Origin of the sequence: Thioalkalivibrio sp. ALE14, assembly GCF_000376845.1 — a bacterium.
Lineage (GTDB): Bacteria > Pseudomonadota > Gammaproteobacteria > Ectothiorhodospirales > Ectothiorhodospiraceae > Thioalkalivibrio.
Genome location: NZ_AQXY01000031.1, coordinates 224,503 through 278,497, shown reverse-complemented (window position 1 = coordinate 278,497; position 53,995 = coordinate 224,503). Strand labels below are relative to the sequence as shown.

Annotated in this window: 60 protein-coding genes and 2 tRNA genes (1 of these 62 cut by a window edge); 30 read left to right on the top strand and 32 right to left on the bottom strand. The window is 67.1% G+C overall.

All coding sequences use genetic code 11. The features are described from left to right. Nucleotides 1-76: 76 nt before the first annotated feature. Nucleotides 77-1,012 carry a histone deacetylase family protein gene (locus F572_RS0114230; RefSeq protein WP_026142976.1) on the bottom strand — a complete coding sequence of 312 codons (936 nt, stop codon included), beginning with the start codon at nt 1,010-1,012 and terminating at the stop codon, nt 77-79. Between the two features lie 126 nt (nt 1,013-1,138). Between F572_RS0114230 and F572_RS0114225 the strand changes: the two genes are divergently transcribed. Further along, nucleotides 1,139-1,444 carry a hypothetical protein gene (locus tag F572_RS0114225; protein WP_017941619.1) on the top strand — a complete coding sequence of 102 codons (306 nt, stop codon included), beginning with the start codon at nt 1,139-1,141 and terminating at the stop codon, nt 1,442-1,444. A 322-nt stretch (nt 1,445-1,766) separates the two neighbouring features. On the opposite strand, the gene F572_RS0114220 is transcribed toward F572_RS0114225, so the two are convergent. The 7 genes from F572_RS0114220 to F572_RS0114190 form a co-directional block, all read right to left on the bottom strand. Continuing rightward, complete coding sequence (locus F572_RS0114220; protein WP_017941618.1) at nt 1,767-2,033, bottom strand: DksA/TraR family C4-type zinc finger protein; 267 nt, start codon at nt 2,031-2,033, stop codon at nt 1,767-1,769. 99 nt (nt 2,034-2,132) lie between these two features. After that, on the bottom strand, nt 2,133-3,329 hold the full coding sequence (gene trpB / locus F572_RS0114215; RefSeq protein ID WP_017941617.1) for a tryptophan synthase subunit beta: 1,197 nt from the start codon (nt 3,327-3,329) through the stop codon (nt 2,133-2,135). Nucleotides 3,330-3,648: 319 nt separating this feature from the next. Further along, nucleotides 3,649-4,266: a phosphoribosyltransferase gene (locus tag F572_RS0114210; RefSeq protein ID WP_017941616.1), complete on the bottom strand. Its 618-nt coding sequence runs from the start codon at nt 4,264-4,266 to the stop codon at nt 3,649-3,651. Next, nucleotides 4,259-4,837: an isochorismatase family protein gene (locus F572_RS0114205; RefSeq protein WP_017941615.1), complete on the bottom strand. Its 579-nt coding sequence runs from the start codon at nt 4,835-4,837 to the stop codon at nt 4,259-4,261. The genes F572_RS0114210 and F572_RS0114205 overlap by 8 nt, the downstream gene beginning before the upstream one ends. Continuing rightward, the gene (locus F572_RS0114200) at nt 4,830-6,242 is read right to left on the bottom strand and encodes a nicotinate phosphoribosyltransferase (protein ID WP_017941614.1); all 1,413 of its coding nucleotides are present in this window, start codon (nt 6,240-6,242) and stop codon (nt 4,830-4,832) included. Before F572_RS0114200 ends, F572_RS0114205 begins: the two co-directional genes overlap by 8 nt. Then, nucleotides 6,239-6,772 carry a macro domain-containing protein gene (locus F572_RS0114195; RefSeq protein WP_017941613.1) on the bottom strand — a complete coding sequence of 178 codons (534 nt, stop codon included), beginning with the start codon at nt 6,770-6,772 and terminating at the stop codon, nt 6,239-6,241. The genes F572_RS0114200 and F572_RS0114195 overlap by 4 nt, the downstream gene beginning before the upstream one ends. Before the next feature lie 85 nt (nt 6,773-6,857). Next, nucleotides 6,858-7,862 carry an LLM class flavin-dependent oxidoreductase gene (locus tag F572_RS0114190; protein ID WP_026142975.1) on the bottom strand — a complete coding sequence of 335 codons (1,005 nt, stop codon included), beginning with the start codon at nt 7,860-7,862 and terminating at the stop codon, nt 6,858-6,860. A 116-nt stretch (nt 7,863-7,978) separates the two neighbouring features. Between F572_RS0114190 and F572_RS0114185 the strand changes: the two genes are divergently transcribed. Together F572_RS0114185 and F572_RS0114180 are read left to right on the top strand one after the other, a co-directional pair. After that, complete coding sequence (locus tag F572_RS0114185) at nt 7,979-8,452, top strand: aminoacyl-tRNA deacylase (protein ID WP_017941611.1); 474 nt, start codon at nt 7,979-7,981, stop codon at nt 8,450-8,452. 107 nt (nt 8,453-8,559) lie between these two features. Then, nucleotides 8,560-8,997 (top strand): nucleoside deaminase, encoded by a 438-nt coding sequence (locus F572_RS0114180; RefSeq protein ID WP_026142974.1) that lies wholly within the window; start codon nt 8,560-8,562, stop codon nt 8,995-8,997. 52 nt (nt 8,998-9,049) lie between these two features. On the opposite strand, the gene F572_RS0114175 is transcribed toward F572_RS0114180, so the two are convergent. The 6 genes from F572_RS0114175 to sohB all read right to left on the bottom strand — a co-directional run bounded on the left by F572_RS0114175 (nt 9,050) and on the right by sohB (nt 14,093). Continuing rightward, a complete protein-coding gene (locus F572_RS0114175; protein ID WP_038034445.1) occupies nt 9,050-10,123 on the bottom strand; it encodes a succinylglutamate desuccinylase/aspartoacylase family protein in 1,074 nt (357 codons plus the stop codon). A 97-nt stretch (nt 10,124-10,220) separates the two neighbouring features. Further along, nucleotides 10,221-11,126, bottom strand: coding sequence for a 30S ribosomal protein S6--L-glutamate ligase (gene rimK / locus F572_RS0114170; RefSeq protein WP_017941608.1), 906 nt, complete (start codon nt 11,124-11,126; stop codon nt 10,221-10,223). After that, nucleotides 11,123-11,626, bottom strand: a complete 504-nt coding sequence (locus tag F572_RS0114165) for an ATP-dependent zinc protease (RefSeq protein WP_017941607.1) — start codon at nt 11,624-11,626, stop codon at nt 11,123-11,125. The genes rimK and F572_RS0114165 overlap by 4 nt, the downstream gene beginning before the upstream one ends. A gap of 111 nt (nt 11,627-11,737) precedes the next feature. After that, nucleotides 11,738-12,202 carry a DUF302 domain-containing protein gene (locus F572_RS0114160; RefSeq protein ID WP_017941606.1) on the bottom strand — a complete coding sequence of 155 codons (465 nt, stop codon included), beginning with the start codon at nt 12,200-12,202 and terminating at the stop codon, nt 11,738-11,740. 202 nt (nt 12,203-12,404) lie between these two features. Then, nucleotides 12,405-12,908, bottom strand: a complete 504-nt coding sequence (locus F572_RS0114155; protein WP_017941605.1) for a DsrE family protein — start codon at nt 12,906-12,908, stop codon at nt 12,405-12,407. 81 nt (nt 12,909-12,989) lie between these two features. Beyond that, a complete protein-coding gene (sohB, locus tag F572_RS0114150) occupies nt 12,990-14,093 on the bottom strand; it encodes a protease SohB (protein ID WP_017941604.1) in 1,104 nt (367 codons plus the stop codon). A gap of 59 nt (nt 14,094-14,152) precedes the next feature. Between sohB and F572_RS0114145 the strand changes: the two genes are divergently transcribed. The 3 genes from F572_RS0114145 (at nt 14,153) to F572_RS0114135 (ending at nt 17,359) form a co-directional block, all read left to right on the top strand. Continuing rightward, a complete protein-coding gene (locus F572_RS0114145) occupies nt 14,153-14,542 on the top strand; it encodes a hypothetical protein (protein ID WP_017941603.1) in 390 nt (129 codons plus the stop codon). 40 nt (nt 14,543-14,582) lie between these two features. Next, nucleotides 14,583-15,485: a LysR family transcriptional regulator gene (locus F572_RS0114140; RefSeq protein WP_255349333.1), complete on the top strand. Its 903-nt coding sequence runs from the start codon at nt 14,583-14,585 to the stop codon at nt 15,483-15,485. Nucleotides 15,486-15,574: 89 nt separating this feature from the next. After that, nucleotides 15,575-17,359 (top strand): N-acetylglutaminylglutamine amidotransferase, encoded by a 1,785-nt coding sequence (locus F572_RS0114135; protein WP_017941601.1) that lies wholly within the window; start codon nt 15,575-15,577, stop codon nt 17,357-17,359. A gap of 403 nt (nt 17,360-17,762) precedes the next feature. Here the strand turns inward: F572_RS0114135 and moaB are convergent, their stop codons facing one another. Further along, a complete protein-coding gene (moaB, locus tag F572_RS0114130) occupies nt 17,763-18,299 on the bottom strand; it encodes a molybdenum cofactor biosynthesis protein B (protein ID WP_017941600.1) in 537 nt (178 codons plus the stop codon). Nucleotides 18,300-18,358: 59 nt separating this feature from the next. Here moaB and rluB point away from each other — a divergent pair, with 59 nt between their 5' ends. From rluB to F572_RS0114110, 4 genes are all read left to right on the top strand, one after another. Continuing rightward, nucleotides 18,359-19,339, top strand: coding sequence for a 23S rRNA pseudouridine(2605) synthase RluB (gene rluB / locus F572_RS0114125; protein ID WP_017941599.1), 981 nt, complete (start codon nt 18,359-18,361; stop codon nt 19,337-19,339). 6 nt (nt 19,340-19,345) lie between these two features. Beyond that, nucleotides 19,346-19,999 carry an endonuclease III domain-containing protein gene (locus F572_RS0114120; protein ID WP_017941598.1) on the top strand — a complete coding sequence of 218 codons (654 nt, stop codon included), beginning with the start codon at nt 19,346-19,348 and terminating at the stop codon, nt 19,997-19,999. 79 nt (nt 20,000-20,078) lie between these two features. Continuing rightward, nucleotides 20,079-20,294, top strand: coding sequence for a lipopolysaccharide assembly protein LapA domain-containing protein (locus F572_RS0114115; protein WP_017941597.1), 216 nt, complete (start codon nt 20,079-20,081; stop codon nt 20,292-20,294). A gap of 72 nt (nt 20,295-20,366) precedes the next feature. Next, a complete protein-coding gene (locus F572_RS0114110) occupies nt 20,367-21,521 on the top strand; it encodes a nitrate/nitrite transporter (RefSeq protein ID WP_017941596.1) in 1,155 nt (384 codons plus the stop codon). Between the two features lie 57 nt (nt 21,522-21,578). Here the strand turns inward: F572_RS0114110 and F572_RS0114105 are convergent, their stop codons facing one another. Together F572_RS0114105 and F572_RS0114100 are read right to left on the bottom strand one after the other, a co-directional pair. Beyond that, nucleotides 21,579-22,298 carry a hemerythrin domain-containing protein gene (locus F572_RS0114105; protein WP_017941595.1) on the bottom strand — a complete coding sequence of 240 codons (720 nt, stop codon included), beginning with the start codon at nt 22,296-22,298 and terminating at the stop codon, nt 21,579-21,581. Beyond that, nucleotides 22,291-22,917, bottom strand: coding sequence for a hemerythrin domain-containing protein (locus F572_RS0114100; RefSeq protein ID WP_017941594.1), 627 nt, complete (start codon nt 22,915-22,917; stop codon nt 22,291-22,293). The genes F572_RS0114105 and F572_RS0114100 overlap by 8 nt, the downstream gene beginning before the upstream one ends. Nucleotides 22,918-22,972: 55 nt before the next feature. Between F572_RS0114100 and F572_RS0114095 the strand changes: the two genes are divergently transcribed. From F572_RS0114095 to rnk, 5 genes are all read left to right on the top strand, one after another. After that, a complete protein-coding gene (locus F572_RS0114095; protein ID WP_038034423.1) occupies nt 22,973-23,371 on the top strand; it encodes a hypothetical protein in 399 nt (132 codons plus the stop codon). Nucleotides 23,372-23,373: 2 nt separating this feature from the next. Continuing rightward, a complete protein-coding gene (locus F572_RS0114090) occupies nt 23,374-23,826 on the top strand; it encodes a glycine cleavage system protein H (protein WP_017941592.1) in 453 nt (150 codons plus the stop codon). 10 nt (nt 23,827-23,836) lie between these two features. Next, nucleotides 23,837-24,505 carry a thioredoxin family protein gene (locus F572_RS0114085; RefSeq protein ID WP_017941591.1) on the top strand — a complete coding sequence of 223 codons (669 nt, stop codon included), beginning with the start codon at nt 23,837-23,839 and terminating at the stop codon, nt 24,503-24,505. 45 nt (nt 24,506-24,550) lie between these two features. Continuing rightward, entirely contained in the window at nt 24,551-24,889 is a 339-nt protein-coding gene (locus F572_RS0114080) for a rhodanese-like domain-containing protein (RefSeq protein WP_017941590.1), read from the top strand. 471 nt (nt 24,890-25,360) lie between these two features. After that, nucleotides 25,361-25,771 carry a nucleoside diphosphate kinase regulator gene (rnk, locus tag F572_RS0114075; protein ID WP_017941589.1) on the top strand — a complete coding sequence of 137 codons (411 nt, stop codon included), beginning with the start codon at nt 25,361-25,363 and terminating at the stop codon, nt 25,769-25,771. A 297-nt stretch (nt 25,772-26,068) separates the two neighbouring features. Here rnk and F572_RS0114070 read toward each other — a convergent pair whose 3' ends face one another. From F572_RS0114070 to F572_RS0114055, 4 genes are all read right to left on the bottom strand, one after another. After that, nucleotides 26,069-27,502: a DNA polymerase Y family protein gene (locus F572_RS0114070; protein WP_017942107.1), complete on the bottom strand. Its 1,434-nt coding sequence runs from the start codon at nt 27,500-27,502 to the stop codon at nt 26,069-26,071. A gap of 169 nt (nt 27,503-27,671) precedes the next feature. Then, nucleotides 27,672-28,304: a translesion DNA synthesis-associated protein ImuA gene (gene imuA / locus F572_RS0114065; protein WP_017942106.1), complete on the bottom strand. Its 633-nt coding sequence runs from the start codon at nt 28,302-28,304 to the stop codon at nt 27,672-27,674. Between the two features lie 15 nt (nt 28,305-28,319). After that, nucleotides 28,320-28,937, bottom strand: a complete 618-nt coding sequence (gene lexA / locus F572_RS0114060; protein ID WP_017942105.1) for a transcriptional repressor LexA — start codon at nt 28,935-28,937, stop codon at nt 28,320-28,322. A gap of 238 nt (nt 28,938-29,175) precedes the next feature. Then, a complete protein-coding gene (locus F572_RS0114055; protein ID WP_017942104.1) occupies nt 29,176-29,667 on the bottom strand; it encodes an Lrp/AsnC family transcriptional regulator in 492 nt (163 codons plus the stop codon). A gap of 179 nt (nt 29,668-29,846) precedes the next feature. On the opposite strand from F572_RS0114055, the gene F572_RS0114050 reads away from it, so the two are divergent. Continuing rightward, entirely contained in the window at nt 29,847-31,532 is a 1,686-nt protein-coding gene (locus F572_RS0114050) for a 2-isopropylmalate synthase (RefSeq protein WP_017942103.1), read from the top strand. Nucleotides 31,533-31,769: 237 nt separating this feature from the next. Here F572_RS0114050 and F572_RS0114045 read toward each other — a convergent pair whose 3' ends face one another. From F572_RS0114045 to F572_RS0114035, 3 genes are all read right to left on the bottom strand, one after another. Next, nucleotides 31,770-32,210, bottom strand: a complete 441-nt coding sequence (locus F572_RS0114045; RefSeq protein ID WP_017942102.1) for a type II toxin-antitoxin system VapC family toxin — start codon at nt 32,208-32,210, stop codon at nt 31,770-31,772. Continuing rightward, a complete protein-coding gene (locus tag F572_RS0114040; protein WP_017942101.1) occupies nt 32,197-32,424 on the bottom strand; it encodes a type II toxin-antitoxin system Phd/YefM family antitoxin in 228 nt (75 codons plus the stop codon). The genes F572_RS0114045 and F572_RS0114040 overlap by 14 nt, the downstream gene beginning before the upstream one ends. Nucleotides 32,425-32,516: 92 nt before the next feature. Next, nucleotides 32,517-33,359, bottom strand: a complete 843-nt coding sequence (locus F572_RS0114035) for an ion transporter (RefSeq protein ID WP_017942100.1) — start codon at nt 33,357-33,359, stop codon at nt 32,517-32,519. 146 nt (nt 33,360-33,505) lie between these two features. On the opposite strand from F572_RS0114035, the gene F572_RS0114030 reads away from it, so the two are divergent. Then, nucleotides 33,506-34,108, top strand: a complete 603-nt coding sequence (locus F572_RS0114030; protein ID WP_017942099.1) for a bifunctional 2-polyprenyl-6-hydroxyphenol methylase/3-demethylubiquinol 3-O-methyltransferase UbiG — start codon at nt 33,506-33,508, stop codon at nt 34,106-34,108. A 414-nt stretch (nt 34,109-34,522) separates the two neighbouring features. Here F572_RS0114030 and F572_RS0114025 read toward each other — a convergent pair whose 3' ends face one another. The 3 genes from F572_RS0114025 to F572_RS0114015 are packed head-to-tail and all read right to left on the bottom strand — an operon-like array spanning nt 34,523 to nt 38,396. Then, a complete protein-coding gene (locus F572_RS0114025) occupies nt 34,523-35,125 on the bottom strand; it encodes a nucleoside triphosphate pyrophosphatase (RefSeq protein WP_018158515.1) in 603 nt (200 codons plus the stop codon). Continuing rightward, the gene (gene oadA / locus F572_RS0114020) at nt 35,118-36,944 is read right to left on the bottom strand and encodes a sodium-extruding oxaloacetate decarboxylase subunit alpha (protein ID WP_026143034.1); all 1,827 of its coding nucleotides are present in this window, start codon (nt 36,942-36,944) and stop codon (nt 35,118-35,120) included. Before oadA ends, F572_RS0114025 begins: the two co-directional genes overlap by 8 nt. A gap of 33 nt (nt 36,945-36,977) precedes the next feature. Continuing rightward, entirely contained in the window at nt 36,978-38,396 is a 1,419-nt protein-coding gene (locus F572_RS0114015) for an acetyl-CoA carboxylase biotin carboxylase subunit (RefSeq protein WP_017942096.1), read from the bottom strand. Between the two features lie 130 nt (nt 38,397-38,526). On the opposite strand from F572_RS0114015, the gene F572_RS0114010 reads away from it, so the two are divergent. The 13 genes from F572_RS0114010 to F572_RS0113950 all read left to right on the top strand — a co-directional run bounded on the left by F572_RS0114010 (nt 38,527) and on the right by F572_RS0113950 (nt 51,319). Next, nucleotides 38,527-39,051: a DUF177 domain-containing protein gene (locus tag F572_RS0114010; RefSeq protein WP_017942095.1), complete on the top strand. Its 525-nt coding sequence runs from the start codon at nt 38,527-38,529 to the stop codon at nt 39,049-39,051. A 109-nt stretch (nt 39,052-39,160) separates the two neighbouring features. Continuing rightward, the gene (rpmF, locus tag F572_RS0114005; RefSeq protein WP_017942094.1) at nt 39,161-39,358 is read left to right on the top strand and encodes a 50S ribosomal protein L32; all 198 of its coding nucleotides are present in this window, start codon (nt 39,161-39,163) and stop codon (nt 39,356-39,358) included. 99 nt (nt 39,359-39,457) lie between these two features. Continuing rightward, complete coding sequence (gene plsX / locus F572_RS0114000; RefSeq protein ID WP_017942093.1) at nt 39,458-40,486, top strand: phosphate acyltransferase PlsX; 1,029 nt, start codon at nt 39,458-39,460, stop codon at nt 40,484-40,486. Then, a complete protein-coding gene (locus tag F572_RS0113995) occupies nt 40,483-41,445 on the top strand; it encodes a beta-ketoacyl-ACP synthase III (RefSeq protein WP_017942092.1) in 963 nt (320 codons plus the stop codon). The genes plsX and F572_RS0113995 overlap by 4 nt, the downstream gene beginning before the upstream one ends. A 190-nt stretch (nt 41,446-41,635) precedes the next feature. After that, nucleotides 41,636-42,112, top strand: a complete 477-nt coding sequence (locus F572_RS0113990) for a CYTH domain-containing protein (protein ID WP_017942091.1) — start codon at nt 41,636-41,638, stop codon at nt 42,110-42,112. Continuing rightward, nucleotides 42,102-42,743: a uracil-DNA glycosylase gene (locus tag F572_RS0113985; RefSeq protein WP_017942090.1), complete on the top strand. Its 642-nt coding sequence runs from the start codon at nt 42,102-42,104 to the stop codon at nt 42,741-42,743. The genes F572_RS0113990 and F572_RS0113985 overlap by 11 nt, the downstream gene beginning before the upstream one ends. Nucleotides 42,744-43,035: 292 nt before the next feature. Then, a complete protein-coding gene (gene uvrC, locus F572_RS0113980; RefSeq protein ID WP_017942089.1) occupies nt 43,036-44,862 on the top strand; it encodes an excinuclease ABC subunit UvrC in 1,827 nt (608 codons plus the stop codon). A gap of 9 nt (nt 44,863-44,871) precedes the next feature. Then, nucleotides 44,872-45,423, top strand: coding sequence for a CDP-diacylglycerol--glycerol-3-phosphate 3-phosphatidyltransferase (pgsA, locus tag F572_RS0113975; protein WP_017942088.1), 552 nt, complete (start codon nt 44,872-44,874; stop codon nt 45,421-45,423). 124 nt (nt 45,424-45,547) lie between these two features. Then, nucleotides 45,548-46,897, top strand: a complete 1,350-nt coding sequence (locus tag F572_RS0113970; protein WP_017942087.1) for a diguanylate cyclase domain-containing protein — start codon at nt 45,548-45,550, stop codon at nt 46,895-46,897. Between the two features lie 42 nt (nt 46,898-46,939). Beyond that, nucleotides 46,940-47,015, top strand: a tRNA-Gly gene (locus tag F572_RS0113965). Between the two features lie 92 nt (nt 47,016-47,107). Next, nucleotides 47,108-47,181, top strand: a tRNA-Cys gene (locus F572_RS0113960). Nucleotides 47,182-47,338: 157 nt separating this feature from the next. Next, entirely contained in the window at nt 47,339-48,448 is a 1,110-nt protein-coding gene (locus tag F572_RS0113955; RefSeq protein WP_017942086.1) for a GGDEF domain-containing protein, read from the top strand. 423 nt (nt 48,449-48,871) lie between these two features. Then, on the top strand, nt 48,872-51,319 hold the full coding sequence (locus tag F572_RS0113950) for an EAL domain-containing protein (RefSeq protein ID WP_196794003.1): 2,448 nt from the start codon (nt 48,872-48,874) through the stop codon (nt 51,317-51,319). Nucleotides 51,320-52,271: 952 nt separating this feature from the next. Here the strand turns inward: F572_RS0113950 and F572_RS0113945 are convergent. The 5 genes from F572_RS0113945 to F572_RS0113930 all read right to left on the bottom strand — a co-directional run. Next, a complete protein-coding gene (locus tag F572_RS0113945) occupies nt 52,272-52,694 on the bottom strand; it encodes a type II toxin-antitoxin system VapC family toxin (protein WP_017942084.1) in 423 nt (140 codons plus the stop codon). Beyond that, entirely contained in the window at nt 52,694-52,936 is a 243-nt protein-coding gene (locus tag F572_RS0113940; protein ID WP_017942083.1) for a type II toxin-antitoxin system Phd/YefM family antitoxin, read from the bottom strand. Before F572_RS0113940 ends, F572_RS0113945 begins: the two co-directional genes overlap by 1 nt. A gap of 216 nt (nt 52,937-53,152) precedes the next feature. Continuing rightward, a complete protein-coding gene (locus F572_RS15520) occupies nt 53,153-53,458 on the bottom strand; it encodes a BrnA antitoxin family protein (RefSeq protein ID WP_081602023.1) in 306 nt (101 codons plus the stop codon). Next, complete coding sequence (locus tag F572_RS0113935) at nt 53,433-53,711, bottom strand: BrnT family toxin (RefSeq protein ID WP_017942082.1); 279 nt, start codon at nt 53,709-53,711, stop codon at nt 53,433-53,435. Before F572_RS0113935 ends, F572_RS15520 begins: the two co-directional genes overlap by 26 nt. A gap of 134 nt (nt 53,712-53,845) precedes the next feature. After that, on the bottom strand, nt 53,846-53,995 hold the final stretch of the coding sequence (locus tag F572_RS0113930) for a CcdB family protein (RefSeq protein WP_017942081.1). Its footprint extends 165 nt past the window's final position; only the last 150 of its 315 coding nucleotides appear in the window; its start codon lies beyond the right edge, outside the window — the gene reads right to left on this strand; the stop codon is at nt 53,846-53,848.

The following is a 53,995-nucleotide window of genomic DNA, read 5'->3' as shown; positions in this document are numbered from 1 at the left end:
GAAAAACCAGAATGCAAAAGCGTTTGTGTGCTCCTCGTTTTGCCGGCGTGATGCGCGGGATCCGCCTTCCTCGGCCTCAGTACCGGGGTGCCTCGCAGAGCGCACGGACATGGGCCGCCGCGCTGCGTCCGAGGGAGGGGAGGTCGTAGCCGCCCTCCAGCATGGAGACCAGGCGCCCACCGGCATGTCGTGCTGCCACCCCGGCAAGCATCTGCGTGACCCAGGCAAAGTCGTCCTCGACCAGGGCCAGGCCCGCAAGGGGATCGTCATGGTGGCCATCGAATCCGGCCGAGACGAGCACCAGCTCGGGTGCGAAACGATCCAGCGCCGGGAGCCAGTCGCGCTCGATCGCCGCGCGAAAGCCCGCGCCGTCGGTGCCGGCGGCAAGGGGGGTGTGGACCAGATGGTCGCGTTCGGCGCAGGGCGTGTCGGGATAGAACGGGTGCTGGAAGCTGGAGCAGTAGAGCACCCGCGGATCGTCGCGGAAGATGTCCTCGGTGCCGTTGCCGTGGTGGACATCGAAGTCGGCGATGGCGGCGCGCGCGAGTGCGTAGTGTTCGAGCGCATGGGCGGCCGCCACCGCCACGTTGTTGAACAGGCAGAAGCCCATCGCGCGGTCGCGTTCGGCGTGATGGCCGGGCGGTCGAACGGCGCAGAAGACGTTGTCCGCCTCTCGTTCCATGACGGCACGCACGCCCTCGATACCGGCACCGGCAGCACGCAGGGCGGCCCCAAGGGAATGCGCGCCCATGGCGGTATCCGGGTCGAGCATGGCCGTTTCCCCAGTAGCGGGGGCTCTGGCGCGAATCCGGGCGACATGCGCCGGCGTGTGAACCCGCTGCAGTTGCGCGTCGGACGCTTGCGGGGCGTCGAGCAGACAGAGGCCTTCCAGCAGGCCTTCGTCGAGCAGCGCGTTGCGCACGGCGTGCAGGCGCCCCGGCCGCTCGGGGTGGTGCGGTCCCGGATCATGCAGGAGACAGTCGGGATGCGAGATGTAGGCCGTCTGGGTCATGCGAAGGTCTCCGCCGGGCACCTGTTGTGAGTATAGGGGGCGTGGGAGTTGTCGATGCGGTGGTCTTGCGGAGGTGGGGCCGGTACGGTAGGAGCCACTTGAACCGTCCAGGCAGAGGGGAACCGAATGAAGGCCTTGTTGATTGACCCGGAGCAGCAGACGATCGAAGCGGTGGATGTCGAGGGCCGCGAGGACATCGCGCGGCTGATCGGGTACGAGACGCTCGAGTCGGACGAGATCGGGCCCGACGGTGATCGCCTGTTCTTCGACGAGGAGTGCTTCCTGCGCGGGACCACCGGGCGCTTTCAGATCGACAGCGTGATCCCGGTCTCCGGCAAGGGAGTGGTGATCGGGAGCGCCGGGGATGGGGGCAGCCTGAAGGATGTGGTCTCCGATCCGGCGGCCCTGCGGGCGCGGATGAAGTACCTGTAGAAGAGCCTTAGGGAAACACTGATCAATGTACACGCTCGCGCTCGAGTCGCTTTTGCGTGCGAACAAGGCGCAGTGACGGCCGTGCAGTCATTCTGCACAAGGGAGCCGCAACGCCGTGCGCGCGCCCGTTTTTGATCAACAACGGGCGGCCGAGCCCCTGCTTTCAATGGCTCGCGGGGTTGGCACCCCAGATTCCCCGATCCTGCGTTGCGCCCCGAAGTCATCAAAAACGGGCGGGTAGAACCACTACCCGCTGCACGACGCGCCTGGTCTCGGAAAACCTGGGGTACCAACGCGAGTGCGTACATTGATCAGTGTTTCCCTAGCGCAGCTGGCTGTCCTTGGAGGCCCGCCGGTTGTAGGGGCCCGTGGCCTGCTGTTCGCTGTCCCGGGCCTCCTGGCAGGTCACGCACAGGCGAACGCCCGGCAGGGCCCGGCGCCGACCTTCGGGAATCGGTGCGCCGCACTCCTCGCACTCCGCCAGGCTCTCGCCGGCCGGGATCTGGCTGCGCACCCGCTGCAGGGCATCCTCGACCGTGTGGTCGATCTGCTCCTGCTCCGCGCCATCCTTCGCCCATCCACCTGCCATTTTCTGTACTCGCCTCGGGGTGGCCAACAGGATTGAGACTGCCACCAAGGGGCGCGAAGTTCCGCGGGGCTGGCTGTCCGGGTCCGCTGGGGAGCGGGATCAGCCGTGGCCGAATTCGCGGGCAACGTAGTCGATGTCCTTGTCGCCGCGTCCGGAAAGGTTGGCCAGGATGGTTGTGCCCGGGTTCTCGCGGCCGTGCTTCATGGCCCAGGCGACGGCATGGGCGCTCTCCAGCGCCGGGATGATTCCCTCGGTACGCGATAGCTGGTAGAAGGCGTCCAGGGTCTCGTCGTCATTGATGGCGTGGTAGGCGACGCGTTCGGTGGTCTTCAGGTAGGAGTGTTCCGGGCCGACGCCGGGATAGTCCAGGCCGGAGGCGATGGAATGGACCGGGGCCGGGTTGCCTTCCTCGTCGGCTAGCAGCATGCACTTGAAGCCGTGGATCATGCCCGGCTTGCCGTAGGTCATGGTGGCGGAGTGCTCGCCCAGCTTGGTGCCGCGCCCCAGGGGCTCCACCCCGTTCAGCTGCACCGGTTCGTCTTCGATGAAGCCGGCGAACATGCCCATGGCGTTGGAACCGCCGCCGACGCAGGCGACCACGTGATCGGGGAGCTCGCCCCCGCTCATCTCCAGGTACTGCTCGCGCGCCTCGATGCCCACCACGGACTGGAAGTTGCGCACCATCAGCGGGAACGGGTGCGGCCCGACCACGGACCCGATCGCGAACAGCGCCTCGTCCGCCTGCGAGAGATAGGACTGGAAGGCGGAATCCACGGCCTCCTTCAGCGAGCGACCGCCGAAGGAGACGGGCACCACCTGGGCCCCCATCAGTTTCATGCGGGTGACGTTGGGGGCCTCCTTGGCGATGTCGATCTCGCCCATGTGGATCTCGCATTCCATGCCGAAGTAGGCCGCGGCGGTGGCCAGGGCCACGCCGTGCTGGCCGGCGCCGGTCTCGGCGATCAGCTTCTTCTTGCCCATGTGCTTGGCCAGCAGGGCCTCGCCCATGCAGTGGTTCAGCTTGTGCGCGCCGGAGTGGTTCAGGTCCTCGCGCTTGAGGAAGATGTGCGCGCCCACCGAGCGGCTCAGGTTGTGGGCGTAGTACACCGGCGTCGGACGCCCCTGGTAGTGCTTGCGGATGTAGCGCAGCTCGTTCAGGAAATCACCGGAGCGGGCGAGGGTCCGGTAGGCGTGGTTGATCTCGGCGAAATGCGGCTCCAGTTCCGGCGGCAGGAACGCGCCGCCGAATTCGCCGAAGTAGCCTTCCGGGTTGGGGAAATCCTTGAGATACGACATGGGCGGTCTCGTTGCTGGATGGGTTGCGATCAGGGGCGTCCGGCCGCGCGGACGCCAGGGCGTATGATCCTTCGCCCGGCGCGGGATGCCAAGCCCGGGCTGTCGGACCGGCAACCGGTGGCGACTGACGCGGTACTCGCCATGATGCAGATGCGCGCCGTCATCGCGAGGCGCGCAGCACCGCGGCGATCTCCGGGTTGGCCCCGGTGGTTCCTGGGGCCCGGAGGATCCGGTGGTGCCTCCATCCGATTGCCGTGACGCCTGCGAGGCCTCGCAATGACGGGGGGTGCGCGGCGATGGGGTCTCGAACGCGGTGCGATCAGAAGTCGAGTCGGTTGTAGCGGATCACGCGATCCAGCTCGGCGGTGCTCAGCGCGAGGCCGTAGTCCCGCTGCAGGCGGGCGTGCAGATCGGCGGGGCTGGCCGGGGGCGGGTCCATCTCGCGGGCGAACTGGCCGACATCCTCGATGACGGCCCAGGGGTAGAGGATCCAGCGCCATTCCCGAACGGCCTGACTGTGGAAGTCCGCGCGACAGCTCGTGCCCGCCTTTTCGTGGAGCACCGCGGTGCGCACCGTGGCCGGCCCGAAGCCCTCCAGGTGGGGGCGGGCGGCCACCAGGGTATCCCCGGAGTCGTTGACGTCGTCCACCAGCAGGACCCGCTCGCCGCGCACGTCGCCGGCGAGCGGGACGGTGACCGCGGCCGCCTGTTTTTCCCGGGCCCCCGAGGTGTAGTGCTCGACCTTGAGACTGAGTAGTTTGTGCACGCGCAGGAAGTCGCACAGGAAGCGGGCCGGCATGAAGCCCCCCCGGGCGATGGCGACGATACAGTCCGGACGGAAGTCGCTGGCCAGGATCTGCCGCGCCAGGTCGTCGGCGGCCTGGACCACCTCGTCCACGGTGATCAGCTGGACCGGTATCCTGCTGGGTTCAGCCATGCGCTGCGATCTCCACGCCCGCCTCTTTCATCTGCATTCGGGCCTCCGTGCCGCCTTCCGGCGATACCGGCAACGAGGCATACGGGATCAGGTGAACAGCAAAGCCCTCCTTGCGCGCGTCCAGCGCCGTTGCGGCCACGCAGACGTCCAGGGCCAGGCCGCCCAGCCAGATCCTCGTCACGCCTCGTTTGCGCAGCTCCTCTCCCAGACCGGTTTGGTCGAAGGCTGAGTACTGGTCGTGATCAAAACGGACCCCCTTGGTGACCTTGATCGTGTTCGCAGGCAGGGCGAGGTCGGCATGGAATCGGGCCCCTGGAGCGTCCTGCAGACAGTGCGGAGGCCAGGGGCCGCCCTGTTCCTCGAAGCTGGGGTGTCCGGCTGGATGCCAGTCACGCGAGGCGTAGACCGGAATTTCCAGTGCAGCCGCCGCGTCCAGCCAGCGGTTGAGGACCGGGATCACGGTATCGCCGTGGTCGATGGCCAGGGTGCCACCGGGGCAGAAATCGTTCTGCACGTCGACGACCAGCAAGGCGTCCCCGGTTTGCAGGTGATCGCGTGGGTTTTCAGTCATTGGCATTTCCTCCGTGTGTCCCTTGGCCCGATGCCGCATATCGGGCCCGGACGGTGCGGGTGACCGCATCCTGGTGTGCCTGTAGTGCCGGACTGACGGACACCGGGTAGGGCGTGTCCGCGGGCTCGACGGCGCGGATCGCGGGGGGGAGTTGTTCCAGTTGGTGCGCGGCGTGGTTGCGCAGCACGTCCAGGTCGCGAGGATGCGCGGGCAGGCGCTGGCCCTCGCGCATCACCGGCTGCAGTAACGGCTCCCCGGGTTGGTTTTCGTCCTGGCGGCCGATGATGTCGCCCGCGAACAGGCCGTCTTGATGGCGGCGAAAGATCTGTTTGGCCCCTGGCAGGATGGGCTTGCCGCTGGAGAGCTTCAAGCGGCCCTCGCCGGCGTATTCGGCCAGCTTGTAGGCGATGTCCAGGTCGGGCACGTCGGTGGAGATACCCATGCTGGTGCCGACGCCGAAGGCGTCGATCGGGGCACCGTCCGCCAGCAGCTCGCCGATGGCGTACTCGTCGAGCCCGCCGCTGGCAAAGATCCCGACCCGTTGCAGCCCGGCGTCATCCAGCATCGTCCGGGTCTGTCGGGCCAGGGCTCCCAGGTCGCCGGAATCCAGGCGCACGGCGCGTACACGGAAGTCGTCGCCCAGCTCCTGGCTCAGCTGGATGACCCGGCGCACGCCTTCGAGCGTATCGTAGGTATCGACCAGCAGCACGGTCTCCGGATAGAGCCGGGCAAAGGCGGCGAAGGCCTCCGATTCGTCATGGTGCGCCTGGATGTAGCTGTGGGCCATGGTGCCGCTCACCGGTACGCCGTACCGCTTGCCCGCCAGCACGTTGGAGGTGCTGGCGACGCCGGCGACGTGGAAGGCTCGCGCCCCCTTCACCGCCGCATCCAGCCCGTGCATGCGCCGGGCCCCGAAGTCCACCACTCGCCGGCCCTCGGCGACGGTCACCAGCCGGGCGGCCTTGCTGGCCTGAACCGTCTGCAGGTGGATCTGGTTCATCACCAGGGTCTCGATCAGCTGGGCCTCGGGGAGCGGGGCGGTGACCTCCAGGATGGGTTCGTTGGCGAAGACGGGCGTGCCCTCGGGTACGGCGTGGACCGATCCGGTGAAGCGGAAGTCCTCAAGCCATCGCAGGAACTGGTCGGAGAAGCGTTCGAGGCTGACCAGGTAGTCGAGATCCGATGATTTGAAGCGCAGGCCTTCGAGCTGTTCCAGGATGGTGTCCAGCCCGCAGGCCAGAAGGTAGTTGCGGCGGTGCGGCAGGCGGCGCACGAACAGGCTGAAGACCGCGGGTTCGTGCAGGCCCTCCTCGTGGTAGGCCTGGAGCATGGTGAGTTCGTAGAGGTCGGTGAACAGTGCCAGGCCAGAGGGGTTCGGGGCGGTTGTGTGCCCGGGCCCGGTCATGCCGTCAGCTCTTCCAGGATCCGCGCGTGGATGTCGAGGTCGGCCTCGGTGTGCAGGACGAAACGGATGTGGCCGACGGCGTCCAGACGCGGGGTGGCGTCGATGACCGTCTGCAGGGCGATCCGGGCGGCCTCCTCGATGGGGTAACCGAACGCCCCGGTGGACAGGGCCGGAAAGGCGATGCCGTAGACTCCGGCCTCTTCCGCCCGGAGCAGGGCGTTGCGGTAGCAGGCGGCCAGCAGACGGCTGGACGGTTCGTCATGCCCGTAGACCGGCCCGAGGCAGTGGATCACGAAGCGGTTGGGGAGGTTGTGGCCGTCGGTCAGGACGGCCTGGCCCGGTTCGATCGGGGCCAGGGGCTGGCATTCCCGCTCCAGCCCCGGGCCGGCGGCACGGTGGATGGCTCCGGCCACACCACCGCCCGGTCGCAGCCAGGCATTGGCGGCGTTGACGACCGCATCCATGTCGCGTTGCGCGGCGATGTCGCCGGTGGTGCATTCGATGGTGACGCCGTGAACCTTGACCCGCATGTGTTCCCCTTGTCCGGAATCCTCGTGGCCTGGCCGGCCCCTGTTCCAAGCATAGGGCACTCGTCCCAATCGGGTGAACCGCGTCTCAGCGAGCCGCCCCGGCGAGCCGGTCGCGGACCGCCGCGGTCAATTCCAGCGAGCGCCGCCGCGCCGCGTGATCGAACGTGGAGGTGGTGACGATCAGTTCGTCGGCGCCGGTCTGTTCGAGAAACTGACGGATCTGGGTCTCCACCGTGTCCGGCGAACCGATCGCGGAGCAGGCCATGGTCTGCTCGACGATGGCGCGTTCGGCCCGGTCGAGTTGTTCGCGGTAGCCCTCCACAGGGGCCTGGATCGGTTCCGGGCGCCCGCGACGCAGGCTGATGAAGGCCTGCTCCATGGAGCTCGCCAGGGTGCGGGCTTCGTCGTCGGTGTCGGCGGCGTACACGTTGTAGCCGAGCATCGCGTAGGGGCGGTCCAGCCAGGCGGAGGGGCGGAACTGGTCGCGGTACAGCGCCAGTGCGTTCATCAGGTGGCCGGGAGCGAAGTGCGAGGCGAAGGCGTACGGCAGGCCCATGCGGGCGGCCAGCTGCGCGCCGAACAGGCTGGACCCCAGGATCCAGACGGGCACGTGCTGACCGGCCCCGGGGATGGCGCGGATCAGCTGGTCGGGCTGCGGGTCGTCCAGATAGCCCAGGACCTCGGCCACATCCTGCGGGAACTGCTCGGGGTCGATGTCCGGGGCACGGCGCAGGGCGCGGGCAGTGGTCGGGTCGGTGCCGGGGGCGCGGCCCAGCCCGAGGTCGATGCGCCCCGGATACAGGGCGTTCAGTGTGCCGAACTGTTCGGCGACAACCAGTGGGGCGTGGTTCGGGAGCATGATCCCGCCGGCCCCGACCCGGATGCGGCGGGTTGCGGCCGCCACCTGACCGATCACCACCGCCGTGGCGGCGCTGGCGATGCCGGGCATGTTGTGATGCTCCGCCAGCCAGTAGCGATGAAACCCGAGGGCCTCGGCGTGCCGAGCGAGATCCAGCGTGTTGTGCAGCGCCTGGGTGGCGTTGGCGTCGGCGGTGATCGGGGCGAGGTCGAGGATGGAGAATGCGGTCATGGCCCCGATTGTACTGGTGTGCCGCAGCATCGCAGGCGCCGGCAATCCCCACGGGGTCTATAGTCGAAGGGAGGCGCGGAAACCCTGATCCGTGTTTCCCGCCAGGAGGGCGTGCCATGAGTATATCCAGGACCCTGAACGACTTTCTCGACGAGCACGCGGTGACCTACCAGCTCGTGCACCATCCGCATTCCGACTCCGCCAGCCGCACGGCCGAGGCCGCCCATGTGCCGGGCGACGCCGTGGCCAAGGCCGTCCTGCTGGTCGAGGAGGGTGGGCGCTACCGGCTCGCCATCGTGCCCGCGACCCGCCGCGTAAAGCTGGGCCAGTTGCACCGCCTCCTGGGCGAGCACGTAGGCCTGGCCACGGAGGACGAGGTGGCCCAAGTGTTCGCCGACTGCGAACGTGGCGCGATCCCCGCCCTGGGTCCCGCGTTCGGGCTGGAGACCCTGGTGGACGAAAGCCTGCTGCAGCAGCGCGACGTGTACTTCGAGGCCGGCGATCACGAATCGCTTGTCCACCTGCGCGAGGCGGATTTCCTCTACCTCCTTGGCCAGCCCAGCCGCGGCCAGTTCACTGCCCACATCTGAACGGGACCCGAGCGCCGGGGCAGCGCCCGCGCGGTTTCGCCCGGGGGGCGATTCGGCTACCGTCTCTCCGAGGTCAACACGCGGATGCAGGCGAGCGTATGACGACGATGGATCCGTTTCTGGAGGCGGCGCTGGACGAGGCGCGCGAGGGGCTGGGCGAGGCCGGAATCCCCATTGGTTCGGTGCTGGTGCACCGGGGCAAGGTGATCGGGCGTGGCCACAATCGGCGGGTGCAGCAGGGCAGCGCGATCCTGCACGCGGAAATGGATGCCCTGGACAACGCCGGGCGCCAGCCGGCGCGGGTGTACCGCGAGTGCACGCTCTACACGACGCTGTCGCCCTGCGCGATGTGCAGCGGGGCTATCGTGCTCTACGGCATTCCCAGGGTCGTGATCGGCGAGAACGAGTCGTTCCTGGGCGAGGAGGACTGGCTGCGCGGCCACGGCATCCAGGTGGACGTGGTCCAGGACCCGGGCTGCCGCGAACTGATGCGTTCGTTTATCGAGACACACCCCGAGCTGTGGCACGAGGACATCGGCCACTGAGCCGGATAGCCGGCGCAAGAGTCGCGCCCCGGCGTGTCCCTCAGCGTCTCCTTCAGGGCGTCTCGAGCCGCTGCTGATCGGCGTAGGGGTAGTCGCTGGCCTCCAGGTTTTCCTGAAAGGTCTCCAGGCGTTCCACGGCGAGGTCCGTGCGGTTGAACTGGGCAATGTGGAACAGTGCGTCCCCTTCGTTGATCAGGGGCAGGTTGAGCTGACCAATGATGATGCCGGAGGCCGGGGCGAGGATTTCGGTCTCGGTTTCGCCAAACGGATCGGAGATGATTGCCAGGCGGGTCTGGTCGCGGACCACGCGGTCCCCGTGGCGCACGAAGGTGCGCAGGATGCCGCTTTGGGGCGCGCGGACCCAGCCGCTGGTGCGCGCCATGATGGGTTCCTTGCGCGGGCGCCGGCGTACGGCCGGCAGCATGCCCAGATGGCGCATCACCTCGATGATGCCGTGCACCCCGCCGCGGATGGAGAGCTCGTCGAAGCGCAGGGCCTCGCCGGCCTCGTACAGCAGGATGGGGACTTCCCGTTCCGCGGCGGCCTCGCGCAGGGAGCCGTCGCGCAGGGCCGAGTTGAGAATCACCGGGGCCCCGAAGGCGCGCGCCATATCGAGGGTCTCGGCGTGATCGAGGTTGGCGCGGATCTGCGGCAGGTTGGAGCGGTGGATAGCGCCGGTATGCAGGTCGATCCCGTGGGTGCTGTTATGCACGATCTCGCGCATGAACAGCCGCGCGACGCGGGCCCCCAGCGAGCCCTTCTGCGAGCCCGGAAAGCAGCGATTCAGGTCGCGCCGGTCGGGCAGGTAGCGGCTCTGGTTGATGAAGCCGTGCATGTTGACCACGGGCACGGCGATCAGGGTGCCCTTCATGCGCCGCAGGGCTGGCACCTTGAGCAGCCGGCGGATGATCTCGACGCCGTTGATCTCGTCGCCGTGGATGGCGGCGCTGACAAACAGCACGGGCCCTTTGCGCCGACCGCACAGCACCTGTACCGGCATGTTGGTCGGGGTGTGGGTGTACAGCGCTCCCAGTTCCAGCTCCACCGTGCGCCGCTCGCCGGGACGGACGGTGGTGCCACCAATGGTGATCGGCTTGTTGCGCAGCGACCGGGGTATGCCGGGCATCAGGGAGCCACCGAACAATGTGCATACGCCCGCGTGGGGCGTTCTTGCGTGCGGTCCACCCGCTGCGAGTGAAGTGTGGCCTTGCGACTCGAGGACACTAGCCGCTCCCTTTGGTCTTCGTCCGGTTGGGCTTGGCGTTCTTCTCGATGAACTCGATGATCATGCCCGCCACGTCCTTGCCCGAGGCATTCTCGATGCCCTCCAGGCCGGGCGAGGAGTTCACCTCCATCACCACCGCACCGTGATTGGAGCGCAGTAGATCCACGCCACAGACGTTCAGGCCCATCACCTTGGCCGCGCGGACGGCGGTGGCGCGTTCTTCCGGAGTAATCCGGCACAGGGAGGCACTGCCGCCGCGGTGGAGGTTGGAGCGAAACTCGCCTTCCTTCGCCTGCCGCTTCATCGCCGCGACGACCTTGTCGCCGATGACGAAGCAGCGGATGTCCGAGCCCTTGGCCTCCTTGATGTATTCCTGCACCAGGATGTGCTGCTTCAGGCCCATGAAGGCCTGGATCACGCTCTCGGCCGCCTGCTTGGTCTCGGCGAGTACCACGCCCAGCCCCTGAGTGCCTTCCAGCAGCTTGATCACGCAGGGCGCGCCGCCCACGGTCGCCAGCAGGTCATCGATGTCGTCCGGCGAGTGGGCAAACCCGGTTACCGGCAGGCCGATGCCGCGGCGCGAGAGCAACTGCAGGCTGCGCAGTTTGTCGCGCGAACGCGAGATGGCCACCGACTCGTTCAGCGGGTAGACGTTCATCATCTCGAACTGGCGCAGGATCGCGGTGCCATAGAAGGTGATCGATGCCCCGATCCGCGGGATGACCGCGTTGAACTGGTCGAGGATGTCGCCCTTATAGTGGATCTGCGGGCTGTGCGCGGTGATGTTCATGTAGCAGCGCAACGGATCCACCACACGGACCTCGTGGCCCCGCTGGTCCGCGGCCTCGACCAGGCGCCGGGTGGAGTAGAGCTTGCTGTTACGCGAAAGGATGCCGAGTTTCATTCAGGCGCCTGCTGGGCTGTAGGGAGTGAAGGGCGGTGGCTGGCGACGAAAGAGGCCTGCGGGTCGACCAGGAAGCGACCGCGCATGGCTTCGCGGCCGAGCAGCATGCGAAAGAGCATGGTATCGCGGCTGGTCAGGGAAAGTTCAACGGGCAGCATGATGTCCCCCAGTTGAACCCGGGTGGCGATGAAATAGCGCTCGCCGGTGTGTCCGCCCGAGTCAGTCACGCGACGAATGTCCAGGACCGGGGCCTCGCACCACACCACGGTCTCGGCATCGTGCTGGTGGGGGTGGATGCCGAAACGCACCCACTCCTGGCCATCCCGGGTGAAGGGGTCGATCTGGAAGGTATGCAGCGCGGAGCTTCTTGCGCCGGTATCGACCTTGCACTTGATCGCGGGGATGCCGAGATCGGGCAGGCCAACCCATTCGCGCCAGCCGAGGATGGGCGTGTCGCGGGTTTCCGGTGTGGTCTGGCTGGAAGGGGACGGGCGATCCACGTCGGCTCCCGGTGCGGGTGGTAGCCTCACTATAGGGAAACACTGATCCATGTACACGCTCGCCCGGTGCGAGCGGTCGGGTATCCCGGATTCGGGCCCTCGACGCAGGGTTCAATCCTCGGCGATTGCCGCGTTGGTCAGGTTGTCCAGCGCGTTGCTCATGGTGTCGAGGATATCGTCCCGATCGTCGATCCCGTGGCGTTCGGCCATCCATTCCGGATCGTTGTACGCCAGCCAGGTCTGGCCGTCGTCATCGGTCCACGCCAACGCCTTCATCGGCAGATCGATGCCCGCGGTCTGCTGGCTGGTGAACATGTGACTGCCGAGCGCCGGGTTGCCGAACATCAGGAGCCCGGTCGGGCCGAGTTCGATATCCACACCGGCGGCCTTCGCGGCGTGATCCCAGCGCAGCGCGACGCCGACGTCGTTGGCCTTGAGCGCGTTCTCCAGCCGATCCAGGGTCTCGGAGGCCGAATGCGGGCTGGCCTTGGCGATCATCCCGGGCACGTCGGCGGCCAGCGCCGGTGTGGCGGCCAGGGCCATGGGCAGCAATGCGGTCAAAAGCGTCTTCTTCATGACAAAGTCCTTGTCTCGCGTTTAAAGGGTGTGGGCGTGATCAACTGCGCGCCATAGCCGCATTGATCACGCCGGGAGAAGTTAGACGATCGATACAGGATTTTCATTGACGGGGTCGCGGAACCGTGATCCAGCCGTGGGATGCCTCGGGTTATCGCGCCCGGCCGGCGCCCGGCCATGGTGGCGGGCGCCGGTGCGGGGGTTACTGCATGAACAGGTAGCCTTCGTGCTGCAGTTCGATGATTTCGGCGTCCGCCATGGGGACGACGTTCACGAAGCCGTGGACGTCTTCCACGTCGATGCCGCGCAGGCGGGCGGAGGCCTCGCACATGCGGAATTCGATGTTGCCGGCCTGGGTCAGCGAGCGGGCCCGGCGCATCAGCTCTTCATGCTCGTCAAACTCGTCGCGGGTGAACAGCGGAACCTCGGCGCCGTGCAGCACCATCACGATGTGGGAGTCGAACGGGTCGGCCTCGTAGACGTTGTTCAGCATGCTCACGCGGTCCATGACCATCTCCAGCTCGCGAGCGTTGCTCGTGTAGACGTCATAGACCACCTTGCGGGGTTCGTACGGGCGATCCATCTTTTCGGCCGAGCCCCACGGGAGGTTGTCGTCCGCGCCGGCGACAAGCGGGGTGGCCAGCAGACTGGCGGCGGCCAGCAGGATCAGCAGCAGTCGGGTCAGCGAGTAATGGTTGGGGTTCATCGGAGACTCCTTGTGGCATTGGCTTGCGAAGGGTTGACGTTTTGGGGCGCCGAAGCGTTCCTTCAGCGTGTGGCCCCTGCATCACATCCGGCTCTCGGGCCCCTGTCCGCGCAGTACGCGTTCGAGGATGGATTCCATGGCGAAGGTGATGCGCCGGCCCAGGGTCTGCGGGCGGTGATAGGTCAGTTCGAAGACGTCCGCGTCGCGGGTCAGTTCCAGTAACAGGTCGTCGCTGGTGCGCAGCTCGTCGGCCAGGCCCAGCTCGCGTGCTTGTTCGCCGTACCAGTGCTCTCCCGTGGCGACCTGCTCTAGGTCCAGTTGCGGGCGGTAGCGGGCGAGAAAGGTCTTGAACAGCTCGTGGGCCTCCTCGAGTTGTTCGCGGAGTTTTTTGCGCCCCTCGTCGGTGTTCTCGCCCAGCATGGTCAGGGTGCGCTTGTATTCGCCGGCGGTGAGCAGCTCGACGTCGATGTCGTTGCGTGACAGCCAGCGATGAAAGTTGGGGATCTGTGCTACCACGCCGATCGAGCCTAGCACCGCGAAGGGCGCGGCTACGATGCGGTGGCCGACCGCCGCCATCATGTAGCCGCCGCTGGCGGCGACGCGATCCACCGCTACGGTCAGGTCCAGTCCGCCTTCGCGCAGTCGCGCCAGCTGGGCCGCCGCCAGGCCGTAGGACGGGACCAGTCCGCCGGGGCTTTCCAGGCAGACGATGGCCCGGTCCTGGTCCGGGCGCGCCATGGTGAGGATCGCGGTGACCTCCTCGCGCAGGCTCTCGACACTGGAGGCGCGGATGTCGCCGTCGAAGCGCAGCACGTACACGCGCGGGCGTTCGGTCGTCGTACTGGCATCGGATACCGAATCCTCGGGGCCGTCCGATGCCTCGGAGTCTGGCGCCGGACCTTGTCCGGCCTCGGTATCCGGGGCGGCGGCGCTCGCGCGTCCCAGCTTTCGGCTTGCCCAGTCGCGCAGGCGTTCGACGCGGCCGCGACGGCGTTCGACCGCGCGCCGCACGGTCTTTTCCATGCGCTCGAAGCGGTCGTTCAGGCGCTTGACGTTCAGGCGGTCCGGTCGGCGCTCGCGCGAGCGGGCGATCAGGCCGGCCATCGCACTCAGCACGATCAGGGCGGCGATCACGGCCGTGGCGGCCTTGGCGAGGAAGAGTCCGTAGTCCTGGAGAAATTCCATTTCGTGTCCCGGTTGCGTGGGGTAATGAGCCTCGGAGTCGCTGCGTGCATAATGCCAGCATGGATACCGATACAGTTGAAGACCCCCGCAGCGCGGGACGGTTTCACGGCCGGGAAGGTTCCGAGGTCGGTCCGGTGCCGGAGCCGATCATCCACGCCGGCTACGCGACCCTGAGCCTGCGCCAGATCGACGAATGGAACGGGGTGCCCAAGGGCACGGCCTTTCGCCTGTTCAAGGCACGCAAGGACCAGCTGCGCGAGGGTGTGGATTTTTTCTATATCCCCGAAGGCCGCAACCCGGAACTCACCGAGACCCTGCGCCTGGATGGCCGGATCTATCCCTCTACCGTGCACCTGGTCCTGCTGACCGGCACGGCCTATGCCCGTCTGCGCGAGGAGTGGCATGCGCGCGCCCACAACCCGGGTTGCGGATGTCCCGACGAGCACTGAAAAGGCGCGGACCCATGGGCCCGCCCGAGCGGGCCGAGTGATGCGTGTCACCCTTGAACAGTGGCGAATGCTGCAAGCGGTGGTGGAGGCCGGCGGCTTTGCGCGGGCCGCCGAACGGGTGCACAAGAGCCCGTCGAGCATCAACCACGCGGTGCAGAAGCTGGAAGAGCAGCTGGGCGTGGACGTTTTCGAGGTGCAGGGCCGCAAGGCCGTGCTCACCCCGGCCGGCGAGGCGCTTTTGCGCCGGGCCGGGCATCTGTTGGAAGAGGCGGCGGAGATCGAGAACCTGGCCGGCGCACTGGCAGCGGGCGTGGAGTCCGAGATCCGGCTGGCGGTGGATCAGCTGCTGCCGCGCGAGCCGGTGATCCGGGCCCTGGAGACCTTCTCGAAGGCCTACCCGGCTACCCGGATCCAGCTGCACGAGGTGGTGCTGAGCGGGGGGCCGGATATGCTCCGGGACGCGGCCGTGGACATCCTGCTGGGGCCGGAACTGCCTTCCGGTTATCTCGGGAGCTGTCTGGGCGAGTTGTCGATGGTCTGCGTCGCGCATCCCTCGCATCCCATCGCGCAGGCGGAGACGGCCCTGACACGGCGCGATCTGCAGGCACACCGCCAGGTGGTGGTGCGCGATTCCGGGGACGAGGGTTCCGGCGAGGGCGGCTGGGTGGAGGCTGATCAGCGCTGGACGGTCTCGCACATGGGCACGGCCTGCGAGATCCTGCGTTCGGGCATCGGGTTCGCCTGGGTGCCGGAGGATCGCATTGCCGGGGATCTTGCCGCCGGACGTCTGGTCGAACTGGGCCTGGAGGCCGGGGCGCGCCACCGGGTGCCGTTCTACATTACGCATGCCGATCGTGACCGCGCCGGCGCGGCCAGTCATTCCCTGATGGCGGCGCTGGAGGCCGCCTTCGGCGAAACCGCGGCAGTGGTCCCCAACCAGTAGGAGCCTGCTTGCAGGCGAAGCCCCTGCCCGCGTCGGGCAGGGACCGGCCGTGTTCAACACAGCCCACCCAACCAGCAAGGAACGAACCGATGTGCGGGATCGCAGGAGAATTCGTCTGGGGCGAGCGGCGCGCGAGCGGCGAGGCCGTGGCGCGCATGCTGCCCTGTCTGGAGCGACGCGGGCCGGATGCCGACGGACTGTGGGCCTCGGGTCGGGTCGCGCTGGGGCACCGGCGGCTGTCGATCCTGGATCTCTCGCAACGCGCGCACCAGCCGATGTTCGATCCGGAGACCGGGCTGGCGCTGGTGTTCAATGGCGCGATCTACAACTTCCGCGCGCTGCGCAGCGAGCTGGAAGGCCGCGGTCACCGTTTCTTCTCCACCGGTGATACCGAGGTCATCCTGCGCGGCTATGCCGAGTGGGGCGAGGGGATTGTCGCGCGGCTGCACGGGATGTTCGCGTTCGCCCTGTATGACGGTAATGCCCAGCGTCTGCTGCTGGCGCGTGACCGTATGGGCATCAAGCCGCTGTACCTGGCGCGTACGGGGGATGGTATCCGCTTCGCCTCCAACACCCAGGCGCTACTGGCGGCCGGCGACGTGGATGCCGAGCTGGATGCCGAGGCGCTGCACATGCTGTTCTCCCTGCACGCGGTGGTCCCGGCACCGCGCACCGTGCTGCGCGGCATCCGCAAGCTGGAGCCAGGGCACTACCTGAGCATCGACGCGCGCGGCCAGGAGCGGCTGCAGCGCTACTGGACCCTGCATGCGCACCGCCCGGCCGAGCCCGTCTCCGACGCCGAATGGCAGGAGCGCATCGAACACGCCCTGCGCGCTGCGGTGCGCAAGCGCCTGGAGGTGGCCGACGTGCCGGTGGGCGTGCTGCTCTCCGGCGGACTGGACTCGTCGCTGCTGGTGGCGCTGGCGATGGAGGAGGGCGCCCAGGACCTGCGTACCTTCACCGTCGGTTTCGAGGACCAGCCGGAGGAGAAGGGCTCCGAGTTCGAATACTCCGACCCGGTTGCCGAGCGCTACGCCACCGACCACCAGGCCACGCTGATCCCCAACGACCAGGTGCTGGCACGGTTGCCGGAGGCGGTGGGCGCGATGGCCGAGCCGATGTTCGGGCAGGATGCCGTGGCCTTCTACCTGCTGTCCGAGCAGGTCTCGCAGCACGTGAAGGTGGTGCAGTCCGGGCAGGGCGCCGACGAGGTCTTCGGCGGCTACTTCTGGTACCCGCAGATGGCCGAGGATCGCCACGGCGACTGGGTGGAGCGCTTCCGTCGCCACTACTTCGACCGCGATCACCCGGAGATGGCCGAGATGCTGCGCCACCCGCCGGCGAACGATGTGACCGGCGACTGGCTGCGCGAGCAGTTCGCCGAGCTCGAGACCGACCGCGCGGATTCCTTCATCGACGCGGTGCTGGCGCTGGATGTAACCACGCTGATCGTGGACGACCCGGTCAAGCGCGTGGACAACATGACCATGGCCTTCGGGCTGGAGGCGCGGGTGCCATTCCTCGACCACGAGCTGGTGGAGACCGCCGCCGAGATGCCGCCGCACCTGAAACTGGGCGACGGCGGCAAGGACGTCCTGCGCCGCATCGCGCGCGGCCGGCTGCCGGACGCGGTGCTGGACCGGCCCAAGGGCTACTTCCCGGTGCCGGCGCTGAAGTACGTGCGCGGCGACTTCCTCGAGTTCATGCGCGACATCCTCACCTCGCGCGCCTCGCGCGAGCGGGGCCTCTATCAGCCGGCCTATATCGACAAGCTGCTGGATGCACCCGACCAGTACTTCACGCGTATCCAGGGTTCCAAGCTCTGGCACGCGGCGCTGCTCGAGTACTGGCTGCAGACCCACGTGGATCGTTGACCCGAGCGTGCAGGGGCGGGTTCGATGGGGTTTGATTATTAACCACAGAGCACACGGAGGGCTCAGAGGAATTCAATGGCGGTTCACAGGAAGGACGCGAAGATAGGGGGCTGGAACGGGACAGGGCTCGACCGCCGAGGTTGGTTCGCACCGGTGTCGGGGCGGTGGCCAGCGCCCCATCGGCCAGAGGGCTGGCCTCCTGCAGGGTGCAGGCCCCGGCCGTGTAGGAGCTCAGCCCCCTGAGCGATGGGGCGCCAGTCAGACCCCTTCGGGTAGTCGCGTGGCTCAACGCCCGGCCCGCCGTGAAGCCGTTTTGGATCTTCTCCGTGACCTTCGTGTCCTCTGTGGTAGAACCGCCCTTGACCTCCAACCCAAGCGTGCATTCATTCAGAAGTCCAGGGACTCAGATCTCCGTCAGGCGCGGCATCAGCATGGTGAGGTTGCAGGGCATGGTGCGGTCGTCGAGCTGGGCGCGGATGATGCGGTCCCAGGCGGTGCGGCAGGCCCCGGTGGAGCCGGGCAGCACGAAGAGATAGGTACCGTTCGCGACCCCTGAAAGGGCGCGGGACTGCAGGCTGGAGGTGCCGATCTCTTCATAGGAGAGCATGCGGAACAGCTCGCCGAAGCCCTCGATGGTCTTGTCCAGCAGCACCGAGGCGGCCTCGGGTGTGCCGTCACGGCCGGTGATGCCAGTGCCGCCGGTGGTGATCACCGCGTCGATCTCAGGATCGGCGATCCAGCGCGAGAGTTCGGCGCGGATGGCGTAGATGTCGTCCTTCACGATCCCGCGATCGGCCAGCCGGTGGCCGGCGCCTTCGAGGCGTTCCACCAGGGCGTCACCGGAGCGGTCCTCCACCAGTTCGCGGCTGTCGGAGACGGTGAGCACGGCGATGTTCAGCGGCGTCCGGACGGGGGTGGTTTCCGGCGTGGAATCGGTCATGGCAACGTCCTGTTGGTGTATCGTGGCGCCCATCTTAATGAGTTGCTGGAGTTCCGGGAATGTCGGAGCGGGTACAGAAGGTCCTGGCGGCGCGCGGGCTGGGTTCGCGGCGCGAGATCGAGGGCTGGATCGAGCGCGGCGAGGTGCAGGTGAACAATCGCACCGCGCAGCTGGGGGATCAGGTCGACGAACACGACGTGATCCGCGTGCGCGGGCGCATCGTGCGGCGTCCGGAGCACCCGCACCGCTGGATCGTCTATCACAAGCCGGTGGGCGAGATCTGCAGCCGTTCGGATCCCGAGGGCCGGCGGCCGGTGTTTGCCAGCCTGCCGCGGCTGAAGGGGCAGCGCTGGGTGGCCGTGGGGCGGCTGGACCTGAATACCTCGGGCCTGCTGCTGTTCACCACCGACGGTGAGCTGGCCAATCGCCTGATGCACCCGAGCATGGCACTGGAACGCGAGTACGCCGTGCGTGTGCTGGGCGAGGTGCCGTCGGCCACGCTGGACATGCTGCGCGAGGGCGTGGAACTGGAGGACGGGCCGGCGCGTTTCGACAGCCTGGAGGAGCAGGGCGGGGACGGCGCCAATCACTGGTATCACGTGATCGTGAGCGAGGGCCGCAACCGCCTGGTGCGCCGGCTGTGGGATGCCGTCGGCGTGACGGTCAGCCGCCTGATCCGGGTGCGCTATGGACCGGTCGTCCTTGGACGAGGCCTGAAGACGGGGGCGGTGCGGGATCTCGAGACCCGCGAGGTGGCCGGACTGTACCAGGCGGTGGATCTACCGGTTCCAGACTCCGTGCGCCCGCGCGGCCGCGGCGGGCCGCGCCGTCCCGGGCGTGACAAGCGACCGGGCAAGCCGGTGGCGGCCGGCAAGTCACGCAACAGCCGCGCGGCGCGCGAGGACGGCTGGAGTTCGTCGCCGCCGAAGAAGCCGGGCAAGCCGGCATCCCCGAGCGGCCGCGGCGGTGGCCGGGGTACGAAGCCCTCGGGCGGGCGCTCCGGCGGTGGCGGGAAGTCGGGCGGGCGCCGCCAGCGGTAGGGCCGCGTGCGGATTCCCGATCTCCTGGACGCGCTGCGCGCGGAGTACGGCGACCTGCAGTGGTGGCCGGCGGACACGGCGTTCGAGGTGATGGTCGGCGCCGTGCTGACGCAGAACACCAGCTGGACCAACGTCGAAAAGGCCCTGGCCAACCTGCGCGCCAGCGATGCCCTGTCGTTCGAGGGGCTCATGGCGCTCGAGCCCGAGGCGCTGGCCGAACATATCCGCCCCAGTGGCTACTTCAACGTCAAGGCGGACCGGCTGCGCCACCTGCTGGCGTTCCTGGAGCAGGGTGGCGGTATCGAGACCCTGGCGGCAATGGACACCGAAGCGCTGCGAGAGGCCCTTCTGGGGGTCAAGGGCGTGGGTCCGGAGACGGCCGACGACATCGTGCTGTATGCCTTCGACCGCCCGGTCTTCGTGGTGGATGCCTATACCCGGCGCCTTTTTGAGCGCCTGGAGGTCCCGCAGGCGCAGGCCCCCTACGATGTACTGCGCGAGCACGTCGAGTCGGAGCTGGGGCCGGACGCGGCGGCGCTGAACGACCTGCACGCGCTGATCGTGGAGCACGGCAAGGAGCGCTGTCGCCCGCGGCCGCGTTGCGACAGTTGCCCGCTGCGCGGGCATTGCAGTCATCCCGACGCCCGGGGAAACCCTTGAGGTCGCCGCGCCGCGCCGGTTGACGCTGAGCCCGGGGCGCCCGAGCCTGAGCGTTTCGCCGACTGACCCGGGAGGTCGCATGCGGTACGTCTACTCCCTGCTGATCATCGTGTTCGTCGCGGTGGTCGCGATCTTTGCAATCCAGAACCTGCGACTGGTGACCCTGAATTTCCTGACCCTGCATGTGACGCTGCCACTGGCGTTGCTGATCGTCGGGATCTACCTGCTGGGGCTCGTCTCCGGGGGCGCGCTGGTGGCCCTGCTCAAGCGCTGGATCCGTGGCGCGAGTCGCTGATCGGGGCGGTTCGACGCCTATGACCGGTCGCGTACGGTGACGGCGCTCTGGATTCGTCGTCACCCCCTGCTGGTGATCGTGGCGGCACAGCTGTTCGGCACGTCGCTGTGGTTCTCGGTCAACGGAGTCGGGTTGTCGCTGCAACAGGCGCTGGGCTGGTCGCCGGCCGAGATCGGCTGGCTGACCATGGCGACCCAGACGGGCTTCATCACCGGGACCCTGGTGGTGGCGGCGACCGGGATGGCGGATCGCTTCCGCGCGAGCCGGATGTTCGCGCTCTCCGCCCTGGCCGGGGCCGCGGTCAACGCGGTCTTCATCCTGCTGGCCGGCGCCTGGGAGCTGGCCCTGCTCGCGCGTTTTCTGGTGGGGCTGGCGCTGGCCGGGGTGTATCCCCTGGGCATGAAGCTCGTGATTGCCTGGACCCCGGAATACAAGGGCTGGGCACTGTCCTGGCTGCTGGGGATGCTGACCCTGGGGACCGCGCTGCCGCATCTGCTGCGCGGCGCAACGCTCGACTTCCCATGGGCGGTGCCGGTGCTGCTGGCATCGGGGCTGGCGGTGCTGGCGGCGGTCCTGATTCTGCGTCTCGGGGAGGGGCCCCACCTACCGCCGGCCGGGCGTACGCCAGGACTGGGCAAGGGCTTTCGGGCCCTGAGGCAGCGCGATTTCCGCGCCGTGGCCGGCGGCTATTTCGGGCACTGCTGGGAGCTCTATGCCTTCTGGACGCTGGTCCCGTTGCTGGTCGCACGCGAGCTGTCGCGGCTGGAGGCGGATACCGGCCTGATCCCCTGGCTGGCGTTTGGGGTGATTGCGCTGGGGCTGGCGGGTTGTGTCTGGGGCGGACGTCTGAGCCGCAGCCTGGGCAGCCTGCGCGTGGCGCGGGTGGCCCTTGCGGCCTCGGGGCTGGCCTGCCTGCTGTACCCGCTGCTGGCCGGCCAGTCGCCGTGGCTGCTGTTCGCGCTGCTGGCGCTGTGGGGGCTGACGGTGATCGCGGATTCGCCGCAATTCTCCGCGCTGGCGGCGGACAGTGCGCCGGCGGATGCGGTCGGGTCCGCGTTGAGCGTGATGAACGCAATCGGGTTTGCCCTGACCCTGCCGGGGATCTGGCTCACCGGCTGGCTGTGGGCGGATGGCGGAGTCTGGGTGCTGTGGCTGCTGCTGCCCGGGCCGCTGCTGGGGCTGTGGGCGCTGGCGCGCCTGTCGCCGCCACGGGCCGGCCTGGCCTGATGGAAGCTCGCCTCGGGACGGGGCGGTGACGGGGGGCGGGCGGCTGCGTTCCTGGGTTCAGGCGGCGGGGTCGGTCGGGCCGGTGGTTTCAAGCAGGGCCTGTGCGCGTCGCAGAAGCTCGGAGGCTTCGTCCGGGCGTTCTTTCAGGGCGCGGCTCCAGTGGGGGAACAGGTTCTGCTCCTCGCGGCCTTCGTGCTTGGCCAGCGCGCCGGAGATCAGCGCGAAGAACGGGGCCACCGCCCAGGCCTCGTCCACGCCTTCGCTGAATTCGTGCTCCAGCATCGTGGTCTGTTCCAGGATCTCGTCGTGTTCGCGCAGCATGATCGAGGTGGGATCCTGGCCGTTCGGGTTTCGGGGCAGGTCCAGCAGGGGGACGATCAGTTCGTTTTCCACCTCCACGTGGCGACGCAGGCCGTCGACATAGGCGCGGAAATCCGGCGCCGCGCCTTCCAGGTCGCCGGCGTTGACCTTGTGCAGGGCGCTGGCGAACAGGCGGTCGATGCGCAGGTGATCGCGCTCCAGCAGGTCGACCAGGTTCACCGGGGCGACGTCCTCGCGGCGTTGCACCGAGAGTCGCCAAAGTGGCGGGCCGTTCTCGCGGACCTGCCAATGGATGGCATGACGCAACTGCAGGCTGACCGCGTCCATCAAGAGCTTCGGTTCCTGGTCCAGCAAGACCTCGAAGACCTGTCCGGGGCGCAGTTCGCGAAGGGTGTAATAGGCGCGGGTATGGGCATGCTCGGCGAGCCCGCGCAGGTCGAGCACAAAGTCAGCCATGCCCGGGATTCCCGATACCGCGCCGAGCGGCCATGGCGGCCCCGATGGTGCGGCGTTCATCCGGACCCAGCAGGTGCTCGGCGAACGGCAGGACGGCGCGCTCCTCGAGGTCGAGATGGATGCGGTACTGGCGGATCCAGGCCTCCGCCCCGGTCAGGTCCGTAACCTTGCCGTGGGCAATGCTTTCCAGGGCCGGTTCCAGCCGGTCCCAGCCGGTCTCGATCTCGTCGTGCTCGGCGGTCAGGCGGTCCAGCCACTCGCACAGCTGCGGGTGACTCTCGGGGTGACCGCAGTGCTGGCGCAGCACGGGGAACAGGTCCTGGTCCTCGTCCGCGTGGTGGTTGGGGGCGGCCTCGTGGAAGTAATTCAGTACCCGTTGCGCCGCGGTGCGCGCCTCCTCGTCGGCCCCCTTTTCGGCGAGATGCGCAGGCAGACGCTCGAGGATATCCAGGGAGTTGAGGATCCGGCGGTGACAGGCCCGCAGCAGCTCGATGGGCTGCTGGAATCCGGGAACGCTTTCGTAAAGTTGCTCGTGCATCGGGTATCGGACCTTCGCATGGTGCTCGAGAGACATACGACTGTCGCGGAAGCGCTCGCGCCCCGTCTTGATCTCGATCAATGTAAATTGAATATAGCTTAAAGTATGCTGTGCGAAACCTGCCCTGGAGCCTTTGATGCACCCTCGTAACCGGATGTTCATTCTCGCGGCCCTGATCTATGCCTTGCTGGGCGGGCTCGTCGGCATCCTGTGGCTGGCGCAGCCCGGACTGATCCCCGGCAACGTGCCGCGCATCCATGGACACCTGATGCTGCTGGGTTTCGTGACCCTGATGATCTACGGCGTGGGCCTGCACGTGCTGCCGCGCTTCTCCGGGCGGTCCCTGTTCTCGGAACGCCTGGGGCATGTGCAGTTCCTGCTGGCGAATATCGGGCTGTGGGTAATGGTCGCCGGCTGGTTGCTCTTTCATAACCCGACAGTCGCGATCGGCGGGGCAATGGCCTGGGGGGCGATGATCCTGTTCGCCGTGAATATTGCGCTGACCGTGCGCCACTATGGTCCGAAGGGGGCGTAACCATGGCGCGCGAGGAGTACAACGGCTGCGAGCTGCCGGACGACCTGTTCTACGACCTGGACTACGTCTGGGTGCGCCCGGAGGACGACGGGACCTTCACCCTCGGCATTACCGATCCCGCCCAGACCATGGCGGGGCGGGTGCAGTATTTCCGGTTTCGCAAGCCGGGTTCGCACCGGGCTGCGGGCAAGCCGGTGGCACGGCTGGAGTCCGGCAAGTGGGCAGGCGGCATCCCGACCCCGTTCGACGGCACCATCGAGCGCATCAACCCGGCGGTGGAGGCCGATCCCGGTCTGGTGAACGTCGCGCCCTACACGGACGCCTGGGTGGTCGTGATGCGTCCCGACGACCCGGAGAAGGCCCTGGAGCGGCTGCATACCGGACCCGAGGCGATCACGGGGCTCAAACAGTGGATTGACCGCTACGACATTCACTGCATGCGCTGCGCGGATTGAGGTCGGGATTATGAAAGTGGAACTTCTGGTATCCGAATGGTGCGCCTCCTGCCACGATGCCGAACGCATCTGGCGCCAGGTGGCCGAGGACAAACAGATCGACTTCGCGGTGGTCGACATGGGCCAGCCGGAGGGGCGCGAGCTGGCGACCCGGCTGCGCATTCGATCCATCCCCGCCGTGGTGGTGGACGGCGAACTCAAGCACATCGGGTTGCTGGACCGCACGGCCGCGACCGAACTCGTGGCGGAGGCCCCGGAACGCACACAGAAGGCCGCCCGGCATGTCGGTCTGGGCCTGTCGGCCTCCAGCCGCGCCTCGGTGCTGGGGGCGATGGCGTGGCTGTTGATTGCGGGTGCGGCGTTGCCGCTGGGCGGGTTCTTCCTCGAGGGTGCGGCGCGTCCGGCCGCGCTGCATGGCTTTACCCTGGGTTTTCTTCTGCTGCTGATCATGGGGCTTGGCGAGCACATGCTGCCGCGCTTTACCGGCCACCCGATCGCCGGTGGCTGGCTATGGGCCTGGGCGCCGCAGATCCTGGTGCATCTGGCGGTTGTGGGCATGGGACTTGGCTGGATGATGGGGGCGGCCATGCTGACCGCAATCGGTGCGGTCGCGGCCCTGATCGGACTCGCATTGTTCACCCTGCGGGTGGTTCCCCTGCTGGTGCGCCCCTCCCTCTGATCCTGCGCGATAGAATGGGGGCGCACCCACCAACGGAGTCCTTCTGTGAGTCTTTTCGAGAAGCGTATTAGCGAGCTGGAACAAAGCTTGCCGCATCTGGAATCAGGGGAGATGGCGCGCTGGCTCGAGGAAGAGAAACCGTTTCTGCTGGTGGACGTGCGCCAGCCCGAGGAGGCGGCCGAGGGGACGATCGAGGGTGCGGTCAACATCCCGCGGTCCAAGCTAGAGGCCGGTATCGAGTCTCATATGGCGGATGCGGACCAGCCCGTCGTGGTGTTCTGTGGCGGTCGCGGCCGGTCCCAGCTCGTGGCCGACAGCTTGCGCACGATGGGTATTAATGCGTATGTGTTGCGCGGGGGCTACGCGGCGTGGAGGGAGACTTGAACGCGGTGAGGGCGCAAGGCAAAGGCTAGGGAGACGCTGGTTAATTCGTACGTCCGCGCTCGATCGATTTTGCTCGCTGACAAGGCGCGGTGAGCGAAATGTAGCCGAGCTACATAAGCGAGCCGCAACGCGGTCAGCGGGCCCGAATCCAGAAGGCGAGGCGGCCGAGCCCTCAAGGGGTTGGCGCCCCATTTTCCCCGATCCTGCGTTGCGGGGTTTGACCGTAGAGTGACTACGGCGCTGTGCACCGCGCCTTGTCTCGGAAAAATGGGGCACCAACGCGGACGTGCGAATTAATCAGTGTTTCCCTAGGTGCGGCTCCCCCTTACGAGCACTGTGACGGGCGCTATGGCTTTTTTGCCGGGTCTTGGCTAGTCTCCCGAGTAAGTTTTCCGGTTTCCGGAAATTCCCTGAATATCTTTTGCCTGGCGCGTCTCCCCGGAGGCGCGTTCTGCATTCTGGAGTAAGAAAGTGAACAAGCCGAAGATCATCGTCTCCGCCACGGACATGGAGCGCCTGGACAAGCTGCTGGAGTCGCTGCCGGATGGCAGTTTCCCCGGCAAGGCCGATCTCGAGTCCGAACTGGATCGCGCGGATGTCGTGGATTCGCACGATGTCCCGGGCTCGGTGGTGACGATGAACTCGAAGGTCCGGTTCCAGGTGATCGAGTCCGGCGACGAGTTCTCGATGACACTGGTGTACCCGCGTGATGTGGACGAGAGCGGTGGCACGCTGTCGATCCTGGCGCCGGTGGGCAGTGCGCTGCTGGGCCTGTCCGAGGGCGACGAGATCGAGTGGCCGCGGCCGGGCGGGGGGCAGATGCACGTGCGCATCGAGGAGGTCGAGTACCAGCCGGAGCGCGCGGGCGAATACCACCGCTGACGCGGCGTCCCCCTTAGGGAAACACTGACCAATGTACACACTCGCGTTGGTACCCCAGGTTTTCCGAGACAAGGCGCGGTGCGCAGCCGGTAGTGGTTCTACCGGCAAGGGCCGCAACGCAGGATCGGGGAACCTGGGGTGCCAACCCCACAGACCATTGAAAGCAGGGGCTCGGCCGCTTTTGCGCGGGAACGGCGTTGCGGTTCTCTTGTGCAGAATGACTGCACGGCAGTCACCGCGCCTTGTTCCCACGCAAAAGCGACTCGAGCGCGAGTGCGTACATTGATCAGTGTTTCCTTAGCCCCAGTAACCCTGGCGATACCACTGGCCGCTGCGCAGGCAGCGGTACAGCCAGAGCCGCCGGCCCTGACGGTCGCGGCTGCAAGCGTAGTCGCGCCGTGCATCCTGGCCGTGATCCCACCAGCCGTCTTCCAGTCGTCCCAGCCATTGGGGCTGCTCGGGGGGCGCGGCGGGCTCGGGGCCCTGCAGCCACAGGGCGTTCCCGGCGGCGCGCTGGCCGGGAGTCGGGGCGGTCGGGGCCGGGATGGCGGCGAGATCGTGTCGCGGCCTCTGGGCATCCTCCGGTCTCGGGGTGCGGCGGTTGATCAGGCGGGCGACGGCCTGCTCGCCCAGACGGGCGCGCAGGCGAGCCAGCACGGCGGGTAGCTGATCGGCCGGTGGTCTGCTCGCCGGATCTTCGGCGAGCAGACTGTCGCCCCGGTCCGCCGGGTTCAGCAGGTGGGGTGCCTGCAGGCGCAGGCCGATCACGGCCTCCGGCAGGGTCTCGCGCTCCAGCCGGGTCTGCCACAGGGGCAACCACTCGTCGGCGCGAATCCCCGGCTGGCCGCGTTCCAGCGTCAGCCGGGTGCGCGCCTCGCGGTGGATCAGTTCCAGCGTCATTCCCTGCAGGCTGCGGTTCAGGCCACGCAGCTGGGCCTCGGCCTGGCGCAGCAGGCGCTTGAGCGGGAAGGCCAGGGCCGTGGTGGCGTGGATCTCGTGCTCCAGGCGCAGGGACAGATCCAGCACCGGGGGCGGTACAAAGCGGGGCAGGGTCTCCGCGCGCCGCGCCAGCAGGCGGTCGAGCAGGTCCAGCAACTCCGGTCCGTGGCGCCGGGCCAGTTCGGGGCGTGACAGCCGCAGCAGGTCGCCCAGTTGACGCAGGCCCACGGCGTGCAGGCCCTCGCGGGTAGTGTTGGCCAGCGGCAGGGCCTCCAGCGGGACCGGCGACAGGAGTCGGCGCAGGGCCTCGGGGTCTTCCGCGATCGCGGGGGTGCGCAGACGGGCCAGCAGGCGCGCGGCGGCAGGACTGCGCCCCAGCCCGATGCGGGGATGGAAGCCCAGTTCGACCAGGGTCTCCCGCGCCTGCTGGCCCAACGCCTCCAGGCCGCCGAACAGGCGGCGGCTGCGTCCGACCTCCACCAGGATGCGGCTTGCCTCCGGTTCCGGGTGCACGTGGTCGGAGAAGCGCAGCAGTACACCGGCCAGCATCTCCAGTTGGGCCTGCAGGGCATCCGGGTCGTGCTCGACCAGTTCCGGGGTGTCCAGCACGGCCAGCGCATCCCCCAGCGCCATGCCGGGGCGTGCGCCGGCACGCCGCGCCGCGCGGTTGGCGGTATGCACCCGGGGGGCAGCGCCGGACGTCACCACCAGCAGCGGGCGCTGCAACCGCTCCGGGTCCGGTTCCGCACGGGCCAGGGCGTCCAGCGCCAGATGCGGCAGGTCGATCGCCATCCAGTGTTCCTGCCGCGCGCGGGTGGCGCCGGAGCGGGCGGGGCGCGTCTCCGGTGGCTGGGGTGCCGGTACAGGCGCGGGCGTGGCGGCGACCGGGAGCAGGCTCAGTTGCTGTCGCGCCGGCTCCGGGGGCATGGCCGCATGCGGGGGGCGGGCGGGCTGGCCCATTTCAGGCCTCCGGCGCTTCGGGAACCCGCAGGGGTTGGCCGGAGCGGGCCCAGTGGCCGCCCCCCTTCAGGCAGTGCAGTTCCAGGCCGGAGGCCGCGGGCTGCCAGCGCAGGCGCTGGTGGGCCGGCGAAGGCTGTGCCGCGGCGTTTGGTGGCCGGTACAGGATCGCGCAGGCCCGACTCTCGCTGGCAGCCAGACGCAACCGGCGCAGCAGGGCCGTCTCCACGGGGCCGCGCAGCCAGGCGAGCAGGACGCCGAACGCCGGGTCACGCAGACACTGCTCGCCGGCCCACAGGGTGTCGCGATCGTGCTCGGTGTGGATCAGCAGCACCCGCTCCGGCGGGATGCCGAGGGTCTGCCAGCCCGGCAGCCAGGGCGTGGCCGGGGGCGCGATCACCGCGATCCAGTAGCCGTCGTGGCCGCAGGCGGCCAGCATGGGGACCAGCAGCCGGGTCTCGCCGCAGCCGAACGGGGCCCCCAGCAGTTCGACCAGCTGGCCGCGTGGCCAGCCCCCGCCCAGGGCCCGGTCCAGTTCCGCGTGGCCGCTGGGCCAGACCGGGGCATCCGGGGCGGGGGCAGCGCTGCGTCCGCGCCAGAGCGCCGGGTGGTCGAGCAGGGTGTCCAGCGTGCCCATGAATCAGTGTTTCCCCTAGGCCTGGGGGTCGAGATCGCGCAGCACGCCCACGCCGATCCCCTCGATGGCCAGGTCCTGGCGCTCGAGGTCGATCTCGATGGGGGCGAAGTCGGGGTTCTCCGGGAGCAGGCGGATCTTGGGGCCGTCCTGTGCGAAGCGCTTGACGGTGACCTCGTCCTCGATGCGGGCGACCACGATCTGGCCGGGGCGGGCCTCCGGGGTCTGGCGCACGGCCAGCAGGTCGCCATCGAGGATACCGGCATCGCGCATGCTTTCGCCGTGCACGCGCAGGAGGTAGTCCGGGCGGGCGCGGAACAGGGTGTCGTCGACCCGGTAGTGGCGCTCGATGTGTTCGGTGGCAAGGATCGGCGACCCGGCGGCGACGCGCCCGACCAGGGGCAGTTCGGCCGGCGCGCCCCGCGCGGAACCCGGCAGGCGGATGCCGCGGGAGGTGCCGCCCAGCAGTTCGATGGCGCCCTTCTTCTCCAGGGCCTTCAGGTGGCACTCGGCCGCATAGGGCGAGCGAAAGCCGAAGGCCCGGGCGATCTCGCTGCGGGTCGGCGCCGTGCCCTGGGTGGCGATGGTCTCGCTAATGTAGTCGAGGATGGCCTGCTGGCGTTCCGTAAGCGACACAAGACCCCTCCAGTAACTGTCTATATATACAGTACATCCACGCCCCACACGAGGACAAGCGAAAGGGTCAAGGGCGATTCACAGGAAGATGGGAAGATCGGAAGGTTTTTAGGGTAAAGCGCGATCGCAGACGTTCACGTTGTACTTCCACGTGTGCTATGGCACCGCCGTCATATCCATTAATCTTCCAACCTTCCCATCTTCCTGTAGACCGCCCTTGACCTTGAGCGCGGAGTGCTCAGGAGGCGGTGTAGTCGAGGGGGAGGGCGGTGCGGTCGACGACGCGGCGCAGCACGAAGCTGGAGTGCACGCTGTCCACGCCCTCCAGGCGGGTGATGCGGCGCAGCAGGAAGTCCTGGTAGGCATCCATGTCGGGGACTACCACCTGCAGCATGTAGTCGGCGGACTGGCCGGTGATCAGGTAGCAGTGCTGGACTTCGGGGTAGCCGGCTACGGTTTCCTCGAAATGCGCGAAGCGCTCCGGGGTGTGGCGGTCCATGCCGATGTGGATCAGGGCGGTCAGCTCCAGGCCCAGGCTGCGCCGGTCCAGCAGCGCCACGCGGCGCAGCAGGATACCGGCCTGCTCCAGCGCGCGTACCCGGCGCAGGCAGGGAGAGGGGCTGAGCCCGACGCGCTCCGCCAGGGCCTGGTTGGACAGGTTCGCATCCTCCTGCAGGATCTCGAGGATGCGACGGTCATAGCGGTCGAGTGAGTGTGGTTGTGGTTTCATGGGGAGGATTATTGCGCATATAGCCCTTGAATGCGCAACAATAGATCCCAACTAAGGCCTTTATAGGGAAAAACGCAAGGTTATGCCCGGATGAATGCGTTAGGATAATGCACAGATAGAAATCCGGAGCGCGGCGGCCGACCTCACGGCAAGTCACGCCCTTACAGGAGACGAGCACGATGGCCTTCGATCACACCAAGTACGCCCCGTTCCCGCCGATCGACAAGTCCGATCGCCGCTGGCCGGCCCAGCGCACGACGGTTGCACCGCGTTTCTGCGCGGTGGATCTGCGCGACGGCAACCAGGCGCTGGTGCACCCGATGAGCGTGGAACAGAAGATGCGCTTCTTCGAGGTGCTGGCGGATATCGGCCTGACCGAGATCGAGATCGGCTTCCCGTCCGCCTCGCAGATCGACTACGACTTCACCCGCCGCCTGATCGACGAAGACCGCATCCCCGAGGGCGTGTACATCCAGGTGCTGACCCAGGCGCGCGAGGACCTGATCCAGAAGACCTTCGCGGCGCTGGAGGGCGCCCCGCGTGCGGTAGTGCACGTGTACAACTCCACCAACCCGGCGCAGCGCGAGCAGGTGTTTCGCATGGACCGCGACGGTATCCGCGGTATCGCCGAGAACGGCGCGCGCTGGGTGCGGGACTATGCGGCGAAGTACCCGCAGACCGACTGGATCTTCCAGTACTCGCCGGAGAGCTTCTCGACCACCGAGCTGGACTACGCGGTCGAGGTGGTCGATGCGGTGAACGCGATCTGGCGCCCGGACCAGGGTCAGAAGGTCGTGATCAACCTGCCGGCAACGGTCGAATCCGCTACACCGAACGTGTTCGCCGACCAGGTCGAGTGGTTCTGCGACCACGTGCAGTACCGCGAGCATTTCTGCGTGTCGCTGCATACGCACAACGACCGGGGCACCGGCGTGGCCGCGGCCGAGCTGGGCCTGCTGGCCGGGGCCGACCGCCTGGAGGGCACGCTGTTCGGTAATGGCGAGCGCACCGGTAACATGGACCTGGTTACCGTCGGCATGAATCTGTACTCGCAGGGTATCGACCCGACCATCGACCTGTCGGACATGGAACGGCTGATGGAGGTGTACAAGGAGTGCACCGACATGCCCATCCACCCACGTCACCCGTGGGCGGGCGAGCTGGTCTACACCGCGTTTTCCGGCAGCCACCAGGACGCAATCCGCAAGGGGCTGGCGCACTACAAGGAGCAGGGTGGCCACTGGAACGTGCCCTATCTGCCGATCGATCCGGGCGACCTGGGGCGGCGCTACGAGGAGGTCGTGCGTATCAACAGCCAGTCCGGCAAGGGCGGCGTGGCGCATGTGCTGGAGCGCGACTACGGCATCGAGGTGCCGCGCTGGCTGGCGATCGAATTCGCCCGCATCGTGCAGAAGGACGCCGAGACCTCGCAGATCGAGGTGTCATCCAGGCGCATCCACGAGTTGTTCGAGCAGCATTACCTGACCCCGGTCGCCGGCTGGGACCTGGTGCGCTACGAGATCGAGAAGGAAGGCCCGGTGGTGCGCCTGGACGCGACCATGGGCCCGCCCGGGCGTGAATCCCGCCTGCAGGGCGAGGGCCACGGCGCGGTCGAGGCCTTGACCGCCGCGATGCAGGCCGAGCGCGGGGTGCAGGTGAAGGTGACCCATTTCGACGAGCACGCGATGGAGTCCGGCACCGAAGCACGCGCGATGGCCGCGGTGGATGTGCAGGTCGATGGTGAACGCTCCGTGGGTGTTGCCCTGGGCGAGGACACCACCGCCGCCACCCTGCAGGCCGTGCTGAACGCCACCGGCCGACGCCTGGGCGAACGCGCCGCCGAACCGGCCGCCGTCAACGCTTGATCCAGCCGCCCCTGCGTGTCCGAGGGCGCGCAGGGGGCATTGAAGGCCACGCAAGCACCGTTCGTCGAGGTGGGGCTGGCTTTGGCAGGGGCTTCGCCTGCAAGCAGGCTCCTACCGGAGGTGGGATGCGGTCTTGTAGGAGCCGCCTTGGCGGCGAAGCCCCGCCCGCGCCGGAGCGCCGCAGCCGGGTTCCGTCCCGGGCTCTTTACTTCTCCAGCGCGTCGGGTGCCGGAGACGTCAGAATCGACGAACGATCAGGCCCATCGATGAAGCCGCGTCCGCCAGGACGTTGTCTGCGGTGGCGATGACTGGAATCTCGTGATGCCGCGCAGTTGCGATGTGCAGTGCGTCCAGCGTCCGCAGTGGGTGTTCGGGGTAACGGGTGATCAGGTTGGTCGCTTCCTCGAATAGTGAGTCATCGAAGGGATAGAGCTGTAGCGAGGCACTGGAGATGTCGTCCTGGAAGGTGGCGAAGATGATCGTTTCCAGCTCCTGCGGCAGTTCGCCCATGCGTCGGCGCCGTGCGAGCAGGGACCGCAGTTCCGTGGCCACCAGACGACTGATGATGGCGACGTCGACCTTTTGCAGGTAGCCGACAAAGGCCTCGGAGCCCGGTTCGTTCAGGTACCACTTGGCCAGGGCACTGGTGTCGAGGTAGCTCCGTTCATCCGCGCTCATCGCGCTCTTCCCTGAGGAGGGTCTCCGAGGGAATCAGCTGCGCGGTGCGCTGGCGAAGCTCGTGGTGATCGGGACGCTGGCGCCCGCGACGAACGGGCAAAACCCGTGCAATCGGTTTTCCGTGGCGGGTGATGGTGATCTCGCCGGACGCCTGTACGATTTCGTCCAGGTGTCCAATGGAGGCCCGCATCTCGCGGACGTTGAGCTCTTTCATGGCGCCCCCTCAAGTGTGCTTCATTTTCTGATATTGAAGCACGCGGTTGTGCGTTCGGCAATGACGGGGCCCATTGGGGGACGCAAAGGCATTTACTTCACCCGCTTCTCCAGCATGTTCTGCATGCGGGTGAGGCGTTCCTGCAGCTTGACGGTTTCCTGCTGGATCCCGTGGATCTCCGCGTGCAGGGCCTGGTTCTCCTCATGCACGCTGTCGTGGATCATCTGCTGTTCGATCTCCATCGCGCGGTCGTGCATGCGCTGCATGGCGTCTACGATGATCGCGATGAACAGGTTCAGCACGGTGAAGGTGGCGATCAGGATGAACGGCACGAAGAACGCCCAGGCCCAGGGGTAGACCTCCATCACCGGGCGGGCGATGTCCTCCGACCAGCCCTCCAGGGTCATCACCTGGAACAGGCTGTACATGGTAGCGCCCAGGGTGCCGAACTTCTGCGGGAAGGACTCGCCGAACAGGCCGGTCGCGATGATCGCGAACACGTAGAAGATCAGCAGCAGAAGCCCGATGATGGAGATGATGCCCGGGATGGCCCGCAGCAGCGCCTCCACGATGAAGCGCAGCTTCGGGACCATGGAGACCAGCCGCAGCAGGCGCAGCACGCGAAGCACAGAGAACGGACCGGAGGCCGGGATCAGCGCGATCCCCACCACGAAGAAGTCGAACACGTTCCACGGGTTGCGCCAGAAACTCAGCCGGTAGACGAACAGCTTGGCCAGCACCTCGGCGGTGAAGAGCGACAGGATCAGGGCATCGGCGGTCAGGATGACCGGGCCCATCCAGCCCATCACGGTGTCCGAAGTCTCGAGCCCCAGGGTCAGGGCGTTGAGCAGGATCAGGCCGATGATGAAGCGCTGGGTCAGGCGGGCCTCGATGAAGCCTTCCAGGCGCGTGCGCAGCGTGGGGGTCTCGCTCATGGTGTCGGGGGTCGTCGCAGTGCTCGGGGACGCGCAAGAGTAGGGTAAACCCGGGATTCCGGCAATCGCGCAGCGCGAGTTGTGTCATGCCCGGTACAGGACGGGCGGCCGGGCCCGCGCAGGCGGGTGATCAAAGGAGACGAGGGATGTGGGATGAACGCTACGCCACGGACGAATACGTCTACGGCACCGAACCGAACGACTTCCTGCGTGCCGCGGTGGCCAACGTGCCGCGTGGCCGTGCCCTGTGCCTCGGCGAAGGGGAGGGGCGCAATGCCGTGTTCCTGGCGCAACAGGGATTCGAGGTGCTCGCGGTGGACAGTTCCGCCGTCGGCCTGCAAAAGGCCGAGCGTTTGGCCGCCGACCGGGGTGTCCACATCGAGACCCTGGTGGCGGATCTCGCGGATTACGCGATCGAGCCGGCCGCGTGGGATCTGATTACCTCGATCTTTTGCCATGTACCGCCGGCGATCCGGCGCCGCCTGCATGCCGAGGTGGTGACAGGGCTGCGCCCGGGCGGGGTGTTCATCCTCGAGGCCTATACCCCGGCCCAGCTGGACTGGGGGACGGGTGGGCCGCCCACGGCCGAACTGATGATGACCCGGGATGCGCTGGTCGAGGAGCTGGACGGGCTGGAATTCGAGGAGGCCGTGGAACGCGAACGCGACGTGCTCGAGGGGCAGTTTCACACCGGGCGCGGCGCCGTCGTGCAGATCCTGGCACACAAGCCGCGGCTGGACTGGGCTTGACCCCCGCGGCTTCCTGGTCAGCCACGAGAGCCTGCCACTGGCGGGGCTCATTCGGGGACGTGCATGGACCGTCCCGGGCCACTTTGATCCAGGCCTTCTTGGGAAGGTCACCCTCCTGACGTCCCTTTCCCCTGCCCCTTCATCCCGGCCGGAGCGAAGCGAAGAGCCGGGATCTCCCCCGTCGGGGCAACCCCCAGCGCGCAGATCCCGGATAACCGCTACGCGGTTTCCGGGATGACGAAATCGGGGGGCAGCCGGAGACGCGAGCTCGACCCGGGCCCGCACGGTCCTTGGGTCTGGCGGACGCTCGTTGCGAATCAGGTGGGGCTTTGATTCGGAACGAGCTTCAGCCAGTCGCCGGTTCGCAGGATGGGTCGAGCGTAGCGAATCCCATGATGGGACTGGACGGGTCGGTCAGTTCGGTGCAGGCGGGATCGCGACGCCGGCCTCGCGCAGCCAGTTGCCGAGGGTGATCAGCGGCAGGCCGACCAGCGCGGTCGGATCGTCGCCGCTCATGCGCGCGAACAGACTGATGCCCAGCCCCTCCGACTTGAAGCTGCCGGCGCAGTCCAGCGGCTGATCCAGGGCCACGTAACGCCGGATCTCCTCCGGCGTCAGTTCGCGGAAGGTGACGGTGAACGGCACCTGTCCGCTACGGGTCTGGCCGGTGGCGGTATCCAGGAGGGCCAGGCCGGTGTGGAAGGTGACGGTCTCGCCGGACAGTGCCGCGAGCTGGGCCTCCGCGCGGTCGGCGCTTCCCGGCTTGCCGAGGATATGGCCGGCATGGCTGGCATTCTGGTCGGACCCGATCACCAGATGGTCGGGGTAGGCATCGGCGACCGCGCGGGCCTTGGCCTCGGCGAGGCGTTCGACCATGGCCTCGGGCCGCTCGTGGGGCCGCGGGGTCTCGTCGACTTCGGGGCGCGCGGTCTCGAACGGGAGATGCAGGCGCCCGAGCAGTTCCGCGCGATAGGGGGATGTGGAGGCCAGGACCAGCCTGCGCGCCGTCTCACTCATCGTCGCCATCGATCTCGATCAGGGCGTCGTCCGGGTTGGCCGCGGCCCCCTTGGCCACGTTCACCGCGGTGACCGTCCCGGACACCGGCGCGGCGATCTCGGATTCCATCTTCATGGCCTCCAGCACCAGCACCGGCTGGCCGGCCTCCACGCGATCCCCCTCGGCCACCAGCACGTCGATGATGGTGCCGGGCATGGAGGTGGTGACGTCGCCGGGGCGGGTCGCGCGGCGGGATTTCTTGCGGCTTCCACCGCCGGCTGCGGCACTGCTGCCAGCGGTCTCGATGGTGTCCAGGGTCTCGATCTGCACCTCTTCCGGCATGCCGTCGACCGTTACGTACATCGGGCGCGTGTCTTCCCGGTGGTGGCCGGAGCCGTTGACCTGGATGTGATAGGTCTCGCCGTGGAAGGTGACGTTGAACTCCACCGGGGCGGGGCAGCCGGCCTGGGTGTTCTCCGGCAGGGTCAGCGGTTCCGGGTCGAGGGTCCCGTCACGGCGCTGCTCCAGGAACTGGCGCCCCACCTCGGGGAACAGGGCGAAGGTCAGCACGTCCTCCGGCCCCCGGGCGAGATCGCCGATCTCGCCGGTAAGGCTGTCCATCTCCGGCGGCAGGAGGTCGGCGGGGCGACAGTCGATGACGTCGGCATTGCCGATGGCCTTTTGCCGCACGACCGCATTGATTGGCCCCGGCGCCCGGCCGTAATGCCCGGTCAGATACTGCTTCACCTCGTTGGTGATGGTCTTGTAGCGCTCGCCGGCCAGCACGTTCATCACCGCCTGGGTGCCGACGATCTGCGAGGTCGGGGTCACCAGGGGCGGGTAGCCGAGGTCCTCGCGCACCCGCGGGATCTCCTCCAGCACGGCGTCGAAGCGATCCAGCGCGTTCTGGTCGCGCAGCTGATTTGCCAGGTTGGAGATCATCCCGCCGGGCACCTGGTTCACCTGCACGCGGGTGTCGACCCCGGTGTACTCGCTCTCGAAGCGCTGGTACTTCTTGCGCACCTCGTGGAAGTACAGCCCGATCTTCTGCAGCGCGACCAGATCCAGCCCGGTGTCATGCTGGGTGCCCGCCAGGGCGGCGACCAGGCTCTCGGTCGGCGGGTGGCTGGTGCCGCCGGCAAAGGCGGAGATCGCGGTCTCGATATGCCCGCAGCCGGCTTCGATGGCCTGCCAGTGGCACAGTTCGGACAGGCCGGAGGTGGCATGCGCGTGCAGGTGGATCGGCACGTCCAGCGCATCCACCAGCTCGGTGACCAGCTCGCGGGTGGCAGACGGGGTCAGCAGTCCGGCCATGTCCTTGATCGCGATGCTCTGTGCGCCCATGTCCACCAGTTCGCGGCCCAGGGCAACGAACTCGGCGGCCGAATGCACCGGGCCGGTGGTGTAGCAAAGCGTGCCCTGTGCATGGCCACCGGCCTCGCGGGTGGCCTCGATCGCGGTGCGCAGGTTCCGGGCGTCGTTCATCGCGTCGAAGATGCGGATGATGTCGATGCCGCCGGCGACCGAGCGCTCGACGAAGGCGCGCACCACATCGTCGGCGTAGTGCCGGTAGCCCAGCAGGTTCTGCCCGCGCAGCAGCATCTGCAACGGGGTGTTCGGCAGCGCAGCCTTGAGCTGATGCAGGCGTTCCCACGGGTCTTCCTTCAAAAAGCGCACGCAGGCATCGAAGGTCGCGCCGCCCCAGACCTCCAGCGAGTGGAAGCCGATGGCATCCATCTGCTCGCAGATCGGCAGCATGTCCTCGGTACGCATGCGCGTGGCGATCAGGCTCTGGTGGCCGTCGCGCAGGGTGACATCGGTGATGTGAACTCGATCCATGGTCATTCCGGTGTCCGGGCGGCGAGTTGCGGTCTATAACCCGTGGTGAGCGGCGAGGGCAGCGGCGATGGCCACCGCAATCTGGCGGTCCGAGCGCTTGCCGGGGAAGTGTGTGAGTTCCGGGTGGGTCGCCACGAATCCGGTGTCGAAGTGCCCGCTGCGGAACACCGGGTGGTCGACGATCGCCAGGTGAAACGGGATGGTCGTCTTGACGCCGAATACCCCGATATCGCGCAGCGCACGGTTGGCGCGTGCCAGGAGGTCATCCCACTCCAGTGCCCAGCAGATCAGCTTGGCGCACATCGAGTCGTAATGCGGGGGAATGGTGTAGCCGGTGTAGATGGCGCCGTCGGTGCGCACCCCGGGGCCGCCCGGGGCGAAATAGCGGGTGATACGGCCGAAGCTCGGCAGGAAGTCGTTCTTCGGGTCTTCCGCGTTGATGCGGAACTCTATGGCGTAGCCGCGGCGGGTGATCTCGGACTGGACATAGCGCAGCGGCTCGCCGGCCGCGATGCGCAACTGCTCCTGCACGATATCGACCCCGGTAATCATCTCGGTAACTGGATGTTCGACCTGAAGACGCGTGTTCATCTCCATGAAATAGAACGAATCATCGGAGTCCATAAGGAACTCGACGGTCCCTGCGTTCTGGTAGCCGACGGCCCTGGCTGCGCGTACGGCGAGCTCGCCCAGATGCTGCCGCTGGGCTTCCGTCAGCTGTGGCGAGGGCGCGATCTCCACCAGCTTCTGGTGGCGCCGCTGCACCGAGCAGTCGCGCTCGAACAGGTGGATAGCGTGCCCATGGGCATCGCCGAGGATCTGTACCTCGATGTGCCGCGGATTGACCACGGCCTTCTCCAGGAAGATCTCGGTGCTGCCGAAGGCGCGGGTGGCCTCGGAGCGCACGCGCTCGAAGTTGTGTTCCAGGGCCGCCGCGTCCTCGCACAGGCGGATGCCGCGGCCGCCACCGCCGCTGGTGGCCTTGAGCATCACCGGGTAGCCGATCCGTTCGGCGACCTCCAGCGCGGCCGCGGCATCTTCCAGATTGTCCTCGGAGCCGGGCGTGACCGGCACACCGGCCTCGATCATCGCCCGCCGCGCCGCGACCTTGTCGCCCATGCGGCGGATGACCGAGGCATCCGGGCCCACCCAGATCAGATCGCGCGCGGCACAGGCAGCGGCGAAATCGGGGTTCTCGGACAGAAAGCCGTAGCCGGGGTGGACCGCGTCACAGCCGGCGGCGCGCGCGACGCTGATCAGGCGATGGATGCTGAGGTAGCCGCCCATGGAGTCCGGGCCGATGGCGTAGGCCTCGTCCGCCTTCTTCACGTGCAGGGCGTGGCGGTCGGCATCCGTGTACACGGCGACCGAAATAATCCCCATTTCGCTGCACGCCCGGATCAGGCGCACGGCGATCTCGCCCCGGTTGGCAATGAGCAGCTTGCGGATCAAACGGAAGGCCCCGGGCAGGTCGATGACAACCCGAGTATCGACGTCGTTTGCGGGCGCTGCAAGTTTCTGTTTCGCTTTGACAGATCGCCCGCGCGCGCGTATATTCCGCGCCCTCGCAACCGAGCCCGATATGAGTCGTATCCCCGTCTCTCTTGACCCGTGGCAACCGCGTGCCCGGCACCTCGAATTCGAGGGTGACCTGGGCCCGGACGATCTGCCGCGACTGCGCGCCGATGCCCTGCCGGGGCACCCGCTGCGCGTTCACGCGCAGTTCCAGCTGGAGCGCGGATCGTTGGACGAGATGCGCCTGAGCGGGGTGATCAGCGGCGAGTTGTGGCATACGTGCCAGCGCTGCCTGCAGCCGATGGCCTGGGAATTCCGGCTGGAGCCGGATGCCGTTCTGCTGCCGCTGGAAGGCACGCGCGCGGGCTTGAGCGAGGGAGACGATTTCGTCGAACTCGAGGCCGATGGCCTGCTGCGCCCCGCGGCCTGGATCGAGGAGGAGATCCTGCTGGCCTGGCCACTGGTGCCACGCCACGCGGACTGCGAACCGGCAGCCGGGCCCGAGTTCACCGAAGGCGAGCGCGGGGACAACCCGTTCGCCGTGCTGGAACAACTGAAAAAGGGGGGCGGCCCGGATCGGGACGACCCGTAACCTGGAGGCGGGCCGGCGCATTGTCCGGGCCGAACCGTTATACTTGCGCCCGTTTTGATACCGGGCTCACTCCCGTCGCCACGGGATTTGATCAATCTGGAGATGCATCATGGCTGTTCAGCAACGCCGCAAGACCCGTTCCAAGCGCGACATGCGCCGCTCCCATGACGGGCTGACGGGCGCCACCCTGTCCACGGATCCGACGACCGGCGAGATCCATCGTCGTCACCACGTGACCCCCGATGGCTTCTATCGTGGTCGCCAGGTGATCCAGCAGGACGTCGAAGTCGACGAAGACGAAGATTAAGGTCCAGGGAATGACCGTCCCGGGGCCACGGCTGCGCTTGCACCGTGGCCTTTCCGCGTTTGAATACGGCCGCACTGTGGCCGTTCGTCGGACCCGAACATGACTGCCAGTTTTACCATCGCACTGGACGTGATGGGCGGCGATCACGGAGCGCCCGTCATCCTTCCGGCGGCGCGCCGCGCCCTCAAGGTGGCGGATGACTTTCGTCTGCTGCTGGTTGGCGACCAGGACGCCATCGAGTCCGGTCTGTCCGGATGGACCGCGGCCGAGCGCGAGCGGGTCGATATCGTGCATGCCAGCCAGGTGGTGGGCATGGACGAACTTCCGGCCGTGGCACTGCGCACCAAGCGCGATTCCTCGATGCGGGTCGCCATCGACCAGGTGAAGAACGGGGCCGCCCAGGCCTGCGTCTCCGCCGGCAACACCGGCGGGCTGATGGCCACCGCCCGCTACGTCCTGAAGACCCTGCCCGGAATCGATCGCCCGGCCATCGCCACGGCCCTGCCGTCGATGAACGGGCATACGCACATGCTGGACCTGGGCGCCAATGTCGATGTCGAGGCGGCGCACCTGTACCAGTTCGCGGTGATGGGCTCGGTGCTGGCGAATGCGGTGGACGGTCTCGAGGCCCCCCGGGTCGGGCTGCTCAACATCGGCTCCGAGGCGATCAAGGGCAACGACCGGGTGCGCGAGGCCGGCCGCATGCTGGAAGAGTCCAGCCTGAACTACATCGGCTTTGTCGAGGGCAACGACGTCTACTGCGGGGACGTGGACGTGGTGGTCTGCGATGGCTTCGTCGGCAACGTTGCGCTGAAGGTGAGCGAGGGCGTCGCCAAGATGATCTCCAGCAACATCAAGGGCGAGTTCCGCGCCTCGCTGTATTCGCGTCTGGCCGCCCTGTTCGCACTCCCCGTGCTGCGCCGGATTCGCCACCGCTTTGATCATCGCCGGTACAATGGCGCTTCGCTACTGGGCCTGCAGGGCGTGGTGATCAAGAGCCACGGCAGCGCCGACGAACTGGCGTTCGAGCACGCCATCCGGATCGCCCGCATCGAGGCGGAGGCGAACATCTCGCGGCGCATCGACAAGCAACTGGGCCAGCTCCTGGGGCAGGAGACAAGCGAGTGAAGCACGCGCGCATCAGTGGAACCGGCAGCTACCTGCCCGAACGCATCCTGACCAACGCCGAACTGGAGGCGATGGTCGACACCTCGGACGCCTGGATCCGCGAACGCACCGGTATCCGCGAGCGCCACATTGTCGCCGAGAACGAGGTGACCTCGGATCTCGCGCTGAAGGCGGCGGAACGCGCCCTCGACGCCGCCGGCATCCGGGCCGCCGATCTCGACATGATCCTGGTCGCCACCACCACCCCGGACCAGATCTTTCCCAGCACCGCGTGCATCCTGCAGGCCAAGCTGGGCGTAGGCGGCTGCCCGGCGTTCGACATCCAGGCGGTGTGCAGCGGTTTCGTATACGCCCTGGCGACCGCCGATCGCTTCATGCAGAGCGACGAGATCCGTCACGTGCTGGTCGTGGGGGCGGAGACCCTCTCGCGCATCACCGACTACACCGATCGTGGCAACTGTATCCTGTGGGGCGACGGCGCCGGCGCCGTGGTCCTGTCGCGCTCGCCCGACCCGGGCATCATCTCCACCCACCTGCATGCGGACGGCCACCACAAGGGCCTGCTCGAGGTCCCCGGCGGCGTCTCCCAGCCGAACGACAACCCCGACCTGGCATTCATCCGCATGGAGGGCCGGGCGGTGTTCCGGGTGGCCGTGAACACCCTGGACCAGATCGTCGACGAGACCCTGGAATACAACGGTATCGACAAGTCCGAGCTGGACTGGCTCGTGCCGCACCAGGCGAACATCCGCATCATCCAGGCCACCGCGAAGAAGCTGAACATGTCCATGGACAACGTGGTGGTCACCGTGGACCGCCACGGCAACACCTCGGCTGCTTCTATCCCGCTGGCCCTGGATACCGCGGTGCGCGACGGGCGGATCAAACGTGGCGATCTGATCCTGACCGAGGCCTTCGGCGGCGGCTTCACCTGGGGCTCCGCGCTGATCCGGATGTAGCACACGGGGTGCATCCGGGCGATTGCCACGGCCCCTGCGGGGCCTCGCAATGACAGGGTGGGAGAACGTCATCGCGAGGCGCGCAGCGCCGTTCGGCAGGCGCGGGCGCTGGCGGGGGCTTCGCCTGCGAGCAGGCTCCCACAGGGATGGACTCACGAGGCGATTCGTCAAAAGGGGAGTACTCGACGACATGGGGCGCGAAATCGAACGCAAGTTCCTGCTGGCCGGCGACGCCTGGCGCGCGCAAGTCGTGCGCTCGCAGTACATGCGCCAGGGCTACCTGTGCGGCAATGACCGCGCCTCCATCCGTGTGCGGGTGGACGAGGAGGGGGCCAACCTCAACATCAAGAGCGCGACCCTCGGCGTGGAGCGCGACGAATACCAGTACGACATCCCGGTGGACGAGGCCCACCGCCTGCTGGACACCCTGGCCGGGCCCCAGGTGGAAAAGACCCGCCACTGGGTGGACGTGGATGGCTGGGAGTACGAGATCGATGTGTTCGAGGGCGCCAACGCCGGCCTGATCGTTGCGGAGCTGGAACTGCCGAGCAGCGATGCCGAGTTCCCGCGCCCCGACTGGCTGGGCGAGGAGGTCTCCCACGACCCGCGTTACTACAACACCGAACTCGCGCGGAACCCCTACCGCGACTGGCCGGATGCCTCCTGAGTCACGCGAAATCTTCGCTGCGGACTGCCGGGCCTGTCCGCGCCTGGCGGCGTTTCTGGAGGACGTCCGGACGAAGCATCCCGAGTATCACGCCGCGCCGGTGCCGTCCTTCGGGCCGCTGGATGCGCGGCTGCTGATCGTCGGCCTGGCACCCGGCATGCACGGGGCCAATGCCACCGGGCGCCCGTTCACCGGCGACTATGCCGGGGTGTTGCTGTACCAGACGCTGCACGAACACGGCTTCGCCAGCGCAGCGGAGAGCACGAGCGCGGACGATGGCCTGGAGCTGATCGACTGCCGCATCACCAATGCGGTGAAATGCCTGCCGCCGCAGAACAAGCCAACCACCGAAGAGATCCGTACCTGCAACGGCTTCCTCGCGGCCGAGATGACGGCCATGCAGCCACGAGTGATCCTGGCGCTGGGCAAGATCGCCCACGACGCCATCCTGCGGGCCAGGGGCCTGCCGCTGTCCAGCCTGCGCTTCGCCCACGGCGCCGAGCACGAACTGGACGCGCACACCCGCCTGGTCGACTCCTATCACTGCTCGCGCTACAACACGCAGACCCGCCGCCTGACCCCTGCGATGTTTAACGAGCTCTTCGCCCGGGTCCGCAACCACCTCGGTTAGCGCCCTGGCCCGGAAGGCCCGAATCCCGGTGCCTCAGGGCCTGTGTCCGGGGTGTCCATGGAGATCGCCACGCGCCTGCGGCGCTCGCGATGACGAACTTCTTTCCTCGTCATTGCGAGGCCCCGAACGGGCCGTGGCAATCGGGGGACCATGGCTCGGTCCGAGGCCTGGAACGTCAGGCGTGCGCAGACCATGCTCGACCCGAGAGGGATGGTTTCCCGCTTGTGCGAGGGCATAGGGCAGGCGGGGGCTATGCCGGGAGGCCGGGCAGTTCCGGTATCCTGACGCGATCATGAGTACCCCCGAGACCGGATTCGATCACAAGGCCTTTCTGCAGACCCTGACGCAGTCGCCCGGCGTGTATCAGATGCTGGATGCGTCGGGGTCCGTGCTGTATGTCGGCAAGGCGCGAAACCTGAAGAGTCGGGTGGCCAGCTACTTCCGCGGCAGCGACGACCGCGGTCCGCGCATCCGCTCGATGGTGCGCCAGATCGCGGATATCCGCGTGGCGGTGACGCACACCGAGGCCGAGGCGCTGCTGCTGGAGGCCAACCTGATCAAGCGTCACCGGCCGCGTTACAACGTGCTGCTGCGCGACGACAAGAGCTACCCCTACATCTACGTCTCGAACCAGGAATACCCCCGGCTCGGATTCCACCGCGGCGCGCGCAAGAAGGGCGTTCGCTATTTCGGTCCGTACCCCTCCGCCGGGGCCGTGCGCGAGAGCCTGGCGCTGCTGCAGAAGCTGTTCCAGGTTCGCCAGTGCGAGGACAGCGTGTTTGCGCATCGCTCCCGCCCGTGCCTGCAGTACCAGATCGGGCGCTGTACCGCGCCCTGTGTCGGTTACATCGAGCCGGAGGACTACGCCCGCGACGTCGAGGCCTCGGTGAAGTTCCTCGAGGGCAAGAGCGAGGCCGTGATCGAGGAACTGATGGAACGTATGGAGGCGGCGTCCGTGCGTCTGGACTTCGAGCATGCCGCGCGCCTGCGCGACCAGATCGCGCGGCTGCGCCAGATCTCCGAGCAGCAGTTCGTCTCCGGCGGCGAGGGCGATGCCGACGTGTTCGCGCTGGCGCAGGAGGCGGGGGCCTGCGCGGTGGAGATCTTCTTCGTGCGCAATGGTCAGAACCTCGGCAACAGCGAGCTATTCCCCAATGTGCCGGAGGCCACCGAGACCGACGAGATCATGGCCGCGGTCCTGGCGCAGTACTACGCGGAACGCGAACCTCCGGCGCGCATCCTGCTGTCGCACGAGCCGCAGGGCGCGGAGGCGCTGGAGGCCTTTCTGGCGGAGCGTCGCGGCGGGAAGGTCGCGCTGGCATGGTCGCTGCGCGGTGACCGCGCCCGCTGGCTGGACATGGCCCGCCGCAACGCCGAGCAGGCCCTGAAGACCCGCATCGCGAGCCAGGCCGGCCAGACGGCACGTCTAGACGCGCTGACCGCAGAGCTGGGCCTGGAAGAGACACCCAAGCGCATGGAGTGCTTCGACATCTCGCATACGGGAGGCGAGGGCACGGTGGCGTCCTGCGTGGTGTTCGGGCCGGAGGGGCCGATCAAGTCGGATTATCGCCGCTTCAACATCGAGGGCATCGAGCCGGGCGACGACTACGCGGCCATGCACCAGGCGCTCGGCCGGCGTTTCGCGCGCCTGAAAAAGGGCGAGGGGCAGGAACCGGATATCCTGTTCATCGACGGCGGCAAGGGCCAGGTGACGCAGGCGCTGAATGTGCTGGCGGATCTCGGGCTGGACCACATCAAGGTGGTGGGCGTGGCCAAGGGCGAGGAGCGTAAGCCGGGGATGGAAACCCTGATATTGAGCGGGGTCGAGGCGCCCTCTATACTCCCCGCGCATTCGGGTGCACTGCATCTGATCCAGCAGATCCGCGACGAGGCGCACCGGTTCGCGATCACCGGGCACCGCGCCCGCCGCGCGAAGGCGCGCAAGGAATCGACCCTGGAGGCGATCCCGGGCCTGGGTCCGAAGCGGCGCAGCGCGCTGCTTAAGCACTTCGGCGGCCTGCGCGGGGTCAGCCGGGCCGGGGTCGAGGAACTGACCAAGGTGCCAGGGATCCATCGACGCCTCGCGCAGTCGATCTACGACCAGTTTCACGAGAGTTGAGGCACTGCCATGTTCCCCCAACTGCCCACCTGGCTGACCTGGTCGCGGATCGTAATGATCCCCTTGCTGGTGGCGGCGTTCTACGGCCTGTCGATGCCGCTGGCCGGCATCGTGGCGGCCGTGATCTTTGCACTGGCCGGCGTCACCGACTGGCTGGACGGCTACCTCGCCCGGCGCTGGGAGGTGACCAGCCGATTCGGGGCCTTCCTCGACCCGGTGGCAGACAAGCTGATCGTGGCCGCGGCCCTGGTGCTGGTGGTGGACCACAACCCGGGGCTGGGCCTCGCCCTGGCGGCGATCGTGATCATCGGGCGCGAGATCGCGATCTCCGCGCTGCGCGAATGGATGGCGGAGATCGGCGGTAGCGCGAAGGTCGCGGTGTCCTGGGTGGGCAAGGTCAAGACCACCGCACAGATGGTGGCGATCTTCCTGCTGCTGTGGGCCGAGCCCATCGTCGGTCTGCCCACCTTCCTGATCGGCGAGTGGCTGCTTTACCTGGCGGCAGCGCTCACGCTGGTGTCGATGGTCCAGTACATGCTGGCCGCCGCGCGCAACCGCTGACCCGGGGTGCCGCTTTCGTCGCCGGATGGTCCCGGCGCGACGGGCAGACATCGAGGGCGTTCCGCTTGCCGGGGTTCGGCGATACACTGCCCTGATCGACCACGTGTCGCCCGCGGGACCGCCCATGCTTGGCCCCCAGCTTGATCTCGACAACATCCAGACCCTGGAGGCCCTTCAGGGTTTGCTGCCCGGGTTCGTGTACCAGCTGCGCATGCGCCCCGACGGGCATCTCGACTACCCCTACGTGGGCGAGATGGTGGAGCGCTGGTTCGGGGTAGACCGCGAGGCGCTGAAGACCGATGGGGCGCCTCTGCTGGACTGCATTCATCCCGAAGACCGGGACTGGGTGATGCGTTCCACGATGGATTCGGTGGAGCAGGCGGAGCCGTGGAGCATGGAGTTTCGCATGCAGTGCCACGGCGGTGGGGTGATCTGGCTGTCTGCCTACGACACCGCGCGCCGCCTCCAGGACGGCACTGTTGTCTGGACCGGCTTTGCCACCGACGTGACCGAACGCAAGGAGCTGGAGGCGTCGCTGCGCCAGAGCGAGGCCAAGTTCCGCGCTTTCGTCGAGACGGCCAGCGATGTGATCTATTCGCTGCGGCCGGATGGCGTGCTGACCTACGTCTCGCCCAACTGGACCGAGAACCTCGGCTATCCGATCAGCGCCGCGATTGACCACGCGATCGACGAGTATGTCGCCCCGGAGGATCTGCCCGGCTGCTACGCCTTTCTCGACCGGATTGCGCGCACGGGCCAGAAGGCGGGCGGTATCGAATACCGCATTCGCCACCAGGACGGCCACTACCGCTGGCACACCAGCAACGTCTCCCCCGTGCTGGATCAAGACGGGCGGGTTACGGAGTTCCTCGGTATCGCCCGGGATATCACCGAGCGCAAGGCGACCGAAGAGCAGATGCAGCGCCTGGCCCACTACGACCCCCTCACCGCTCTGCCCAATCGCACCCTGTTCTACCAGATCCTCGACCACGAGCTGACGGGCGCCCGCCGCGAGGGACAACAGGTGGCACTGATGTTCGTGGACCTGGACGAGTTCAAGCCGGTCAATGACCGGCATGGGCACGCGGTGGGCGATCTGCTGCTGCGTCAGGTCGCACAGCGCCTGTCGGGCGCCATTCGCGATAGCGACGTCGCGGCGCGGATCGCGGGTGACGAGTTCGTGGTGATGTTGCCGCGCTTCCACTCGGTGGAGGAGAGCCGGGCGCATGCCGCCGTGATCGGCGAGAAAGTCCGCGCGGCGCTGGCCGCCCCGTTCGACTGCGACGGGGTCGAGGTGTTTATCTCGTGCAGTATCGGGATTGCCCTGTTCCCGCTGGATGCAGCGGATGGCCCGGCGCTGTCACGGGCGGCCGATGCCGCGATGTACGTGGCCAAGAACGCCGGGCGCAATCAGGTGGTCGTATTCGACCGTGCGGTGCACGGCGCGGATGCGATCGGCTATCGCGGGTATTGACCTACCCGGAATCTGCGGTAGAATACGCGCCGTTAACGAAGAGCGGGAATAGCTCAGCTGGTAGAGCACAACCTTGCCAAGGTTGGGGTCGCGAGTTCGAATCTCGTTTCCCGCTCCAACAGATTCCTGAAACCCCGGTTCCGCCGGGGTTTTCTGTTTCGGCCCACGTAGATGCCAGGGCGTCTTCCGGGCCGGAACCCACCCGATCAAGGCTGGGTGGCAGAGTGGTTATGCAGCGGACTGCAAATCCGTGTACGCCGGTTCGATTCCGACCCCAGCCTCCATCATTGTCGTACGCGTGACGGGCCGCCCCTTGGGGCGGCCTTTTTCGTTGGCGCCATTGCCCTTGGCGGTGCAGGTCGGCATGCTCGGGCGCGAAGGGGTCTATGGCGGCTGCGGCCGGCAACCATGGGCGCGTGGCGCGTCATCAGGGAACATTCCATGCAGGTAGAGGCGACCGACAGTGTGGGGGTGGATGCGGACCGGCTTCAGAACTGGAAGCGTCTGGTCTATCTCGTGGCGCTGGCGGCAGGGGTCGCGATCTTCCTGCTCAGCTGGGTGATTCGCACACCCGGCGATCCCTTCCTTGCCTACCTGTATCCGCTTTTCGCGGGCGTCCTGGTGGTGCTGTTTCTGGCGGTGTGGCGGGCGCCGCAGGCCCTGCCGCGGCTCGAGGGATGGATGCTCGGGCTGGTGGCGTCGATGATCCTGAGCCGTCTCGCATGGCATTTTCACGCCGGCGGGTCACTGGAGGAGCACTTGCTCGTCCTGGCCGGCGGGCATTACTGGGCCGTGGGCATCGTGATCCTGGCGGCCTTCGTCATGCTCGAACATCGCCGGGGCCTCTGGGCGGGGCTGGCCATTCTCGCGATCGCGACGCTGATCGCGGTCACCGGTGTCGCCGGCGAGTGGCTGCGCGGCGAGCTCTCGCGCGAGGCGATTGTTTACCTGCTGCGGATCCACCTCTTTCTCGCCATCTTGCTGGCACTGGCCAGTGTCGCGACCTCCATGCGCGATACGGTCAAGGACGCCCTGGTGCGCAGTGAAGCGCTGGAGCAGGCCGCCCGCACCGACCCCCTGACCGGCCTGGCCAACCGGCGAGCGGCGGAATCCACGCTTCAGCGTCAGGCGGCCTCGGTTCGGCGCTACGGGCTGCCGGTCAGCGTGATCGGCATGGATATCGATCACTTCAAGGCCGTGAACGATACCCATGGCCACGCGATGGGCGACGCCGTGATCGCCGGGGTTGCGCGGCTTCTGCGGGATTCGGTGCGCGAGCCGGACTTCGTCGCCCGCTGGGGTGGTGAGGAGTTCCTGATCGTCGCGCCGGAGATCGCGGGGGAGCCGAGCGTGCAGCTGGCGGAACGCTGCCGTCAGGCGATCGCGGAAAGACCCATCGCCGGAGTGCCGGTCACGGCTTCGTTCGGCGTAACCACCTTCGGTCCGCAGGACAGCCTGGACAGCGTGCTGCGGCGTGCCGACGACATGATGTACCGTGCCAAGCAGGAGGGCCGTGACCGGGTCTTTTACAGCCCGGAGGACAGCGCTTAGGCGAGCCGTTCGGGGGCGGACCTCCGGGTGGGGAAGGTCGACGGACATGTTGAGGGCGGTCCCGGAGACATGGGGCCGTGCCCGGATCGACCAGGGATGGGTCACGATGTGCTTGCGGTTCTGTCTGGAATGAATCCCTTCATGTGGGGCGTAGGCTTCGGGACCCCTGGGGGCGGCCGCCAACGGCTGGGCTCGGATTGCAACACGGTGGCACGCATCGGCGGGCGGAGCATGGCACTATGCGTGCATCGGGCCTGTCGAGAGAGTGTGGTGAGCGCCAAGGATTGTCCCCAATCGTCCCGAGTCGGGTGTCGCCTGAGGGCGCTGGAAGTGCTGCTTTCTCCCGGCCACGTCTTGTCGCTTGCCGGCCTCCTGGTTGCCTTCTGGGTGTCGCCCGCCGTGGCCGATACCCCGCAATTGCGCGTGGGCGTGTACGACAACGCGCCGAAAATCAGCGTGGACGAACACGGAGAGGCCGATGGCCTCTTTGTGCGCCTGCTGAATTCCATTGCGCGGCGCGAGCACTGGCAGATCGAGTATGTTCCCTGTGAATGGGCGCAATGCCTGCTGGATCTGCGCGAGGGTCGTCTGGACCTGATGCCGGACGTCGCCCTGACCGAGGTGCGCGAGGAATTCCTGGAGTTTCATCAGATCCCCGTGGTCCAGGGGTGGAGCCAGGTGTATGCCTTCCCGCAGTCCGGGTTCAGCAGCTTTGAGGCGCTCGGTTCGCGGCGGATCGCGGTCCTGGAAGGCTCCGTTCAGGAAAGCCATCTGCGCCGGCAGCAGATCCGCGATCCGAACGTCCAGTACGAGGTGATCACCTTCAGCAACCTGCCGGCGGTCCTCGGGGCGGTGCTGGAAGGCGAGGCCGAGGCGGCCGTGAGCAACAACTTCTATGGTCGCCAGCATGCGCGGGCCCATGGTCTGGTGGAGACGCCGATCACGTTCGGCCAGGTGGGGCTTTATTACGCGGCGACACCGGGTGCCCATGACGAACGGCTGGCCGTCATCGACGCCTATCTCGAGCAATGGAAGCCGCTGGCGGATTCGCCTTACCAGGAGGCCCTTGCGGCCACTTTGCTGGCGGACGACGTGCCAGGACTGCCGGGTTGGGTGAAGTGGGTGCTGCTTGCCGCGCTGGGCCTGGTGCTGCTGCTGGCACTGGTCGGTCTCGCGTTGCGCTGGCAGGTCCGTCTGCGTACCCGGCAGTTGGGGGCGGCCAACCAGCGCCTGGAGCACGTGCTGGACAGTGGGCCCACCGTGATCTATCAGCTGGCCGCCCCCAGCTTCCACCCCCTCTGGGTGAGTTCCAACCTCCAGCGCCTGTTCGGAATCGATCCGGCCACCGCCATGCGCCCCGGCTGGTGGGAGCAGCAACTGCATCCCGAGGATCGCGCTGGCGCCCTGCACGAAAATCTGCGGTTGCTGGAAGACGGGGAGATGGTGCGTGAGTTCCGCCTGTTTGATGGCTGGGGCAAGCTGCGCCATGTGCGGGACGAGATGCGTCTGGTGCCGGGAAGTGCGGGTCGGGGTGACCAGGAGATTGTGGGCAGCTGGACGGATCTGACCGACAGCATCGAGCAGAAGGAGCAGCTGCGCCAGATTTCACACTTCGATGCGCGGACGGGGCTGCCCAATCGGACCCTGCTGCAGGACCGCCTGGGCCATGCAGTGGAACGCGCGATGGCGGATGGCGAGACGCGCTGGATTGTCCTAATGGACCTGGACCGCTTCCGCAACGTGAACGAGACCCTGGGGACCGCAGCAGGGGATACCGTGCTGCAGGGGATCGCCCAGCGCCTGGGCCAGACGCTCTCGCCGCAGGACACGATCGCGCGCATCGGGGCGGACGAGTTCTGTCTGATCATCGAAGGCCCGGACGAAGGCGAGCTGGAGACCTTTATGCAGGGCCTTCTTGATACCCTGCGGGCGCCCTTCGACACCGCGGGCCGGACGCTGGTGCTCACGGTGAGCGCGGGCGTGGCGAGTTTCCCGGACGACGGACAGACACGCGAAGAGCTCCTCACTGCGGCCGAGCTGGCCATGCAGTCCGCCCGCGCCCGTGGTGGCGACGGCTGGTGCGCCTATGCCCCGGAGATGGGTGCCCTGACCGAGCGGCGACTGTTCCTGGAGAATGACCTGCGTCAGGCGATCGCCAACGAAGAGTTCGTGCTCCACTTTCAGCCGCAGTTCGACCTCTCCAGTGGCGAATGTATAGGGGTGGAGAGCCTGGTGCGCTGGAACCATCCGCGGCGAGGGATGGTGTCCCCGGCGGAGTTCATTCCCCTGGCGGAAGAGACCGGGCTGATCGTCTCGATCGACCGATGGGTGCTGGAGGCCGCCTGTCGTCAGCTTGCGGCCTGGGATGCGGCGGGCCAGAACGTTCCGATGATCGCCGTGAACCTCTCGGCCCGCGAACTCCACGACGAGCAGCTGGTCGTCACCGTGCGCGAGACGCTGGAACGCTACGGCATCGCACCCGAGCGCCTGGAAGTCGAGCTGACCGAGACCATGATCATGGAAGACCCGGAACGTGCGCTGGCGATCCTGCGCCACCTGGACAACCTGGGCGTACGCCTGGCCATGGACGACTTCGGCTCCGGTTATTCCAATCTCGCGCACTTGCGCCGCTTGCCACTTCACCGCCTGAAGGTCGACCAGTCGCTGGTACGTGACATCGGCCACTCCCACCACAACGAATCCATCATCCGCGCCATCATCGCACTGGCCGAAGCCCTGGAACTGGACCTGATCGCCGAGGGCGTCGAGGAAGAACCGCAACGTGCCTTCCTATTGGAGGAAGGCTGCGCCAGCGGCCAGGGCTTCCTGCTGGGGCGCCCGACCCCCGCCGATCAAGTGTTCCGGGACTGACGAGCGGCGTTCTCCCCGCGGTCAGGGTATTGAGCCTTTCACCCGATCCCCGCAACGACCCGCCATCTCTGTAGGAGCGGCCTCGGCCGCGAAGCTCCTGCCAGAGTTGTCCCTGTTCGGAGCCTTGGGCTGCATCGCCGTCTCTGGTTGAGAACGGCATTCAAAGTGGCTTTCCCGCAGTGGGCTTCTTCGCAAAGTGGATGTCCTCCAAATTTGCATTCCAGATTCGATCTCTCGAGATTAGGCCTGCACCCGAAAAGTCGGTGTGGTTCCAGATCGGCCCAAAAATATTCCATGGAAAACTACCGTTCATCAGTCAAAAACGACCGTTCATTAATTCATGGCCCGTGTGACTGGAAATCGAGACGGGTTCTGTTAGCGTGGTGCCTCGGGGCAGGGAAGCCCCAAAAGGGTCGTCCAGGAAGGGAATCCGGGCGGCCCTTTCTGTTTCCGGGGCTTGGGCATTCTCGACCCCAATCCTGGCATTTCAGTAGTGCTGCAAGACAGGCTAGGTCTCCCGGCGATTATCCCGGCTCTTCGCTTCTCTCCGGCCGGGATGACACGGCAGGGGCAAGGAGCACGAATGGTGGCGCTTCGGCAAAGACCCGGATCAGGGTCGCCCTCGGCGGGCCAAGCGGTGGCGCTGAGTGGCCGAGGCACTTTGCGGCGCCGATTGCATCCGACGCTTCGCGCCCGACGAACTGTGGGAGCCTGCTCGCAGGCGAAGCCCCCGCCCGCGCCGGACCTGCCCAAAACTGCCGGGTGCACCAGCGAATCCAGCCTCTGGCAATAAAATGCCCGACCGCGCGTCGGTGCTCGGGGAATCGAAATTAAACTTGTCCCCCCTTGCCATTTGGACGAATTGGGCCCAGCAACAAAGCGCGTGTCCTGAGAGGGCGCACGAGGCCGATTTTCGGGACGGGGAAATCAATCTGTCCCCGGTTTCGATTGATTACAGCAGCGTCGCATTCACGCCAATGGGTTCTGCAGCGGCCACGAGCGTCTCGTCGAGTGAGCAAAGTTCCACGCCGTGGTTGTACGCAATGGCCAGGTGAAGGGCAGCGCCAGCGCGCAACCCGGAGGCATGATCGTCGGCGAAGTGGGCAGCGGTGTGGTAATCGATAGACGAGATCGGCAGGGTCGAGAGCGACGATTCCCGCAACGCCGCAAATGCGCCAAGCACGGTCGCCCGTTCCCGGGGTGTCAGGATCTCCATTCGAACCTTCATGGACAAGGCTGCGGAGAACTCCGTAAGCACCCAGTCACTTATGCACAGCGAACCGGCGCTCTGTGCCGCCAGCCAATTCTGCATATCCTCGGTTCGGGGCTCGCGAGTGAGGGCCGCCACCAGGACGCTGGTATCCAGATAGCGCATCAGTAGCGAGCATCATCACGCATACGACGGATGAAGGTCTCATCGATACTTTTGTGCTGGGTATCCGTGACTGCACGGAGCGCATTCGCATCGATCGGCTTCCTGGGTGCGGTGGCACTGGAAAGGCGCACGACCGCCTTGCCCCGCTTGGTGATGAGGATGGATTCACCTGCAGCAGCACGTTCAGCTAGTTCGCTCAGGTGGGCTTTGGCGTTCGCCAGGCTAACCGTCGGCTCGGGCATTTCGCACCCTCCTGACCATGTAGATGGTCATATCATACCCTGGCCATAACCGTTGCGGAAATGGCCTGGCGCGAGGGACGGGGGTGCAGACGCGGGGCTTGCGGCCGATTGCGGCGGCGAATCCGGCTTATGTCCGCAAAGTGGGTGTCCTCGGGATGGTCCAACCCACCCCGACTGCTTTCGAAAACGCGTTTATAACCAGCCGAGACCTGACAACTAACGATTATTAGAAGTCGGACTATGGTCCTTGAGCCAGTCTTTCAAAGCCGAGTCCATTCGCGTCTGCCAACCCTTTCCCGTCGCGCGGAATGCCTCCACGACGTCTGGCGACAGGCGGATCGTGATACGCTCTTTAGTCACAGGCAGAGGTGGGCGACCGACGCGTCGCAGGGCTTTCGTCTCGTCTTCGGAAGGTTCCCGGGTCTCTGGATCAGCATCGATTCCGGCCTGAATGGACGATTCCTCGTCGGCGTCGTTCAAGACGACGCGCCGACCGCTACGTAGCGTTAGTGATTTCGACATAACGCGCAATCTCCCGGTTGTTGGCTTTGCGCAGGCTGATGATTCGCCGCACGGACGATCGATCGGTGAAAACGACGCAATACAAGCGTTCGCCCATCAAGGCGTACCCGAGCATTCGACGTTCGCCGTAGCTTTTCCGTCGGTCTTCCATGGCCAGGAGCGTATCCCATTCGCGCCCGAGGGCATCGCCGAGTGAGACCCCGTGCTTCGCCAGGTTCGCAGCGTCCTTGTCTGCGTCAAACTCGATCTCCATATACTTATTGTATGCACATTAAATGGAGTGAGCAATTGGCGAGTTGGGTCAGACTCGTGCCCCTGCAAAACGGGGTCGTCTGGAAGGACGTAGCCGCGGCAACAAAGTGGATGTCCCGGCCGACAAAGGAGCGGTCAGATGCCGGTGAGCAGCAAGTCGCAAGCGGCGATGATGGTGTTCCGCTCGTGGGCAAGGCTGACGACCTCGGCGCCAAGCGAATCGCGGGAAACTCCGGCCAGTTCAGCAGTCGACAAGACGACGGGTTGGCCCTCTATGGTGAAGGT

Excerpts from the sequence above, each read along its gene's own strand:
- F572_RS0114200 (WP_017941614.1), bottom strand. The coding sequence starts at position 6,242 with ATGACCGGGCCCGGGCACACAACCGCCCCGAACCCCTCTGGCCTGGCA.
- F572_RS0114210 (WP_017941616.1), bottom strand. The coding sequence starts at position 4,266 with ATGGCTGAACCCAGCAGGATACCGGTCCAGCTGATCACCGTGGACGAG.
- F572_RS0114190 (WP_026142975.1), bottom strand. The coding sequence starts at position 7,862 with ATGACCGCATTCTCCATCCTCGACCTCGCCCCGATCACCGCCGACGCC.
- F572_RS0113955 (WP_017942086.1), top strand. The coding sequence starts at position 47,339 with ATGCAGGTAGAGGCGACCGACAGTGTGGGGGTGGATGCGGACCGGCTT.
- F572_RS0114140 (WP_255349333.1), top strand. The coding sequence starts at position 14,583 with ATGCGTGTCACCCTTGAACAGTGGCGAATGCTGCAAGCGGTGGTGGAG.
- F572_RS0114055 (WP_017942104.1), bottom strand. The coding sequence starts at position 29,667 with ATGAAACCACAACCACACTCACTCGACCGCTATGACCGTCGCATCCTC.
- F572_RS0114045 (WP_017942102.1), bottom strand. The coding sequence starts at position 32,210 with ATGAGCGCGGATGAACGGAGCTACCTCGACACCAGTGCCCTGGCCAAG.
- F572_RS0114205 (WP_017941615.1), bottom strand. The coding sequence starts at position 4,837 with ATGACTGAAAACCCACGCGATCACCTGCAAACCGGGGACGCCTTGCTG.
- F572_RS0113990 (WP_017942091.1), top strand. The coding sequence starts at position 41,636 with ATGGGGCGCGAAATCGAACGCAAGTTCCTGCTGGCCGGCGACGCCTGG.
- F572_RS0114050 (WP_017942103.1), top strand. The coding sequence starts at position 29,847 with ATGGCCTTCGATCACACCAAGTACGCCCCGTTCCCGCCGATCGACAAG.
- F572_RS15520 (WP_081602023.1), bottom strand. The coding sequence starts at position 53,458 with ATGTCGAAATCACTAACGCTACGTAGCGGTCGGCGCGTCGTCTTGAAC.
- F572_RS0113985 (WP_017942090.1), top strand. The coding sequence starts at position 42,102 with ATGCCTCCTGAGTCACGCGAAATCTTCGCTGCGGACTGCCGGGCCTGT.
- pgsA (WP_017942088.1), top strand. The coding sequence starts at position 44,872 with ATGTTCCCCCAACTGCCCACCTGGCTGACCTGGTCGCGGATCGTAATG.
- F572_RS0114070 (WP_017942107.1), bottom strand. The coding sequence starts at position 27,502 with ATGGCGATCGACCTGCCGCATCTGGCGCTGGACGCCCTGGCCCGTGCG.
- F572_RS0114155 (WP_017941605.1), bottom strand. The coding sequence starts at position 12,908 with ATGAACCCCAACCATTACTCGCTGACCCGACTGCTGCTGATCCTGCTG.
- F572_RS0113970 (WP_017942087.1), top strand. The coding sequence starts at position 45,548 with ATGCTTGGCCCCCAGCTTGATCTCGACAACATCCAGACCCTGGAGGCC.
- uvrC (WP_017942089.1), top strand. The coding sequence starts at position 43,036 with ATGAGTACCCCCGAGACCGGATTCGATCACAAGGCCTTTCTGCAGACC.
- sohB (WP_017941604.1), bottom strand. The coding sequence starts at position 14,093 with ATGGAATTTCTCCAGGACTACGGACTCTTCCTCGCCAAGGCCGCCACG.
- rimK (WP_017941608.1), bottom strand. The coding sequence starts at position 11,126 with ATGAAACTCGGCATCCTTTCGCGTAACAGCAAGCTCTACTCCACCCGG.
- F572_RS0114195 (WP_017941613.1), bottom strand. The coding sequence starts at position 6,772 with ATGCGGGTCAAGGTTCACGGCGTCACCATCGAATGCACCACCGGCGAC.
- F572_RS0114225 (WP_017941619.1), top strand. The coding sequence starts at position 1,139 with ATGAAGGCCTTGTTGATTGACCCGGAGCAGCAGACGATCGAAGCGGTG.
- rluB (WP_017941599.1), top strand. The coding sequence starts at position 18,359 with ATGTCGGAGCGGGTACAGAAGGTCCTGGCGGCGCGCGGGCTGGGTTCG.
- rpmF (WP_017942094.1), top strand. The coding sequence starts at position 39,161 with ATGGCTGTTCAGCAACGCCGCAAGACCCGTTCCAAGCGCGACATGCGC.
- F572_RS0114030 (WP_017942099.1), top strand. The coding sequence starts at position 33,506 with ATGTGGGATGAACGCTACGCCACGGACGAATACGTCTACGGCACCGAA.
- F572_RS0114160 (WP_017941606.1), bottom strand. The coding sequence starts at position 12,202 with ATGAAGAAGACGCTTTTGACCGCATTGCTGCCCATGGCCCTGGCCGCC.
- F572_RS0114095 (WP_038034423.1), top strand. The coding sequence starts at position 22,973 with ATGCACCCTCGTAACCGGATGTTCATTCTCGCGGCCCTGATCTATGCC.
- F572_RS0113940 (WP_017942083.1), bottom strand. The coding sequence starts at position 52,936 with ATGCCCGAGCCGACGGTTAGCCTGGCGAACGCCAAAGCCCACCTGAGC.
- F572_RS0113935 (WP_017942082.1), bottom strand. The coding sequence starts at position 53,711 with ATGGAGATCGAGTTTGACGCAGACAAGGACGCTGCGAACCTGGCGAAG.
- F572_RS0114135 (WP_017941601.1), top strand. The coding sequence starts at position 15,575 with ATGTGCGGGATCGCAGGAGAATTCGTCTGGGGCGAGCGGCGCGCGAGC.
- F572_RS0114040 (WP_017942101.1), bottom strand. The coding sequence starts at position 32,424 with ATGAAAGAGCTCAACGTCCGCGAGATGCGGGCCTCCATTGGACACCTG.
- trpB (WP_017941617.1), bottom strand. The coding sequence starts at position 3,329 with ATGTCGTATCTCAAGGATTTCCCCAACCCGGAAGGCTACTTCGGCGAA.
- F572_RS0114025 (WP_018158515.1), bottom strand. The coding sequence starts at position 35,125 with ATGAGTGAGACGGCGCGCAGGCTGGTCCTGGCCTCCACATCCCCCTAT.
- F572_RS0114175 (WP_038034445.1), bottom strand. The coding sequence starts at position 10,123 with ATGCCCGGCATACCCCGGTCGCTGCGCAACAAGCCGATCACCATTGGT.
- moaB (WP_017941600.1), bottom strand. The coding sequence starts at position 18,299 with ATGACCGATTCCACGCCGGAAACCACCCCCGTCCGGACGCCGCTGAAC.
- F572_RS0114180 (WP_026142974.1), top strand. The coding sequence starts at position 8,560 with ATGGATCCGTTTCTGGAGGCGGCGCTGGACGAGGCGCGCGAGGGGCTG.
- F572_RS0114185 (WP_017941611.1), top strand. The coding sequence starts at position 7,979 with ATGAGTATATCCAGGACCCTGAACGACTTTCTCGACGAGCACGCGGTG.
- F572_RS0114010 (WP_017942095.1), top strand. The coding sequence starts at position 38,527 with ATGAGTCGTATCCCCGTCTCTCTTGACCCGTGGCAACCGCGTGCCCGG.
- F572_RS0113945 (WP_017942084.1), bottom strand. The coding sequence starts at position 52,694 with ATGCGCTATCTGGATACCAGCGTCCTGGTGGCGGCCCTCACTCGCGAG.
- imuA (WP_017942106.1), bottom strand. The coding sequence starts at position 28,304 with ATGGGCACGCTGGACACCCTGCTCGACCACCCGGCGCTCTGGCGCGGA.
- F572_RS0114230 (WP_026142976.1), bottom strand. The coding sequence starts at position 1,012 with ATGACCCAGACGGCCTACATCTCGCATCCCGACTGTCTCCTGCATGAT.
- oadA (WP_026143034.1), bottom strand. The coding sequence starts at position 36,944 with ATGGATCGAGTTCACATCACCGATGTCACCCTGCGCGACGGCCACCAG.
- F572_RS0114220 (WP_017941618.1), bottom strand. The coding sequence starts at position 2,033 with ATGGCAGGTGGATGGGCGAAGGATGGCGCGGAGCAGGAGCAGATCGAC.
- F572_RS0114090 (WP_017941592.1), top strand. The coding sequence starts at position 23,374 with ATGGCGCGCGAGGAGTACAACGGCTGCGAGCTGCCGGACGACCTGTTC.
- F572_RS0114085 (WP_017941591.1), top strand. The coding sequence starts at position 23,837 with ATGAAAGTGGAACTTCTGGTATCCGAATGGTGCGCCTCCTGCCACGAT.
- F572_RS0114105 (WP_017941595.1), bottom strand. The coding sequence starts at position 22,298 with ATGGCTGACTTTGTGCTCGACCTGCGCGGGCTCGCCGAGCATGCCCAT.
- F572_RS0114115 (WP_017941597.1), top strand. The coding sequence starts at position 20,079 with ATGCGGTACGTCTACTCCCTGCTGATCATCGTGTTCGTCGCGGTGGTC.
- F572_RS0114035 (WP_017942100.1), bottom strand. The coding sequence starts at position 33,359 with ATGAGCGAGACCCCCACGCTGCGCACGCGCCTGGAAGGCTTCATCGAG.
- F572_RS0114145 (WP_017941603.1), top strand. The coding sequence starts at position 14,153 with ATGGATACCGATACAGTTGAAGACCCCCGCAGCGCGGGACGGTTTCAC.
- plsX (WP_017942093.1), top strand. The coding sequence starts at position 39,458 with ATGACTGCCAGTTTTACCATCGCACTGGACGTGATGGGCGGCGATCAC.